Here is a 57,671-nt window from a genome sequence, read left to right as displayed (position 1 = left end):
GTTGAGCGCGTCCTGGCGCGAGCTCTGCGACCACGTGGTGCACATCCCGATGCGCGGCAGCGCCAGCTCGCTCAACGCGGCCAACGCGGCCACCACGGTGCTCTACGAAGCGTTCCGCCAACGCAACCGATCCGGCCGCGGGTGAAATGCCCTGCGCTCAGCAGATTGTCGCGCGCTGAGTGTCACAAGATCTGCGTTCCCGTGCGACGGGCACCACCGATCATGTGAGTCGGCTCCCTTCCGGGGAGCGTGGTGAATGCCTGCTCGCGCTTAAACTTGAACCAATCCAGATTAGTGGTACCGTGAGGTCATGCCGTCGACGCACCAGGACGACCTCGAACAGCGGTCGCGCGCCGAACTGCAGGCGGCAGGTCTGCGCGTGACCGCACCGCGCGTGGCCACGCTCGACGCCGTGGCCGCGGCCCCGCACGCCGAAGCGGACGACGTCACCGCCGCGGTGCGCGAACGTCTCGGCACCGTGTCCAAGCAAGCCGTCTACGACGTGCTCAACGCCTTGACCGGAGCGGGCCTCCTGCGACGTGTCGACGTCGACGCGCGTAGCGCGGCGCGCTACGAGATCCATCGGCACGACAACCACCACCACATGGTGTGCCGGATCTGCGGGCGGCTCGAGGACGTTCCCTGCGCGATCGGTGCGGCGCCCTGCCTCGACCCCGCCGACGATCTCGGATTCGACGTGGAAGAAGCAGAGCTGATGTTCCGCGGCGTGTGTTCCACGTGCCGCAGCCCCGCGGAGCGAAAGGGGGTCGATGCCGAAGACGCTGAAACCCGTTGATACCGCCGATCATCGTCCGAAATGCAGCGGGAGGCCGAACCGCCACCGTCACGAGGACGGCGATGCCGCCCCAGTTCCCGAGCGGTCGGTTCACGGTCACCTCGTCGGACAGTTCACCTAGGAGAACTTTCATGACTACTGATCCCACCACGGACCACACCTCCTCGAAGCCGTCGACCACCGAATCCGGTGCACCCCGGGAGAGCGACGCCCATTCGCTGAGCGTGGGCCCGAACGGCCCGCTGCTGCTGCACGACGTCGCGCTCGTGGAGAAGCTCGCTCGGTTCGACCGCGAGCGCATCCCGGAGCGGAGCCCGCACGCGAAGGGTTCCGGCGCGTTCGGTGAGCTGGAGATCACCGAGGACGTTTCGCGCTACACCAAGGCGAAGCTGTTCCAGAAGGGGACGAAGACGCCGATGCTGGCCCGGTTCTCCACCGTGGCCGGTGAGCTCGGTTCGCCCGATACCTGGCGCGACGTCCGCGGTTTCGCGTTGAAGTTCTACACGCAGGACGGCAACTTCGACATCGTCGGCAACAACACGCCGACGTTCTTCGTCCGCGATCCCATGAAGTTCCCGGACTTCATCCACTCGCAGAAGCGCACCCCCGACTCGGGCCTGCGCGACAACAACATGCAGTGGGACTTCTGGTCGCTGTCCCCGGAAAGCGCCCACCAGGTCAGCTACCTCATGGGCGACCGCGGTCTGCCGCGCACCTGGCGCCACATGAACGGCTACTCCTCGCACACCTACATGTGGGTCAACGAGGACGGCGAGAAGTTCTGGGTCAAGTACCACTTCCTCACCGAGCAGGGCGTGCAGACCCTCACCAACGAGGAAGCCGACGAACTGGCCGGCAAGGACGCCGATACCCACCGCCGCGACCTGTTCGACTCGATCAGGAACGGTGACTACCCGTCGTGGCGACTCGAAGTGCAGATCATGCCCTACGAGGACGCGAAGGAGTACCGCTTCAACCCGTTCGACCTCACCAAGGTCTGGCCGAAGGAGGACTACCCGCGCATCCCGGTGGGCCGGTTCACCCTGAACCAGAACCCGGCCAACCACTTCGCGGAAGTCGAGCAGGCGGCGTTCAGCCCGTCCAACACGGTTCCGGGCACCGGCATCTCACCGGACAAGATGCTGCTGGGTCGAGTGTTCTCCTACCCCGACGCGCACCGGAACCGGCTGGGCACCAACTTTAACCAGCTTCCGGTGAACCGTCCGGTCGTGCCCACCAACTCCTACGACAAGGAGGGCGCGATGCAGTTCTACCACTCCGGTGACGCACCGGTGTACGCGCCAAATTCCTACGGGCGCGCGTACCAGGACGAGCAGGGCCCGGTGGACAACGGCTGGGAGTCCGACGGCGAACTCGTGCGGTCGGCCTACTCGCTGCACTCGGCGGACGACGACTTCGGGCAGGCGCACACCCTCGTGCGCGAGGTCTTCTCCGAGGAGGAGCGGCAGCGCCTCGTGCAGACCGTGACCGGCGCGCTGCTCGGCGGCGTCGTCGAGCCGGTCCTCTCGCGGGTCTTCCAGTACTGGAAGAACATCGACCAGGAAGTCGGCGAGAACATCGAGAAGGCGTACTACGCGCAGGTCAACGACTGACCTGACCACGTGGGCGCACCCGGCGCTGGCCTGTCCTCCGCGGAGGACAGGCCAGCGCCGGTTCGTCGGGGAGTCGCACCCCGGCTCTCGGAGCCCGTTTCAGGCGATGCCGGCCGCGAGCCGGTCGGCGGCGCTGCGCGGCTCGCGGCCGAGGAGTTCGGCGAGCAGGGGATCGGCTGCTGCGAAGTAGCCTGCGCGGCTGGCCTCGTACCAGGAGAGCATCAGCCGAGCCGCCTGCTCGGGGACCCCGGCCGTGATCTGGTCGGCGACCCACTGCTCGTCGTCCAGGACGGTGCGCTCGATGGTGCGGCCGGTCAGGTCGGAGGCGATCGCGGCGAGATCGTCGAAGGTGACGGCGGTCGGCGCGCTGAGGGTGATCGGGCCCTCGAAGGAGCGGTCACCGGCGAGGATGATCGCAGTGGCTTCGGCGACGTCCGCGCGGTCGGTGTAGGGGACGGGACCGTCCTGCGGTCGGGCGATCTCCCCGGTCTGCTGCCACGGGCCGAGTACCTGGTCCAGTGGACCGTAGGCGCCGTTGCGCAGCGCGGTCCAGGCCACTCCGGACTCGGCGAGCACGGTCTCGGTGGCGATGTGGAATTCCGACGGCCGGTACGGGTTGCCGGGGACGGCGCCCTGCTGGCTCGTGTAGACGATCCGCTGGGCGCCTGCGGCGACGGCGGCCTCGATGGCGTTGCGATGCAGGCCGACCAGGTCGGCCGCCGGGTCGTTGCCCGACACCAGGAGCACCTGGTCGGCACCGGCGAACGCGTCCCGCAGCGCAGCCGGATCCTCGTAGGAGCCCTGCCGCACGCGGACGCCGCGATCGGCGAAGTGCTGCGCCCCGGCGACCTCGCGGACGCTGACGCCGATCCGGTCGGCGGGTACGCGCGTGAGGAGGTTCTCGACGGTGGCGCTGCCCAACCCGCCGGTGGCGCCGGTGACGACGATCATGCTGGTGGCCTCTTCCTACTGGGTACAGCGCGGACACTGTCAGTTCGCGGACGGATTCGCCTGATGCCACCGTCCGGAGTGGTCGGACCGGGGTGGACGGGCCCCTGCGGCCGTCCACCCCGGTCGCGTGATCACAACTGCCGGTAGTAGACGGTCACCGGCAGCGGCGTGCAGCCGAGCTCCTCGTAGAGCGCGCGGGCCGGGGCGTGGAACGGATCGCCGCCGGTGCCGATCTCCACGACGTCCGCGCCGAGCTCGCGCATCTCGGCGAAGGCGTGTTCGCACAGCTCGCGGCCCGCTCCGAGCCTGCGGTGCTGCTCGTCGACGGCGAGCATCTCGACGTTGCCGTTGCGGTTCTCGGGATCGACGGAGAACGCGACGTATCCCGCGATCGCACCGTCGACGTCGGCGATCGCGAGGTGCTTGTGCTGGTCGGGATCGTGCAGCGCGGCCACCTGGCGGTGGTAATCGGTGCGCCAGTTCCCGTGTTGGTTGGCGAAGATCAGCTCACCGACCAGGGGCCGGAAATGCTCCTCGTAGAACGGTCCGAAGGTGTCGATGGTGAGCTGAGTGATGGCGGTGAGGTCGTTCGGGACGAACGAACGGATGAGCATGCGAGCGCTCCTTCCGGCTCGATGAGCCGAGCGTGCGGGTTCAGCGGACCTGCTCGACCGCGGCGCTGCCATGCGGCAGCGGCCAGCGGGATCTCACCGGCGGATGCGCCAGGCCGCGAAGCACTCCATCACCGGACACGGTAGCCGTTCGCCCGACACCCGTGTCAACGAGATCGCCGACCCGCTGCCCGGTGGTGCCGGTTCACAGCCGGTGCAGGGCGACCTCGTGCAGCCGACCACCGGTGATCTCGGCGGTCAGGTACGTGTGGTGCGGTTGCTTGCGGCGGTCGGTCGGCGAACCCGGGTTGAGCAGGCGCAGACCGCGCGGCGTCGTACTGTCCCACGGGATGTGGCTGTGGCCGAACACGAGCAGATCGGTGTCCGGGAACCACCGGTCGCAGCGCGCCTCGCGGCCCTGGGACGCACCCGTTTCGTGGATCACCGCCACCCGCAGGCCGCCGAGCTCGACGTGGGCGGCCTCGGGGAGTCGTTCCCGCAGGTCAGGGCCGTCGTTGTTGCCGAACACGCCGATGAGCCTGCGGGTGCGCTCGTGCAGCTCGTCGTGCAGCGCGGCGGTCATCCAGTCGCCGGCGTGCACCACCACGTCGGCGGATTCGGCCGCGGCCCACACCTCGTCGGGCAGGGTCGTGGCGCGCTTGGGCACGTGCGTGTCGGCGATCAGCAGCAGGTGCACGACGCCGAGTGTGCCTGGCCGCGGATTCGGCCGTGCACGCGGGCGCGGGCTCAGCGCGTCACAGGGCCTGCAGGTCGTTGTCCTTGCTCTCCCGGGTCGCCAGCACCGCCGCGGCGCTGAGCGCGCAGACCGTGACCATGAACCACACCAGCGGGGTAGGCGTGCGGTGCGCGGCGTGCAGCGAGGCCAGCACCACCGGGGTCAGCCCCGCGCCGAGCAGCGTCGCTCCCTGGTAGCCCAGCGAGGCGCCGGTGTAGCGGGAGGTGGTGCCGACCTGCTCGGAGATGTAGGCCGCCATCGGGCCGTAGGTCATCGCGTGGCAGGTCAGGCCCACCAGGAACGCGAGGAAGACCAGCGTGCCGTTGCCTGAGCCCAGCCAGCCGAACAGGGGGTGCAGCAGCAGCGCGAACAGGGCCAGGCCGCCGAGCATCACCGGTCGGCGACCGACCACATCGGACAGCTTGCCGAAGGCGAGCACGGTGCCGATCTGCAGGAACGAGGCGATCGCGAAGCTCAGCAGCACCAGCTGCTCGTCGGCGCCGGCCGCCGAGGCGTAGGTGATCGCGAACGTGGCGAACAGGATCTGGATGGCGAAGCTGCCGCTGCACCCGAGCATGTTCAGCAGCAGGGTTCGCGGCCTGCGCAGCACGTCGAGCACGGGTGCGCGCCGCCGCGGCGGGCTGCTGCGCATCGCCTCCTGGAAGATCGGGCTCTCCGCGACGCGGGAGCGCACGAACAGGCCCAGCACGAGCAGTGCGGCCGAGAGCAGGAACGGGATCCGCCAGCCCCAGGCCAGGAACTGCTCGCGGGGCAGGGTCGCGAACGCGCTCATCAGCAGCGTGCCGAGCACCGCGCCGGACGGTGCTCCGGCGTTGGTGAACGAGGCGGCGAACCCGCGCTGCTTGCGGTCGGCGTGTTCCAGCGACATCAGGGCCGCCCCGCCCCATTCGCCGCCGACCGCGATGCCCTGGCAGATGCGCAGTCCCACCAGGATGATCGCGCCCCACGAGCCGATGGCCGAGGCGGGTGGGACGAGGCCGATGAGGAACGAGGCCACGCCCATGATGGTCATGGACAGCACGAGCATCCGCTTGCGGCCGATTCGGTCGCCGAAGTGGCCGAGCACGAGCCCGCCGAGCGGGCGCGCGAGGTAGCCGGCGGCGAACGTGCCGTACGAGGCGATCGTGGCGGCCAGCGGGTCGAGTCCGGTGAAGAACACCGGGCCGAACACCAGCGAGGCGGCGGTGGCGTAGAGCAGGAAGTCGTAGAACTCGATCGTGCTGCCGAGGTAGCTGGACAGCACGACCCGGCGAATCTCCTTGCCGCGCCGCGGGTTCGTGGGCGCGGTGCTTGCGGTGTGTGCGGGCACGCGGACTCCCCGGGGTCTGGTGCGGCTCGGGCGGGTGCCGTGCGAGCGCGGGTGCCGGTCTCCGGCTCGAAGCAGATTCACATGCAAGCAACAACGATTGATGATGTCAATAGATGGCCCGCGGCGTCCGGACGGCACCCGTTCCGATACCGGGTGCGTGTTTGCCGAGCGCGGAAAACACATTCCGGATCCGGTGGGCGTCCTGGAAGCTCAGCGGTGACCGCGCCGTTGCGGTGCGGATCCGGGCCCGGCGCCCGAACCCGATTGCGAGAGGAGATTCGAGATGAGCACTGTCGTACGACGATGCAGCCTCGCTCTGGCCGCCGCCGCGATGCTGACCGGAATGGCGGCCACCGGTGCCGCCGCGGCCCCGGTCGCCGCGGGCTCTTCCCCGCCCGCGGCCACCGCCCCGGATACCGCGGCGTCGAACTACGTCCAGTGGAAGCGGCTCTGCGGCACCACGTACGCCGGCTACGTCGAGTCCGGCAAGGCGCTGACCGGTAAAGCCGACGACGGGTCCTGCGATGGGCACGCCTGGGTCCGGGTCAAGTACAAGACGGGCAACTGGAGCGCCTGGAAGTCCGGAGCGACGTCGGTGAAGATCGACAGCCCCGGCAACAACATCGTCGCCGCGCAGCACAAGGGCTGCGGGAGCTGCGACCCGATCACCACCGAGCCCTAGGACGTTCTCCGCAGCGAGCGCGCGCGAATCCCGCGACCGATGCCGCGATCGCGGGGTTCGCGCCGTGCGCGGCCCCGATCCCGCCGGTCCGGGGGTGCGAGCCGAGAACGCCGAGGTGCGTGCCATTCCGGTGCGGGCCGCGTGCCGGGACCCTCGTCCTCCGCGGATCCCCGCACCTGGGACGTTCACCACCTCGTTCAACACCGGAGTGCGGGTGGACCTCGTCGACATCGCGCTCGGCGATCGAAACGGCGTTGAGCACAACGAGTTCCCTGGTCACCTGTCCCCCTTGCGCCCGCCGGTCGCTGATTCGGCGGTCGGGTCAGCCGGAAACGGACCATTGCGCCCGGAACACCTCGTGCGGGATGCCGTCCTGCCAGGTGCCGGATGCGGTGAAGTCCGCTGCCAGGCGACCGATTTCGTCGGCGGACATCACGCCGCGCTCGCCTTCGATCACGATCGTCGTGCGATCGTCGACCCGGTCGATGTAGGGCAGCCCGGTCGCGGTCTCGCACACCGTGCACGGGCGAGTGCGTGCCGGACCGAGCTCGTGCCCGGGCAGCAGTTCCCCGAGCAACGCTCGCGCCTCACCGATGTCGTCCTGGCGCCCGCCGGTGCGCACCCAGGCGGCGATCTCGTCCGCCGTGCGAAGGGGGTTGTCCAGCACGCTGGTGCCGGAGACCTTGATGTACCACCGGCCGTCGGGGTAGCGCAGCGGGGACATCACGATTCCACCGAAGTCGAGCCCGTCCTCGGTCGACTTCAGGTACATCATCGCCGGCATGTCGATCGCGTTCGGGTCGGGAACCTCGACGAGCACGACGGTGGCCCCGAAGGTGTTCATCTCCAGGGGATGGGTGAGCAGCCCCGTGGCGTTGGAGGCTGCTCCGGTAGCCATGACGGCCTGCTCCGCCCGCCACGTCGCCCCGGACGTCGTGGTGAGCAGGACCGCGTCGGCGCGCTCGCTGACGTCGGTGACCTCGTCGCGGACCAGCACCGCTCCGGCCGAGGTGGCGGCGGTGAGCTCGGCGCGCACGAGGTCGCGCGGATTGACGATCAGCGCGTCGCGCTGGACCAGGCCGAGGTGCCCGGGGGCGAACCGCAGCTGCGGATAGGTCGAGCGGAGCTCGTCCTCGCCGAGCTGCTCGACCGCAACACCGAGGTCCTCGGCGTTGCGCACCAGACGGCTGCTGTCGAACCACTCCGCGGCCTGCGGATGTCCGGACACGTCGGGCAGCACGCACAGCGAGTGGGTCGGTGCGGTGAACTCCACGCCGGAGCGCTCGCGCAGGTCGGGGAACCGGCGGATCGAGCGGGTGGCCAGCAGTGAGGTCACCAGCGGTACTTCGAGCACGTGCGCGAGCCGCCCCTGGTCGTAGTAGCCGGCCCACACTCCGCGATGGTCGTCGAAGCGGTCCGGCTCGGCGGGCCCGACGATCAGGACCGACGCTCCCCGGTCGGTGAGGTGCCGGGCGGTCGCGGCGCCGAGCGGGCCTGCGCCGACGACCGCGACGTCGAAGCGGGATGAGTCGTGCACGGGCGTCTCCTCGTGGGCAGTCCGGAGGGCGACCTGCGAGCGTCCGCTGTCGGGGCCCGCACGAGGTGGTCGGCGTCGTCTCCCCGCGAGAGTGGTCCGCGAGCCGCCGCCGAGTCAACGTGGTGCGCGGTCAACGGCGCGCGGGGGAGCGGGGGCCGTGCGGGAAGCACGAGGGGAGGGCACTACCCGCACCGCCCGGTCGAGCCGGTGCGGATCCGGTGCGCACCGGCGGTACCGGGAATTCGACGTCCTGGTCGTCGACCAGGACCGACCCGTGCGCGAGATGTGGCAGCAGATGGTCGAGCGGGGCGAGGTCACCACCCGACACGCTCCCGAGGACCGGTCCCGGACGTTGAACCGCCCGCGACCGAGATGCGGTCGCGGGCGGTCGCGCGGGGGAGCGGGGTCGGTCAGCCCTGCTTGGTGGCGCCGCTGCCGGCCAGCGGCAGCAGCGGGTAGGCCACGTGCAGGCCCTCGTCGTCGAGGCGCTGCTTGAGGTGGCCGCGGGCCGCGCGGCCGATGGCCCACTGCGAGCCCGGCTTGGTCTTGATGATCACCCGCATGGTCACCGCGCCGTTGCCGATGCCCACGACGCCGTTGACGTCGGGCTTCTCCAGGATCTGGCCGGAGAACTCGGGATCGTCGGCGAATTCCGCCAGCCCGTTCTCCAGGACGCGCTTGGCCTCGGGCAGGTTCACCGAGTAGTCCAGCGGGATCTCGATGACGGCATTGGCCCAGTCCTGGTTCATGTTGCACACGCGCATGATCTCGCCGTTGCGCACGTGCCAGAGGTTGCCGTCCAGATCGCGGATCTTGGTGATGCGCATCGTCATCGCCTCGACGGTGCCCACCGCGTCACCGACGTCGACGACGTCACCGACGCCGAACTGGTCCTCGGTCATCATGAACAGGCCGGACAGGAAGTCCTGCACCAGGTTCTGCGCGCCGAAACCGATCGCCAGCCCGAGCACCCCGGCGCTGGCCAGCACCGGTGCGAGGTTGATCCCGAACTCGCCGAGGATCATCATGAACGCCACGCCGAAGATCACGAACGAGGCGATGCTGCGCAGCACCGACCCGATCGTCTGCGCGCGCTGCTCCTGGCGCTCCTTGCGGTTGGCTCCGCCGTTCTCGGCGGACCTGGTCACCACCCGGCTGGCCTTGCTCTTGGCCTGGTCGAGCTTCTGCTGCGAGCTCACGATCCGCTTGACCAGCCGCACGATCAGCCTGCCGACCACGGCGCGGGCGACGAACGCCACCACCGCGATGATGCCGACGTTGATCAGCCCGGAGACCATGGCTCCGGCGTGGGCGGTGAACCAGTCCACGAACGGCCCGGCCTGGGCGACCATACCGTCGTCGGCCTGGGCCAACGTGTCCATGTGCACAGATCTACCCTTTCGCGAATACCGTCCTGTCGGCGCCGAGTCGTCCTGCCGGGGTGGCCGGTCGGTGCGGCGCTCGCCGGTGGGGCCGGCGCGCGCGGCGCGTGCGCGCGGAATGCTCTCAACGTTGCGTGATCGGGTGCAACACGGGGTGGCGCGACTGTGAGCCAGGACCCATGGCGCTGCGCCTCCCGCACACGAAGCGTGCTCGGTCGAGCGCGGAACGTGCGGATTCGCGGCGCCGCCGCCCCGGCGTCGGTGTCCGCTATGGACGGTTCTTCCGGCGGGGCGGTGGTGATCGATACCCGCCCCGGGGGCGCAGTTCCGCGGTCTCCGACCCCTCCGGATGTCAGGTGCGATGACGATGTGCGGCATCGCGGTGCGCGCAACGTCGCCGGTGTGTTCCCTTCGGGTCGCCCCCGAGTTGATCAGCCACTACCCGCTTTTCAACGGTCGGGTCTGGTCTGCGGGCGCGAGCACAAGAAGTGCGGAAAGCGCTCCGACAGAGCGATCATTCGCCGATCGCCGATCGAATGATCCCGTACCGCACCGATTCCACGAACCGAACGGATTCGATCGTGCCGGCCGGGTCGGCGACTGCAACACCGCGGCGACGCCGCCGGACGCCCGCCGCAGCACCGCCCGACGGTGACCGCTCAGCGCATGCCCCACGGCCCGGACAGTGCGCTGCGGGCGAACCGCTCGCCGATGATCCGGTGCGTGTCGGCATCCGGGTGCAGCTCGTCGGGCAGCGGATGCTGCTCGGCGTCGCCCGGGCCGTAGAGCTCGCGGCCGTCCAGGTGGTGCAGGTGCGGGTCCGCCCCGCGGCGCTGCTCGACGATCCGCGCCAGCTCCTCGCGGATCACCGCCACGGTCAGCTTGCCCGCGGCCGTCTCGGCCGGATCCCCGGTCGCGCGGAACCGCAGCACGCCCTCGGCCAGCGCCTCGTGGTCGAAATCCGCGGGGCCGGGCGTGTTCTCGTGGATCGGGCAGTGCAGTGGCGAGACCACCAGCAGCGGGGTGTCCGGATGGCCGTCGCGGACGGTGTCCAAAAACCCGTGCACCGCCGGGCCGAACGCGCGCAGCCGCATCAGGTCGGCGTTGACCACGTTGATGCCGAGTTTGACGCTGATCAGCTGCGCCGGCGCATCGCGCAGGGCGCGGGCGGTGAACGGGTCCAGCAGGGCACTGCCGCCCAACCCCAGGTTGACCAGCTCCACCCCGGCCCGCCGCGCGGCCAGCGCTGGCCAGGTGCCGGTGGGGGAGGCGGCGTGGGACCCGTGGCTGATCGAACTGCCGTGGTGCAGCCACACCGGCCGACCGGGATCGGGTGCGGGTACCACCGGTGCGTCGGTGCGCAGCGCAACCAGCTCGGTGGTCTCGTTGTGCGGCAACCAGATCTCCACGTCCTTCTCGCCGGCCGGCAGCTCGGCGAAGCGCACCGTGGCCACCGGCCCCGGCTCGTGCCGGGTCGTCCCGGTGGCCAGATCGACGAGCACCGCATCCCCGCCGTCGGCACCGGCCTGCGCGGTGAGTTCGCCGTCCACGAGCAGGTCGTAGACACCGTCCGGACGCGGCGGCGCACCGAGGTAGCGGCGCCTGGTGGGCACCACGTCCAGCTCCACCACCTGCGCCCGGGTGCGCAGCACCAGCCGCACCCCGGACGGCTGGGACTCGGCCATGGCCAGCTGCGGATCCGCGCACTGGGCGCGGGCCCGGGCCGGCAGCCGATGCGGCAGCACACCGCGGTCGGTGCGTTCCAGATCCGCGGCGCCGCGCAGCAGTTCGGCGGTGATGGGCGTGTCGATCATCGCTCCTGCAGCTCATCGGCGGACGGTGCGCCGAGCCTACCGCCGTCGGCTTCCCGAGAACCGGCGCGCCTGCCCACCGGCGGCGGCCGGACGTAGTAGTCCTGGACCTGTCCCGCCGCACGTCTGAGGAGCCCGCGATGTCGATCCGCCGCGTCATGCCCGTCCTGCACGCCGAAGCCGCCGATCCCGCGGACGGCGAGTTCTACGCGGCGCTGGGTTTCGAGCAGGTCATGACGCACGGCTGGATCACCACCTACGCGTCGCCGACCACGCCGGCTGCCCAGCTCAGCATCATGACCGCGGACCGCACCGCACCGGTCAACCCCGAGGTGAGCATCGAGGTCGAGGACGTCGACGCCGTCCACGACGCCATGCGCGCCCGCGGTGCCGAGATCGTGCACCCGCTGCAGGACGAGGACTGGGGCGTGCGGCGCTTCTTCGTCCGCGACCCGCACGGTCGCGTGCTCAACGTGCTCAGCCACCGCTGATCGCGCCGACGCCGCTGCCGGGGCCGCGAATCGTGCACGGAGGGTCGGGAACCCGCTGCGGAACGGTATGATCTTGGGCACAGGAGCGAGCTGAGGAGGAAGCCATGGCGATCACGGTGACCGTCCGCGTGTCGGAGCACATGGACAAGGCGGATCTCGCCGCGCTGGGCACCTGGCTGGAAACCACCTACCCCGGCCACTGGGAGCGCACACCAGCACCGGAGGTCCCCGACACGCTCGGCGGTACCGGCGAGGTGCTGATCGGGCTGCTGGAGGGGTTCGTCAACAGCGCCGGCACGGCCGTCGGGGGAGTGGCCGCCGAAGCGGTGCGCAAGCAGATCAGCGACAAGCTCAAGCAGCTCCGGGAGCAGTACCCCCGCCGCGACCGGCCGGACGCGCAGGTGGAGGTGGACGAGGAAGACGAGGACCGGACCGATCCCCGGGAGGGATCGTGAGCCGATACGCGTTCTTCATCAGCGTCGCCGCCTACGACGACACGTACTTCACCCCGCACGAATCCGTGCGCAACTCCGCTCGCGAGCTGTGCGGGCTGTTCGAGAGCAGCCCGTTGTGGAACCGCTGCGAGCTGATCGAAGACCCGGCCACACCCGGCGATGTCACCGAACCGATCGAGCGCGTGCTGCGCGATTCCCAACCCGACGACGCGGTGCTCCTCTACTTCGCCGGGCACGCCGAGATGCCCCGCCGCGGCGACCAATACACGGACCTGGAACTGGTCATGCGCCGCAGCAAACGGGACGGCAGGTCCCATTTCCTCGAACTGCACAAGCTCTACGACCTGCTCCGCGACCACCCGTCGCACTTGAAAGCGGTGGTCCTCGACTGCTGCAACAGCGGGAGGGTCCCGGCACTCGGCGACGATGACGCCGAGGTCACCCAGGCCGCCGCCCGGGTGCCGGACTGGGCCGGATACGTGCTCACCGCGCTGCACCGAAACGATCCCAGCCAAAGCGCGCACGCCACGAGCAACGCCTTCGGCCCGGACTACACCGCCTTCAGCGGCGCGCTCGTCAACCTGTTCGAAGACGGCGTCCCGGACGGTCCGGACGTGTTCGACTTCCAGTACGTGCGGGAGGTGCTCCGGGAACGCCTCTGGCTGCAGGACCACCCGTTGCCGGGCTTGGTCGAAACCACGGGCTCGGGGCGGTTCCCGATCCTGGAGAACGCGGCGACCGTGCGCATCGACGAACAGGCCAGGGCCCGGCTGGCCGCCCTGCCGCTGACCGAACTCGCCGAGCAGTGGGCCGCCCCGGAAGACACCGAACGGCACGCCCTCAACCGGGTCATCAACGACCTCTTCCGGGACAACAGCGCGCACACCCGCGACTTCGTGCACGCCCTGCACTGCACGTGCCCGCACGATTCCCACGTGCAGGGCCGGGTCTTGGACAAGATCCGCTCCGCGCCCGTCGGCACCCGCGCGCAGACCACCGCACTGCTGCTGGCCGAGGAGTGCGGGGACTGCGCGGTCGCGGGCGGCGAGCTGCTGGAAAACGCCGCCCGCACATCGGGAACCGAACTCGCCGATGTCCGTCGCGCCTGGGGCGAGTCGGCAGAGCTCACCATCGACGACGTGCTCGTGCGCTGCGCCCCACCGCAGGACCTGGCCGAGTTGACCCGGCGGTTCCTCGCCGACCCGCGCAGCGATTCCGACACCGCCGCAGCGTTCACGCTGCTGGAAGCGTTCGGCACCCAGCGCAGCGCCGAAGACGTCCGCACCCTCCTGGCACTGCTGCACGACGCGGAGCGCACCCCCGAAGCCGACGCCGTCCTGGACGGTGCCGCGCTCGGGCGCGACCCGGCGGATGCCGCACGGCTCGCCGCGCACATCGCCGGCAGTGCACCCGACACCGCCCGAACCGTGGACCACCGCGTCGCCCGCCGTCGCCGCCCGCGGGAACTCGCCGCCTACGCGGCAGCCCGCGGTGACGTCGACCGCGCGGAGGAAGTGCTCACCGCGGTGTCGGCCGACCGGTCGTTGGGCACGCTGGTCCGGCTGGCGGCGGCCCTGCACAGCCAGGGGATGCACGCAGCAGGCCGAGCGGCCGCGCAGGCCGCGATGGCGCGGGACGACACCGCGGCCGCCCCCGCGACGGTGCTGGACACCCTCGGGGGTGGGGACGCCGAGTGGCGCCGGGACGTGGTCGGCGACGTCCGCGACCACGTGAGCGAACACCTGCCCGCCGCGGAACTCGCCGCGTTCTTCCGCTGGCGCGGTCACCGGCTGGACCTGCTCGACGCCGCGGTGACCGCCCGCTCGGCCGCGGCCGTGGCCCGCTTCTACCGCGACGCGCTCGATGCCGGTGCGGACGATCTGGCGGAACTGATCGCCTCGCGCGCCGCGGCGTTGAGCAGCGATTCCGGGGAACTGATGACCTTCGTCCGCGACGGGGAGGTGGACGGCCGCGGCCCGGCCGAGGTGGTGTTCGGCCAGCTGCACCACCGCCGGGACGGGGACACGCTCGGCAACATGCTGGTGCTGTGGACCCAGAAGGCCAACCGCCCGGCCCGGCTGCGCAAGGACGAGGACGCGCTGCTCGGTCGCGTCGCCGACGACGCATCGGCGAACACGCTGGCGCGCACGGCATCCCTGCTGGCGGGCAAGATGCAGCCGGATCTCGCGCAACGCCTGCTGCGGCGGGCGCTGGAGCACCCGCAGCGGTTCTCCCCGCAGGAGATCGCCGCGCTGCTGGTCCCGCTGTCGGTCGCGCGCCAGCGGAGAGTGTTCAGCCATGCCGCCAAGCCCGGTATTGAGCTGCTCCGGCGCCTGTACGCGCTCTACCAGCGCCAGGACGAGAAGATCACCATCGGCTACTTCGCCGAGCTGGTGGTGGTGGTCCGCGCCAACCCGGACATCGCCGCCGATCTGCGCGAGGAGATCATCGGCGAAACCGACACGTTCATCGCCGATGAGCGCATCGAGGTGAACCAGCAGGAGTACGTGGGATGGCTGCGCGAATTCGGTGCCGCCGAACACGCCGACCGGTTCTTGAACCGGGTGGCGCTGTGACCGCACGTCGACGGCGGGTTCAGCTGGTCACAGCACGCGTCGGCTGATCGGAGGGCTCAGGGGCCGGCACCGAACTACCCGCGACTCCTGCCCGCCGCGGTTGCCGCTTCGTTCTTGCGGTTGACCGCCTCGAGGTGCTGCTTGGCGCTGCGCACTCCGGCGTAGTAGGCCCAGAGACCGAGCAGGAACGCCGCTGCGGCCAGGCCGTGCACCAGGAGGTGATCGCCGACCGCCTCCGCCGTCGGCATGGGCCGCGTGCCGAGGAGCAGTTCGTGCCAGTGCTCGATCGCCGTGGCCCACCCGTGGCCGGCGCTCATGGCGATCTGGCCGGCTGCGCGGATCACGGCCAGCAGCAGCAACATCCCGAAGTAGCCGAACAGCCAGCGAGCCCGCCGCAGGTCTTCGGTCCAGGGATACACGGCGTTGCGCCGCGTCCAGAACATCAGCGCGCTGACCGCGGCGATGAACACGTACGACAGCGGTAGCGCGGGCACGCCCGCGTAGTAGGCCAGCGCCGTGGCCACGGCGAAACTTGCCGGTCCGGCGACCCGAAGGCTGCGGTGGAACCGTTCTCGCCCGTCGGGATCGGTGTCGCGGTAGGCGGCGTAGGCGATCGCGGCGAACGAGTACACGAACAGGAAGATCACGCTCTTGGTCGTGATGATCTGCGTCCAGCCGCGCAGCGCGATGAGCATGAACAGACCGAACAGGTAGGCCGCGAGCAGCGCCTTGACCCCGATGCGCTCGTCGTCGCCGCGGTGCTTGCTGAACCTGATGATGTCCTTGTCCGCGGCGGTTCTCAGCACTTCCCGGGACAGCGACACGAACAGCATGGCGTTGGCCACCGGCGACAGCACGATCGCCACCAGCAGCACTGCTGCCGTCCAGTGCTCGACCCCGGCTGGCCACGCGTGCCACTCCTGGCTCTGCACCAGCGCCTGCAGCCCCAGGTAGAGCCCGGTCACCGTGAACAGTGCGCCGAACATCGCAAAACCCACGTGCGGGGAGCCGTTCTTGCTGCCGTGGTCGACCGGGCCCTGAAAGCCGGTCAGCGAGAAGATGAGGCCACCGGTCACGACCGCCTGGAGGGCCGCAGTCAGCTGGGTCGTCGCAGTGCCGTCCTCCGGGGGCGCCGAGGTGCAGCCGAGGTGGAATCCGGCGCCGGTGAACCCCGCATGCGAGCCGACGAGCAGGACGCCGGCGACGAACACCAGCGGGAGGGCCACCTTGAACGCGGTGAGGACCGTGTTGAGCCGGACCACGGCCGCGAACCCGATGAGGTTGATGAGGAACATCGCGGTGAGCAGGACGGCGGCGACCCCCACCCCCGGGTAGGAGAGCGGAGGCAGGCCGCCGGCGCCCGGGGTGCATTGCTGGGTCATTCCGGGCAGTACGCCGAACTTGTCCAGTGCGATGACCGCTGCCGCCACCCCGGCAGGCGGGTTCCCGGCATACACCACGGCCAACCCGGCGGTCAGGACGGTGCCGACCGCGCGTCCGCTGGTGTTCGTCGGCCATGAAACGAGTCCGGCCGCGGCCGGTCTGGCTCGGGCCAGCTGGACCACGATCACCGTGATCAGCCCGATCGCGGCAAGCGCCAGCAACCAGGACAGCATCGCGAACCACCCGGCGCCCGTTGCCGCGAGGATGCTGATGATCCAGCCGGAACCGAGGACACCGCCCAACGCGAGGCCGAGTTGGTGCCACCGGCCGAACCGGCCGGTCCTCGGATCGCGCTCGTCGTCGTTGCCCCGGGTCACGAGTCCCCCAGTGAATCGTCCCGCGTCTGTTGTCGTCTTCGCCGATGAGATCGGCGAAGGGGGTGATATTACTGGCCGTTTTCGGCGGCCCGACAGGGGATCTCGTTCGTGAACGGTGGTTCGGCGCCCGATGGCGACGAGCGGATCATTGTTGAACAATCCTGCACAGCGTGCGCCGGTCAACCGTGGTGCCGCGGCGTGCTCGCGCAGCAGAACGTCCGCTCGGTGCCCGGCATCGAGGAACACCCGCGGCCGGCGATGCTGCGAACCGGGCTGCTGGTCACGCTCAACTCCGATGACCCCACCATGTTCGGCACGGACCGCACCGACGCATACCGCGCAGCGGATGGGTCTTCGGGACACCGATCTCGTCCGGCTCGCCCACAACGGCGTGCACGCCGGTTTCCTGGAACCGCACCGCAAAGCCGGACTGCTCGCCGAGATCGACCACGTCGCCGCCCAGCACGGCCTCGGTAGCGCCCGCTGCTGAGGTCTTGCCGACCCGGTGGCGTCGGTGCTTCACTCGCGCGCATGCCGTACCGACGCACCCCGGTGGTGGCCGATGCCGCCCACGCATGACGTCACCAACCAGGCCGCGCCCCTGGACGACTACGACGTCGCCACCGATCCGGCGCTGCTGGAGGGTCTGCGCCGGGAAGGCGCGGCATGGGCCGAGGACGAGGTCCGCGAGCTCGGCGCGCTCGCCGGTAGCACCCGTGCCCAGGAGTGGGGCAGGCTGGTGGACGAGAACCCGCCGGTGCTGCGCACGCACGACCGCTACGGCCACCGGATCGACGAGGTCGACTTCCACCCGCACTGGCACGACCTGCTGGCCACCGCGGTCTCGCACGGCCTGCACGCCGCACCGTGGCGCGACGAGCGCAGCGGCGCGCACGTGGCGCGAGCGGCGAAGATGTTCGTGTGGGGCCAGGTCGACCAGGGCCACCTGTGCCCGGTGTCGATGACCTACGCCGCGGTGCCCGCCCTGCGCGCCCAACCCGACTTGGCCGCGGTGTACGAACCGCTGCTGGCCTCCCCGGCCTACGACTTCGGACTGCGCGAGCCGGGCGGCAAGCGCGGGCTGATCGCGGGCATGTCGATGACCGAGAAGCAGGGCGGCTCCGACGTTCGGGCCAACACCACCTCCGCGGTCCCGACCGACGACGGCAGCTACCGGCTCACCGGGCACAAGTGGTTCACCTCGGCCCCGATGTCGGACGTGTTCCTCACCCTCGCCCAAGCACCGCAAGGGCTGTCGTGCTTCCTGGTCCCGCGCGTGCTGCCGGACGGCAGCCGCAACGCGATGCACCTGCAGCGGCTCAAGGACAAGCTCGGCAACCGCTCCAACGCCTCCGCCGAGATCGAGTACGACGGCGCCACCGCCTGGCCGGTCGGGGAACAGGGGCGCGGCGTGGCCACCATCATCCAGATGGTCAACATGACGCGCCTGGACTGCACCATCAGCGCCGCCTCCGGCATGCGGCTGGGCACGGTGCAGGCGCTGCACCACGCGACGCATCGCAGCGCGTTCGGACAGCGGCTGCTCGACCAGCCACTCATGCGCAACGTGCTCACCGATCTCGCCGTCGAAGCCGAAGCCGCCACCGCAGCGGCCATGCGCCTGGCCGGGGCGGTCGACCGCGCGGCGGCCGGCGACGCCCAGGAGGAGTTGTTCCGCCGGATCGGGTTGGCCGTGACCAAGTACTGGGTCTGCAAGCGGGCCCCGGCGCACGCCGCCGAAGCCCTGGAATGCCTGGGCGGCAACGGCTATGTGGAAGAGTCCGGCATGCCCAGGCTGTTCCGCGAATCGCCGCTGCCGTCGATCTGGGAAGGCTCCGGCAACGTGGCCGCCCTGGACGCGTTGCGCGCCATGGCGAAACAGCCGGAGACCGTGGAGGCGTACTTCGCCGAGGTCGAGCGGGCCGCGGGAGCCGACGCGCGGTTGGACCGCGCGATCTCCCGGCTGCGCAAGGAACTCGGCGATCTCGACGACATCGAGTACCGCACCCGGCGCCTGGTGGAGCAGATGGCCGTGGTCCTGCAGGCGTCGTTGCTGCACCGCACCGGCAACACCGCCGTGGCCGAGGCGTTCTGCGCCGGGCGGTTGGACGACGGAGGCGCCGCCTTCGGCACCCTTCCGTCCGGTGTGGACAGTCGAGCCGTCCTCGACCGCGCCGTGCCGGGCGAGCGCTGACGGCCGTTCACCCCGCAGTGCCGGCGCGCTGACGGCTGAGCCGGTGGGCGGCTTCGGAGACGGCGAGGGCCAGCACGGCGAACACGGCCGCGAGCGGCCCGAGACCACCTGCGCCCACAACACCGAGCCCTGCCGCACCGACCGCACCGGACGACGAGATCGCCAGGTAGAGCGCGGCCGCGTTCAACGCGACGAGTACGGCGGCCGAGTCCGGGTCGGTGGTGATCAGCCGGTGCGTCTGCGGTGTGCTGATCGCGAAGCCCACCAGTCCGTAGCCCGCGATGACCGCGATCGCGGTCGGCAGGGTCGTGGAGGCGGCGGGCATCAGCAGCAGCGCCCCGGTCACGCCGATCAGCGCGGTGCCGACGATCGCGCGGCCGCCGAAGCGGTCGGCGAGCGCGCCTGCGCCGAGGTTGCCGACCACGCCGACGACGCCGAGCACGGCCATGAGCACCGCCAGCAGCACACCGCTGCCGCTGGTGGCTTCGGCGAACACGACGGAGATGTAGGTGTAGGGGATGTAGACGGCGGTGAAGGCCAGCAGCGTCGTGCCCAGCAACAGCAGCACCGGTGTGCGCGCCAGTGGTCGCAGCCGGGCCCGCAGGCCCTCCGGCGTGGACACCGGCAGCGCGCCCGGGACGACGACGGCCAGCGCGATCGCGGCAGCACCGGCCAGCGCGGCCACGAACCACATCGTGGCGCGCCAGCCCGCGATCCCGCCGATGGCCGTGCCCAGCGGAGCGCCGAGCGCGGTGGCGGCGGTCATCCCGGTGGTCACCACCGCGATCGCGCGGCCACGGCGGTGCGGTGCGACGACGGCCGAGGCGGTCACCGTGGCGGTCGGCAGGAACAGGCCGGCTCCGGCGGCGGCCACCATCTGCGCGGCCAGCACCGCGGTGAACGACGGGGCCAGGGCGGTGGCCAGGACGCCGAGCAGGTAGAGCCCGATCGCACCGAGCAGGACCTGCCGCCGCGGCCACCGTGCGCTGGCGGTGGCCAACACCGGTGCCAGCACGGCGCAGGTCAGGCCGAAGGCGGTGACCACCTGGCCACCGACGCCGACAGGCACGCCGAACGTGGCGCTGAGGTCGGCGAGTACGCCGGCCAGCACGAGTTCGCAGGTGCCCACGGCGAAGGCGCCGAATCCCAAGGCGGGAACCGCCCACCGTGAGCCGGCAGCCGCACCGATCGCTACGACGAAGCCTCCTGCCTTCTGCGTCTCAGCCGGCCCGCCGATCACCGTAAACCGACCACGATCGACCTCCGCGCAACGTCGACGGTCGGCCACCCGGTATGAATAGCTCTATTATTTCAGCGATAAATGAAACCAATCATAGGCCTCAAACTGGCTCGCACGCATCGGCAGCTCCAACCCGGCGAGGAAAGCCAGCCCGGCACAGTCATGAGCTGCGAAAATGCCACCCTGAGGGGGGCGGCGATCACCACCACCGCGGTGCGCTAGACTGGGCGAGCACCGCGCGGAAGAAGTGGTGTGGCCGGGACGTGGCGCAGCTTGGTAGCGCACCTGACTGGGGGTCAGGGGGTCGTGGGTTCGAATCCCGCCGTCCCGACAGCGTGAAACGAATCCCGCTCACCGTGGCAAATGCCTGGTGAGCGGGTTTTTTCGTGTTGTGAGGGCGGCCTCCTCAGTGCTGCACACACTTCGGAGATGGGACCACTTGGGGGCCGTTGGAGGTGCTGCGACAGCACCTCGCCCGTATCGGCGACGGACTGGGGGCCAGGCAGTCGTGGGCCGAATCCCGGCTCCGGGATGACCTGCCGGCGGCGGTTGCGGGACCGGCATAAGGCCGGGGGCCTCGACCAGCTTCCCGAGGTCTTGCTCGCCCAGCTCAATGCGGCCGGACCGATCGATTGGTCACGCGCGTGTGTGGATGCCTCCCATCTCCGCGCGAAAAGGGGGCCGCGACCGGGCCGAGCCCCGTCGCCCGGGCAAAGACCGGGTCGAAGCAGCTCCCAACAGCGGGGCGATCACCATGAACGCCGTCGTGGAGTCGACTCTGCCGAAGAGGATCAGTGAGGCGGCAAATATCCCGAGAATGGCAGCGATCGGCTTCTTCCGAGCACCACCGAAGAATCGGTCGGCCACGAAACCGACGATCGGCTTCACGACGACAGCGGTGATGGCGAAGATCGCCACCAGCCAGGGTTCGCTCGACGACCAGCGCACGGATTGGTTGCCGTCCCGGGTGGAACGGTGTCCACGAGCGGGATGAGTCACAACCGAGGAGCACGCAGGCGTGCCGCGGATCCGGCTGCGGTCGTTCCCGGTGAGTGAGAAGGGAGACGAGATCCGTGTTGTCCTCTGACACGTACCCGGCGCAGCCGGACGAACTCGCCGACGTCGTTTCCCACGGGTCTGCGAGGGCGGTTGGCTTCAAATTTCTGGACGGAGGTGTCCGTAACGCGTCGAGGGATCTTGCTAGGGGTTTCGGAGTCACACGAGGGATCGGAGGTCCGGTCTCGCGAATGCCCTAGACAAACAAGAACATGACTGTATAGATTCTGTGGCAGGTTCCGCGGCAATGAGACATAGTTCTCACTCGTACGGCACACGAAGCTCGTCGATCTCGATCACCCACCCTGCTGCGCGCCTCGGAAGGTGACGACATGCCCAGCAATGAAGCCGTTGTCGTGACCGGGTCGGCCGGCGGCCTCGGTGCCGCGACCGTCGCACGGTTCGTCGCAGCTGGTTACACCGTCTACGGCCTGGACCGCTCCACGGCGGCCCTTGAGTCGCAGGGAAATGTCCACCAGATCGACGTCGACGTCTGTTCGGACACCGCAGTCGGCGAGGTCTTCGCGGAGATCGCGGCGCATGCGTCGGTCGCCGGTCTCGTGCACTGCGCCGGGATCGCGGACTTCGGCCCGTCCAATCCAGGGCACCTCATCTCCCCGGAGACGGGGGAGCCGCTCGACAACCTGGAGACCATCGAGCGCACCCTGCGCATCAACCTGCTCGGCAGCTTCATCATGGTGCGCCACGCGGCGGGGGCGATCGCCCGGCGCACCCAGGTCGAGGACGGCAGCCGTGGCTTCATCGTGCTCACGTCCTCCGGGGCCGCGTTCGACGGCAAGGCCGGCCAGTCGGCCTACTCGGCGTCGAAGTCGGGCGTCGCCGGCATGACGCTGCCGCTGGCCAGGGAACTCTCCCGGTTCGGCATACGGGTGGTCACCATCGCGCCGGGCCTGTTCGACACCCCGATCCTCGACAAGACGCCGCCGCTGCCGCGGCACGTTCCGTTCCCGCCACGGATGGGCGATCCCGGCGAGTTCGCCGCCCTCGCGCACCACGTCGCCGAGAACAGCTACCTCAACGCCGAGGTCATCCGGATCGACGGCGGCATCCGTGGTGGCTTCGAGTCCACGACCCCGTTCGTGCGATGACCGCCCGCGGTCACCAGCAATTCTCGGCCACATTCTCGCCCCCAACGACGAAGGCGTGATCCCTTGCTGAAGTTCGTTCGGATCCCGGAGCGGATCTCCACGAGCATCGCTGCGTTGGCGTTGCTGGCCATGATTGTCGTCTCGGTGACGAACGCGCTCGGCCGCACGTGGTGGGGTGTACCGATATACGCCGCCAACGAGATCTCCTCGCAGTGGTTCCTCCCGCTGATCGTGCTGCTGGCCATCCCGGGCGCCCAGGTGTGGAAGGAGCACTACACCGTCTCCATCCTCACCGAGCGGCTGAAGCCGCGTTCGTTGGCACTGCTGAAGTGCCTCGGTTACGCCGCCAGCGCCGCGGTATGCGCGAGCATCGCCTGGTTCGGGCTGCAGGAGGCGCTGGAGAAGACCGAGGTGCTGGCGACGGCCGGGATCACCTCGCTGCCGATCTTCCCCTTCTACTACCTCGTGCCGGTGAGCTTCGTGTTCGTCACCGTCGCCTTCATCTGCGATGCCGTGCTGGCCTTCAAGCACCCGGACGGCGACCTCAACACCGGCACCGGCACCCCCCTGCACGACGACGCCGAGTCCGTCGCTTCCTGAGGAGGAACTCCGATGTCCCACATCGCTCACGTCGGTACCGGCGTGCCCGAGGACGGTACCGGCACGTCGGGAAACAGCCCCGAGTCCGCCGACCGGCCGCCGCACCGCAGCGGTGTCCCGGTCGGGTTCCTGATCTCACTCGGTGTCAGCGTGGGGTGCACGATTGGCCTGTTCACCAGCGTGAGTGACATCGCTTCCGGGCTGTGGACCATCGGGCTGATGCTCGCGCTGATGTTCATGGGCGCCCCCATCGCCGTGTCGCTCATGCTCGCCAGTGCCCTCGGGATCTATTACGTGAGCGGAAGCATGGCGCTGACCAACGTGCTCTCGACGACGGCGTTCTCCGCATCGTCCTCGTGGTCGATGACGGTGCTTCCCCTGTTCATCTTCATGGGCCTGCTGCTGACCCAGGCGGGGATCACCCAGAAGCTATACCGCGCCACCGAGCTCTGGTTCGGCTGGCTCCCCGGTGGGTTCGGCATCGGTACCACCGCCGCCGGCGCCGGGCTGGCTTCGGTCAGCGGATCGACGATCGGGATGACCTACGCGCTCGGTCGCGCCGGTATCCCCGAGATGCTCCGCGCAGGCTACGACCGCCGGGTCGCGGTCGGGACGGTGATCACCGCTGGTCTCCCCGGGCAGCTGATCCCGCCGAGCATCCTCCTGGTGGTCTACGCCGGGATCGCCTCGGTGCCGGTCGGCCCACAGCTGATCGCCGGGGTCCTCCCCGGGGTAGCCATCGCAGTCATGTATGCCGCGGCGTTCTTCCTGATCGGGGTCTTCCTGCCGAAGATGGTGGGCCGGAACAAGGCCCGCCCGGGCGTGGCGTCGTGGTCGGAGCGGTTCCGCGCGCTGGCCGGCATCTGGGGCTTCCCGCTGATCATGATCGTCCTATTCGGCGGCATGTTCAGCGGGATCTTCACCCCGAGCGAGGCGGGTGCGGCGGCGGCCGGGATGGCGCTGGTCCTCGCCATCGTCTACACGTGGCGGGACCGTCCGCTGGCTCAGGTGACCTCCGCGGCGATGAACGCGGTGCGAGCCACGGCAGCGGTCTTCTTCATCCTCATCGGCGCCCACATGCTGACTCGGTTGTTGGCCGTGACGGGTCTGGCCGAGAGCGTCGCCGGGTTCATCACCGACCTCGGTCTCGGCCGGGTCGCCTTCCTGTGCCTCCTGATCGTCTTGTACGTCTTCATGGGGATGTTCTTCGACACCCTCGCGATGGTGCTGCTGACAGTCCCGGTGCTGATGCCCACGTTCGCCGCAGTCGGTGTGGACCCGCTCTGGTTCGGTGTCTTCGTGGTGCTGCTCGGTGAGATCGGGATGGCCACGCCGCCGGTGGGTGTCCTGTCCTATGTCGTTTACAACTTGTGCAAGCGGCGGGAGGTCAACATCGGCACCCGGATCAGTCTCAACGACGTCTTCGTGTCGCTGATCTGGTTCCTGCCGTTGGCGATCGTCTTCCTGCTGCTGCTCATCCTCTGGCCGGACCTGGCGCTCTGGCTGCCGAGCATCTCGAACGCCTGACCTGCCACCACTCGATCCAGGAGAAGTACGTGCCATCAGGACAGATCGCGGGCCCAGCCGCCCGTCTCGCGGACAAGGTTGTCCTCGTCACCGGCGCGGCGTCCGGCATCGGACTGGCCACCGCCCGCGCCCTCGTCGACCACAGCGCGCGAGTGATCCTCGCCGACCTCGACGGCGAGGAGGCACGTAAGCAGGCAGGCCGGTGGGGTCCGGACCGCGCGCGTGCCGTCCGCTTGGACGTGAGCGACCCCGCGGCCTGGGCGGATGCGATCCGCGCGACCCTGGACGCGTTCGGTCGGCTCGACGTGCTGGTCAACAACGCGGGGATCGCCGGCCGCGGCGGTGTCGCCGGAGCGGAGCCGGAGACTTGGCGGCAGGTGATGGCGGTCAATCTCGACGGCGTCTTCTACGGGATGCAGGCCGCGTTGCCCGCACTGCGCGCCAACGAGACCTCCGCGATCGTCAACATCTCCTCGATCGCTGGCTTGGTCGGCTTCAAGGGGTCGGCCGCCTACAGCGCCTCGAAGTGGGGCGTGCACGGCCTAACCAAGACTGCGGCGCTCGAGCTCGGCGGCGACGGCGTGCGCGTCAACTCCATCCACCCCGGGAGCATCGCCACGCCGCTCACCGCGGACCTGGATCGGGGGATCGGTCAAATCCCGGCCGGTCGGGTCGGACAGCCGGAGGAGGTCGCCGCGCTCGTTGTCCACCTCGCCTCGGACGACGCCCAGTTCATCAACGGGGCGTCCTTAGCGGTGGACGGCGGAGAGACCGCCGGGAACAACCTGCGCGGCTGCCTCTGACCATCACCGCTGGTCGGCGCCCATCTGAGAGGCGCCCATCAGTGTGCTGTGGACGCCGATGTTGCTGGCGATCGTGATGACGTCGATGACCTGATCGGGCGTCGCGCCGTACTCGATCGCCTTCCGGACGTGCACCCGGATGCCGGAGACGAACAGGTGCGTGGTGACCACGTCGATGGCCACGTAGATGAGCTCCTTGAACGATTCCTCGAGGACGCCGTGCACCCACGGGATGCGGGAGAGCCCGAGGTAGGCATCGAAGTACTCCGGCGTGTAAGCGAGCACGGTGTCCCACGGCGGTGACCAGTACTTCCGCTCCCGAATGAAGTCTTCCTTCAGCCCGTGCGCGTGCTTGTCGAGCTGCGGGGAAGCGGCCACGCCCAGCTCCTCGAAGACCTCGTGCGCGATCGGAACGCCGACCAGCATCGAGTGGACACCGAGTGACGCCGCCAGCTGCAGTGTCTCGACGACCTCGGCTTCGCTCGCGCCCAGTCTGCGGGCCTCCCCGACGTGGTGTCGGGTGTAGACCGGGTTGAGGTAGGTCACCTGGGCGTTGACGGCCACACCGATGAGCTCGCGCTGGACCGGAGACAGATGCCCGCGTTCACTGGTGACCCGGAGCAACCGATCGTAGGCGGCGACGTAGCGCGGGTCCACCCGCAGTAGATCGTCGAGCGCCGCGTGCCAGTACCCATGGGCGGCCTTGAACGCGGCCCTAGCCTCCTCCCGCAACTGCTGTTCGTCTTCCATCGACGTCCTCCTCCGGGCCTCGGAGACGGGGCTGCCCACCGTCGGCGGTGCAGAGGAGGCGGTGGGCAGCCCCGTCTCGTGCTGGGACCCCTGGTGTTCAACCCTTCTTGTAGACCAGCTGCTTGTTGACGAACTCGTCCATGGCCAGCGGGCCCAGCTCGCGCCCGACCCGGACCGCTTGACGCCACCGAAGGGCAGGAACTCGCGGGACGCCTCGGGCGTGTTCAGAACAACCTTCCGGCCTCGATCCGCGTGCCGACACGTTCGGCGCGCTCCAGATCACCGGTGGCAGGGTTGACGACCCGGTACTCCGAACATCGAGCACTCCTTGACTGTGAATCGCTGAACCGTGCCGAATCGAGCTCGGGTGCCGGCAGGGTTGCCCAGGGGTCGAGGTCAATCATCGGGCTGGACCGGCGCATCCTCGTCGAGCCCGATGCCGTGCACCCAAAAACGGGTCAGGAGCTCGACCATCTCTTCACTCGGTTGTCGCTGACGCCACCCGAGTTCGGTGTGCGCATAGTTGGTCAACATCGAGACGAGTGCGAGCCCGGCCTCGGCCGGGTCGACTGCGGGGTCCGCGATGCCACGGGCCTGTTGCCGGCGGATCCCCTTCGCGATCCGCTTGGCGAAGCTGTCCCGGATGATCAGCCGGATCTCGCGGAAGGACGGGTCGTGGTTAGCCACCTGCTCGATCACCTGGGACAGGCCGCGGGTGCGCCAATAGGAATCGAGGAACCGTCGGACGGATTCCTCGACCCGGCCACGCACGAGGGGCTCCTCGGAATCGGAGACGTCGGTGCTCTTCATCCGGGATTCGAGGGAGCAGGTGATGACGGCTGCGAAGATCGCCTTCTTGCTTTTGAAGTGGGAGTAGAAGGTCCCGCGCGAGACATCCGCCTCCTGCAGGATGTCCTCGACCGCACAGTTCACATAGCCGAGCCGGACAAAGGTGGCCGCGGCGGAGTCCAGCAGGTGCTGACGCGTACGAACGCCGCGCTTGTTCTTGGGCTCCGACTCGGAAACCACGCCGCTCCACACGCCCAAGGCCCGTGTGATGTCCTCGATGTCGGCGTCCACCGCCGCGGGGAACCTCACAGGCGACTGGCTCCTAACCGGACTCGGAGGGGCGACGGATGTGGTCACGTTCCGTCCTTTCACTATATGGGCCAGAGAGCTCGGGTTCGGTAGGCACGCTGGTCATCATGGTTTCCTGAGGCGCTCGGCGGCCTCGGCGGACATCCCGAGGATCCTGCCGAGCACCTCGGCCTGATCCTGACCGATCGTGGGCGCGTGGGTCAGGGGCGCCGTGCCGACCTCGGGGGAGACCCGCAGCGGATTTCCGACGGTCGGCACCCGCCCGTTATTGGGATGGTCGATGTAGCGGATCATGCCTCGCGCAATCAGGTGCGGATCGTTGTCGACTTCCCGGAGTCCCTTCACCGGCGCGCATGGGACCCGGTGCGCCTCGAGCCGCTCGACGATCGCATCGCGGGTGAGCGTGGCCGTCACTGCGCTGATCGCGGCGTCCAGATCCTCCATGTGGTCGGCCCGAAGGTGCTTGGTGGCGAACCGCGGGTCCTCCAGCAGCGGCTCCAGGTCGAGCGCCCGGCAGAGGCCGGTCCAGTGCTCGTCGGCGGTGGTGATGATCGCCAACCAGCCATCGGCCGCCTCGTAGACGTTATAGGGCGCCATCGCCAGCCCGGAGTGCCGGTTGCCGGTGCGCTCGGGGAGGTCCCGGTCGGGGTAGTTGTACAGGCCGCTCAACGCGGAGGTGAGCATCGGGTAGATGGTGTCGTGCATCGAGACCTCGACCAGCCGGCCATGCCCGGTGCGCTCGCGCTCGTACAGCGCCGCCATCGCGGCGCCGAAGAGGTGGATGCCGCCGGAGAGGTCGGTGAAGGCCGGCCCGGCCTTCACCGGCGGGCCGTCCGATAAGCCGGACGTCGCGATCGTGCCGGACATCGCCTGCACGGTCAGATCCATGGCCGGCATCGCGGCGTAAGGTCCCGAGGAGCCATACCCCTTCCCCGACGCGACGATCAGCCGCGGGTTCCGCTCCAGCAGGACCTCGGGCGCCAGCCCCATCCGCTCCAGCGCGCCGGGTGAGTAGTTCTCGATCAGCACGTCGGCGGCGTCCACCAAACCCAGCAGCGCCTCGTGGCCCTCCTTGCTCTTGAGGTCGAGGGCGACGCTCTTCTTGTTGGAGTTCAGCATGATGAACTCCTGCGGGTCGGCATCGCCGCGGGCGCGCCCGCGCAGCCGCTCGCCCGAGAGCGGCTCCACCTTTACCACATCGGCGCCCAGGTGCGCGAACATGAGTCCGCAGTAGGGGCCGTTGTAGATGTGGGCGAGCTCGATGACGAGCAGGTCCTGGAAGGAGGACAGCGCCGCGGGGATCATCTCGTTCATCGGCTCCTCCCGGCGCGCTGGAGGTCGGCGGTGCAGGACTCGGCCGCGCGGATCAGCTTGTCACCGATGGCGAGGACGTCGGGCCCCGGGATCGTGCCGCGGGCGCCCCAGACGGTCAGCGAGAACGCGCACGCGCCGTCGGCGTCGAAGACGGGAGCGGTCATCGAATGGAACTCGTACTGCTCCTCCGGCCGCAGCTCGTGGGTGTTGAACCCCTCCGACGCGTCGCTGATGACCCGGGCCAGGCGGCGGCGCTCGTGCGGGGAACCGTCTTCGTTCGCCGAGACCGAGGCCCCCTCGATCGCCTTGCCGGAGTCGTGCCCGATCCCGACCGCGAATCCGGCCTCGCGGACCCGGTTCAGCGCCTGCTCGTAACTCTGTCGCGCCGACCCGTCGAAGTCGTGGTGGACGTTGTCCAGCCACTCCGTCTCCGCCTCCGGGCCACCGAAGGCCGCGAAGACGCCACCGATCGGTGGCATGAACGGCACCTGGCGTCCGACCCGCTGCAGCCTGACCGAGCGCTTCGAGGTGCCGGCCGCAGCGACCGTGACCAGATTCTCGTCGATCCGGCACATCGCGGTGACCTCGAGGGAGAGGTGGCGCGAGAGCCGTTCCAAGTGGGGCCGCACGACGTCGAGCTCCGCCAGCCGGGCGCCGGGGATGCCGGACTCCACGGCCATCGAGCCCGGGCGGAACGAGCCGTACCCACCCCGGAAGAACAGCAGCGGCAAGGTGGTCTTCATGCTCTCGAGCGCGAGCACCCGACCGATCACGATCTCGTGGTCGCCGCCGTCGTAGACGCTCTCGGTCTCGCAGTCGATGAAGGCGATGCTCTCGGCCAGCTTCGGCGTGCCGTACTCGGTGCGGGACCACTCGAAGTCGACCAGCTTGTCCGTCTTCCGCTTGGCGACCGCGCGGCAGACGTCCTCCTGGGTGTTGCTCAGCACGTTGACCCCGAATCGCTTGCCGCTCGCACGGATCGCGGCCCACGACGACGAGGTCTTGCTGGGCAGGAAGCCAACCAGCGGTGGATCCAGGGACACCGACATGAACGACCCGACCGTCATCGCCAGGGCCTCGCCGTCGCTGCCGGTCGCGGTGATGACCACGACGCCGGTCGGGAACGAGCCGAGCACTCGCCGGAAGGTGTTCGAATCGAAGACGTGCATGATCATGCATCCTCTCGCCGGCTCGCAGACCCCAAGATGCGGGCCGGATTGTGCTGCATCATCTGATCGATATCGTCCTCGCCGACGCCACCCGCGCGCAGGTCGGCGACGACGCGGGGCATAACGGACCGGGCGTCCCACAACGGCAGGTGATCACGGCGATGGGCGTCGGGGAAGTTCATGCTGAACACCGAGGAGTCGGTGGAGATGACCATCCGGTCGGCGTAGCCGAGGGCGCACATCCGCACCACCGCCTCCACTCGCGCCTCGTAGGGCAGCCGGGACTCGAGCCCGAACCGGTCCATGCCGAGCACCGAGCCGCGGTCCGCGATCCTCCGTAGGACATCGAGGTCGTCGGTGTCCCCGCAGTGGCCCACGACCACCCCAGTGAGGTCGACGCCGCGGGACTCGAAGTAGTCCTGTTGCGCGAGGCCGGTCCCGTTGCCGGGGTCGGAGTGGGTGAAGATCGGGGCTTCGGTCTCCAGGTGTGCGTCGGCCACGGCTTGCATGACGTTCATGACGCCGTCGGTCATGCCGTACTTGTCCGCCGAGCACTTGAGCACGGCCGCGCGCACTCCAGTCTGGCCGATGCCGTGCCGGATGTCCTGGATGAACATCTCGGCCAGGGGGTCCGGGCCGTCGAAGAGGCGTCCCGGGCCGTTGAGCTGCGCGAAGACCGGTGCCTCGTGGTAGGTGTACCAGCCCGTGGCCAGCAAGATCTTGAGGTCGACCTGCTCGGCGATCCGGTGAAGGACAGGCACGTTGCGCCCGGTGCCCATCACTGAGAGGTCGACGTAGGTGTCGATGCCGGTGGCCTGGACCTCTTTGAGCACCGTGACGGCACGCTCCACCATGGCGTCCTCGGGGAACATCGCCGGGTAGTTGATCATCAGCTCGGCGTTGAGGACGAACACGTGCTCATGCATCAGCACGCGCCCCAGCGCGTCCTCGGCCACGGTGCCGGTGAGGGTCGGAATCATCTGACTGCTCCTTGCCGGAACCCGCCGGTCAGCGGGGTCGCTCGGGGAGGAAGGCCTCTTCGTGGAGACGGTTGGTGATCGGCTCCAGGTAGGAGCGGTCCTCGAACTTCGCCGAGCCCTGATACCAGTCGTCGAAGTTCGCGACGTCTCCATCCTCGGTGTAGCCAAGCTGATCGGTGATCGCGGTCCACTTGTGAATGGACTCGGCGACGTCCGCGTTGAGTGCTTCGCCGGCAAGCACCGGCGAGTTTTCGACGTCGGCGAGCAGATCCTCGTTCGCCCTACTCAGCGCGGCCTCCGACTCGGCGTCGAGGTACTGCGCCGACCCGCCGTTCTCGGCCGTCTCGACGACGGTGTCGTCGATCGACTGCAAGGCGCCGTACAGCTCCGCCGACATGTACTCCTTCATCCGGTCCGACATCAACTGCTGAGCGACGAGCGGAAGCTGATCCCAGGAGGCACCCGCCACCAGACTGCCGGGCCCGGGGGCGAACCCCTGGCTCCGCGGGAAGTACACGTGCGGCGCTGCATCGAGCCAGCCCGCCGACTCCGCCGTGGCCGGTGCCTGCAGCGAGCAGTCCAGCACTCCGCGCTGGAACGCCTCGTACCCTTCGGCCAGCTCGACGGAGGAGATCGTGCCTCCCAGCGCATCGATCTCGGTCTCGTGAGCGTGTGCGTTGCCACGGATCTGGGCGTTCTCGAGGTCCGCCAGCGAACCGCGTTCGGAGTTGCAGATCATCTCGGTCACGCCGAAGGAGCTCGCCGGGGCCAGCACGTGCATGCCCCGGTCCTCGAACTCCTCGATGATCTCGGGGGTGCGGAACACCATCTCCTGGAAGGCGGCGTGGAGCACGAGTTCGCCGACCAGTGGCGTACTGGGGACCTGGACCATCGAGTCGCTCAGGTCGACGAACGCGGGCATCTCGTTGGGTTCGTAGGTGGTGTAGTAGTGCGCGAGATCCAGCCGGCCGTCCACGAGCGCATCGGGCGTCTCGGTGGGCTCCGTGATCGCACCGGCGTAGTGGATCTGCACGTCGATCTTGCCGTTGGACCATTCCTCCAGCGACTGGGCGAACTCCACGTCACGCATCGATGAATAGGCCTCCGGGTTCGACGAGGCCACCTGGAAGGAGAGCTCGATCGGCTCGACGTCCTCGAACGCCGCCTGGTACTGGGCCTTCGTCGCCCCGGGTGGCAGTCCCTTTCCGCCGGAGTTGTCCACGCCCGCGCTGTCGGCCTTGCTGCATCCCGAGACGGCCACCGTGGCGAGCACCGCAGCGACACTGACGGCGACCTTCCTCCACTCCGCACCCATGCGCGTGCTCCTTTGCATTCTGCCCGTGCCGGACCTCAGTCCTGGGTGAAGTGTTTGATCGCGCCCTTGAACCCGAGGTCGCGCATCTGGTCCTTGACCTCGTCGATCGACTCGGCCGTGTGCGAGATGGAGTCCCACTCCGCCCCTGCTCGAAGCGCCTCGGTGAAGCCCTGGCGGTCGAAAACACGGTTCAGCGCGTTCTTCTTCAGGTAGAGCAGGTCGAGTGGCGTCTTGCCGACCCGGCGAGCCATCTGCGCCGCCCCGGTCGCAGCTTCACCGTTCGGGGCGCTCGTGTTGGCCCACCCGAGATCGACCGCCTCGGTGCCGGTCATGGAGTTACCGGCGATGTAGGAGAGCTCCTTGGCCTTCCGCATGCCGATGTGCCAGAGCGAGACCGGGCTCAGCAGGCCGCCGCCGAGCGGGATCGACGGCCAGCCGATGTTGGCGTCCTCGGCGACGACGACGAGGTCGCAGCAGGCGACTAGCATGGTCGCGCCGCCCAGGCAGTGACCTTCCACCGCCGCGATCAGCGGTTTCGGGTACCGCCAGATCTGCTCCCAGCGGTCGATCTTGCCCTGTAGCTTCCGCCAGTCCTGGTACGCGGTGGGCGCGGTGTACCCCGAGACCACATCGTAGCCGGCACTGAAGTTGCCCCCGTTGCCGCAGATCACCACTGACGAGATGGCGTCGTCCTCCGCGAGCGAGTCCAGGGCGGCGAAGAGATCGTCGAGCAACTCGCTGTTGAGGGCGTTGAGCTTGTCGGGACGATCCATCGTCACGACCGCGTACCGGTCGTCGTCGAAGCGGCCCACATCTACGAGGCTCACGGTCACTCTCCTTGGAATCGGGCGGGGGTCTTGGACTTGAACGCGGCCACGGCGTTCTTGTGGTCGTGGGTCGAGGAGGTCACGGCCGCGGCGAAGGCCTCGAAGTCCCATGTCTGGGCGAACGTGGAATCGGCGGCGGCGTGGACGGCCTTGCGCGTGGCGAACAGTGCGGCGGTGGGCCCCTCGGCCAGCCGCCGGGCCACCTCGTGCGTACGGTCGTCGAACTCCTCGCTGGAGAACTGTGTCGCCGCGATACCGAGGTCGACCGCGGTGGCGGCGTCGATGACCTCGCCGGTCATCGTGTAATACAGCGCCCTTCGCACGCCGAGTTGTTGGGCGAGGAGGTAGGAGACTGCGCTGTCCGGCGCCAGACCGCGCTTGATGAAGCCGCACTGGAACCGGGCGCCCGACTCGGCGACGATCACATCGGTGCCCATCGCGAGTCCGAAGCCGGCGCCGACGGCGTGCCCGCGGGCCGCTGCGAGGGTCGGCACCCGGATATTGCGCAGCAGCTCGACCAGCTCGCGACCAAGGCCGAGCCGGGCCGCGCTTTTGGCCGGGGTGTTCTGGCCCATCCGTGTGACGTCGCCGCCGGCGGAGAAGTTCCCGCCGGCGCCGGACAGCACCAGGCAGCGGACGTCGTCATCCTGATGGGCGTCCAGCAGGGCGACACGCAGATCCTCACGCAGCTCTGGGCTGAGTGCGTTCAGCGCTTCTGGACGATTGAGTGTCACGTAGAGCACGCCGTCGCGGAGCTTGCGGTCGACGAGCATCAAGGAGCCCTGGCTACTCACAGGTCCAGGTCACCTCGCAGCAGGCGCTTGGCGATGGTGCGCCGCTGGATCTCCGAGGTGCCGTCCGGAATCCGCAGCATCCGCGCGTACCGGTAGCCGGCCTCGAGACCGAGCTCGTTGGTGAGCCCGAGGCCGCCGTGGACCTGGATGGCCTCGTCCAGCACCTTGCCAACCATCTCGGTGCAGCGCGCCTTGACGATGGATGTCTCCTTGATCGAGGCCCGGCCGGCGTCGACCATCTCCGCCGTCCGGAGCACCGCGGAGTGGCACAGATAGATCTCCATCGCCATGTCGGCGAGCTTCGCCTGGATCATCTGGTGCTCCCCGATGGCCCTGCCGAAGGTCCGTCGGGCGTTCGCGTACTCCACAGCCATGTCCAGCGCCCATCGCGCCAGCCCGACGCAGGTCGCGGACATGGTGAGGCGGCCACGGCTGATGCCGCCCAGCGCGAGCCGCAGCGCGGCGCCCTCCTCGCCGACGATCTGCTGAGGGGAGACCCGGACGTCGGTCAGGGAGATGATGGTGGCGTTCGAGCCGCGCGAGCCCATCATCGGGATCCCGGTGTCGACGGAGAACCCCTCGGTGTCGGTGTCGACGAAGAAGCAGGTGATCCCGCCGCGCCGCTCCCGGACGGCGTCGGGATCGGTGACTGCGAAGACGAACGCGTGCGAGGCGTGCGCGGCGTTGGAGATCCACTGCTTCTGGCCGTTGATCATCCAGCCGCCCTCGACCGGGTTCGCCTTGGTCCGGAGGTTGAACACGTCCGAGCCGGCATCCGGCTCCGAGAGCGCGAAGCACAGCGTCGCAACGCCGTCCCGGATGGCGTCGATGCGTTCCGCCAGGAGCTGCGGGTTGAGTTCGAGCAGCAGCGGGCTGAGGCCGTTGGTAAACGGTGAGGGGATCACGGATTCGTGCACGAGGATGCGATCCGGCCGGTACTTGTGGTGCATCGCCTCCTGCACCGCGACGATCCCGGTGGCCGAGAGGTTGGCGCCGCCGAGTTCCTCGGCGCCGTACAAGGTATAGAAGCCCGCTTCGGCCGAGAGCTCACGTACCTGACGGCTGACGTCCTGGTACTCGGGTGACGTCAGCCCGCGCTCGTCGAAGATCCTGGCCGGATCCTCCAGCAGGTCTCGATGCTTGTCCTCCAGCGGCGCCACCGCCTTGTCGACGAAGCCGAACAGGGCCTCGACGATCTCCTTGGGCTCGATGGCCTCGGCTCCTGAGCTGCCCACCATGCGTCCCCCTCTCTGTGCGGTCGGCGATCAGACGGACGTGCCGGTGAGCTGCGGACGGACTTCCTCGGCGAACTTCGTCATCGAGCGCAGTACCTGCTCCTGCGGTTGGCTGCCCGCGTCGAACCAGCCCACGAGCCCGCCGATGCCGGTCACCTTCTTGTAGTCCTCGAGCTGCTGGGCGACGTCGTCGGAGGAGCCCAACAGGATGGCGCCCTTGTCCAGGTACTGCTGGAAGGTGAGCTCATTGAGCCCGAGGCCGACCTTGGCGCGGTTGCTGAGGACGCTCAGGTACCACATCAGCCCCTTCTCGTACTCCTTCGCCGCGGTTTCGCGATCGTCGGAGACGTGGATCGCTTTGAGCTGGGAGGAGCGGGCGACGTTGGCGTCGATCTCGTCGTAGCTGTAGCCCGCGTCGCGGGCCTCTTCCCGGTAGATGTCGACCAGCCGGGCCATGTCCTCCCAGGTCGGCATCTGCCCGAGCACGAACGCGAAGCCCTGGCGCGCTGCCGCCCGCAGCGAGGCCTCGGTCTGGGAAACCATGACGAACACCGGCGGGTGCGGCTGCTGCAGCGGCCGCGGCATCAGCGTGATCTCCTCGGCCTGCTCACCGCGGCCGGGCACCGAGAAGTGCTTGCCGTGGTACTTGATCTCGCCGGTCCGCCAGCCCTGCATGATGATGTCGAAGGTTTCCTGGTACCGCTCGTCCCGCTCGTCGGGGTCGATGTCGTAGGACTGGAACTCCAGCAGGTCGTAGGCCTTGCCGATGCCGAAGTTCAGCCGACCGTTGCTGATCACGTCGAGGAGCGAGAAGTCCTCGGCGAGCTTGAGTGGGTGGTTCATCGGCAGCCGGGTAACACCGCTGCCCAACCGGATCCTCGAGGTGGTGCCGGCGCACGCCGCCAGGACCAACTGGGAGGAGGAGATGATGCCGTAGCGACGGGCGTTGTGCTCGGCCACCCAGGCCTCTTCGAAGCCGAGCTTGTCCGCGAGGTTGATCTGTTCGATCCCCTTGTGGACGGCTTCCCTTTCCGTGCTCCATTCCGGGACGTTGGTCAGGCAAAAGATCCCGAAGTGCAGGCTTTCCTGGCTCACCGAACTCCTCCTCATGTCCCCGTCGCCCGCCTTCGGTTCACCGCGGGTCGATGTTTCTAGACATGGCCGTCTAGATCATGCGGTTATTGGAGCATGAAGTCATCTTGCTGTCCATAGGAGCGCCCGTATCAGCTGCGCGGAGTGATTCAGGGCCGATGGTGCGATTGGCGGATCGAACATGGACATGGATGTCGATAAGATGGTGTCTTGATAGTCCGGTCGTGGGTGCTGACATGATGATCACCCGATGGATGATCTGTCGCGGCCCAGTTCGCGTCCTGGGTTTTTACCCGACGTGCCAGGGATTCCGGGCTCGTGCCTTCGATGGGCAGCGTCGGCGACTGCTTCGATAACGCGACGATGGAGTCGTTCTGGTCCCGCATGCAGGTCGAGCTGCTCGACAGGAAACGCTGGCGCACCCGCTTGGAACTGGCCAACGCGATCTTCGAGTACGTCGAGATCTGGCACAACCCCCAACGACGGCACAGCCGACTCGACATGCTCACACCGATCGAGTACTCCGGCGGTGATTTCGAACGGGGAGCAGGGCCTGCATGTGTGCCGCAGGTGCTGGTGCGGTACCGCGGCCCGGCGAGATGTGCTCGGCGGGTTGGATCGCTATTCGGCGGGTTCGTCCCGGTAGATCTGGAGGCGGAGGTCGCGGGCCTTGGTCATGTGGTCCCGGGCGAGGTCGTGCGCTCGGGTCGCGTCGCGCTGGTCGATCGAGTCGATCAGTTCGTGGTGTTCTGCGAGCGCCTCGTGCCAGCGGCCCGGGGCTTTGAGGGTGGTGGCCGGATAGCGGGTGAGGTGGTTGTTCAGCCGGGTGAGCAGGTCGACGATCGTGCCGTTGTGGCTGGCCGCCCAGATCGTCTCGTGCACGGCGCGGTTGTTCGCCGCCATCGCGGGCGGGTCGTCCGTCGGCGTGTTGTCCATCGCTGCTTGGGCTCGGCGGATGCGGATCATGTCGAAGTCGCTGTGCCGTTGCGCGGCGGTCGCGGCGGCGGTGGCTTCCAGGGGGATCCGCACCTCGTAGATCTCCAAGATCTCCTCCGGGCTGCGGGTGCGCACCCGCGTGCCGCGATCGCCGCGCTCCACGAGTCCGTCTTGTTCCAGGCGGCGCAGTGCTTCCCGTACCGGTGTGCGGCTGGTGCCGTACTTCTCGGCCAGCACCAGTTCGACCAGTTGGGCCCCGGTCTCGAAGGTGCCGTCGACGATGTCGCCGCGCAGCCGGTCATACACTTCGGACAGCGCCGTTCACTCCTTTTGCCGCAGATTCGGCACCGTGGTCGTGCTCGCGGACCCCGTCCGGTCCGGTGACGGGCCAGGCCCCTTTGTTCCGGCGAGTATACCTCGGTATGCATGGCTTGTTCAGGCGATGCGGACTGCCAGACCGTCCAGGCCGGGTACTGCCGGGAATCGGTGCAGCACCTGCGGGTCGTGGCCCGGCACGATCAGCTCCGGGCGGGACGAGAGCCTGTGCAGGGCATCGAACGCGTCGTACATCGCAGGTAGGTACGTGACGACCCCGTAGGGCTTCTCCTGCTCGACGTTCTCGTAGAAGTGCGACGCGTCCGCGGCCAGCACGACGTCGCCCGCCGCGGTGCGCACCTGCACCACCTGCAGACCTGGCGTGTGTCCGCCGACGTGGTGCGCGGTCACCCCCGGCACGACGTTGTGCGTTCCGTTGACCAGGCGGACGCGGCCGGCGAAGTTCTGCTCCACCAGGCGCGCGACGTCGGCCGGCTCCACGAAGTGCGCCAGCTGATCGCGTCCGGCGTGCCGGGACGTCCAGAACGACAGCTCGGATTCCTGCAGCACGATCTCGGCCCGCGGGAAGTCGGCCAGGTGTCCGGAATGGTCGTAGTGCAGGTGGCTGAGCACGAGATGCGAGATGTCGTCGCGGTCCACGCCCAGTGCCCGGATCGTATCCGTAGGGGACTGGAGGTAGTTGCGGTTTCCGCGTCGCGCGGCCGTTTTCGGGGTGAAACCGGCGTCGACGAGCACCGCGCGGGAGTCCGACACCGCGAGCCACACGTAATAGGAGATCGGCCAGGGATCCGTGGCGCACGGATCGTGGCCGTAGAAGTGCTCGCTGCGCACCGAGGCGTCGCGGTGCGCGAACCTGATCGCGTAGACGTGGAAGACGTCAGCCATCACGGGCCGACCTTCCCGCGTCCGCCCCGGCCAGCCGGCCGAACACCGCACCCGATGTCAGCCCGCTGCCGCCCGGGTAATTGCCGGAGAACAGGCCGCCGACCATCTCACCCGCGGCGTAGAGTCCGTCGATCGGCTGACCGTCGGTGCCGAGCACGCGGGCGGATCCGTCGACGTGGACGCCGCCGAAGGTGAAGGTGATCCCGCAGCCCACGGCGTACCCGTAGTACGGGGCGGTGTCCAGGGTCTGCGCCCAGTTCGACTTCGGCGGCTCGACCCGCGCGGCGCGGCCGTCCTTGACCGCCGGGTCGAACGGCTCGTCCACGATGGAGCTGTTGAACTCGGCGACGGTTCGTTGCAGACCGTCGTCGTCGATGCCGAGTTTCGTGGCGAGTTCGGCCAGCGTGTCGGCCTGCGCGCCTGCGATCGGCCGCGAGTCGTATTCCTCCTTGCGCAGCAGCGGGCGGGTCTTGGCGTCGAAGAGCTGGAACGCGCGGCCCTGCGGCTGGCGCAGGATCTCGCTGCCGTACTTGGCGTAGGTGTAGTTGCGGAAGTCCGCACCCTCGTCGACGAATCGCTCGCCGCGGGTGTTGACCACGATGCCGATGGGGTAGCTCTGCCGGGTCAGCTGGTTGGTCAGCTCCCGGTTGCCACCGGTCGGGCTGGCGTCGGCGTCCCACGCGACGCTGTGGCAGGAACCCCAGTCGCCGTGCGGGGCGGCACCGGCGTCCAGCGCCAGGTCCAGCACGTCGCCGGTGTTGGTGAGTGTCCCGCGCACCAGCGCCCGGTCCCATCCCGCGCCGAGGTGCTGGGCGCGACGCTCCGGGTCGGATTCGAATCCGCCGGCGCAGAGCACCACCGCACGGGCGTTGATCCGATGCTCGACGCGGGAGGCGTCGCGGTAGGTCACGCCTCGTTCGGCACCGTCGGACAGGTGCAGCGCGGTGACTTCCGCGCTGTAGCGGATCTGCACACCTGCGTCCACGGCAGCCTTGGTGTGTTGGGCGATGAGTCCCTTGCCGCCGTCGACGGTGCCGAAGAACAGGCCGCCGGAGAACACCCACTTGCCGTTCGAGAGGTAGGACTGCCGCTCGTACATCAGCCGCCACGTGATGCCTTTGCCCGCCAACCAGCGCACGGTGTCGGCGGAACGGGAGACCAGCACCTCGGTCAGCTCCGGATCGCATGTGCCGCCGGTGATCCGCTGCATGTCGGCGGTGAAAGCGCTCTCCGGGTAGGCGGGCACCACGGCGTCGGCGTAGCGCTCGTCGGGTTCGAGCAGGTCGTCGACCTCGGTGAGGCTGTCGAAGGCGAATCGGAACGCGCCTGCGGTGTAGAACGAGTTGCCCCCGGCGGCGTTTTCGGGCGCCTTTTCCAGCAGCAGTACCCTGGCGCCCTGCTCGACAGCCGAGTGGGCGGCCGAGAAGCCGGCGTTGCCGCCGCCGATCACCACCACGTCGAACTGATCGGTCACTGGTCGTCTCCCTCGTCGTTGGAGGTATCTGTCATGGGCCGCGAGGTCCAGCGCTCCCAGAGCGTGGCGATCGAGGCGTAGTCGAGTCTGCCGAGCCCGTCGGCCACGCCGAGTTCGTAGACGGTGTGCGCGCCGTGGATGCCGAACAGTGGCACCCCCGTGTCCTGGGCCATGGCCAGTGCGAGAGTGGAGTCCTTGCGGGCGGCTTCGGTGGGCATGCCGCCGTCGTAGTCGCCGCGCAGAACGCGTTCCACGAAGCGGTGCGTGAGCGGGCGGGTCAGGCCGGCCTCCGGGCCGGACAGGAGTGCCGCCAGCGCCGAACCGGAGACCCCGGTGGCGGCGGCGAGGGCGCCGGCTTCGGCGAGCACCACCATGACCGCGTGCGCGACCGCGTTGTTGATGACTTTTGCGGCCATCCCGCTGCCCACCGGGCCGAACCTGGTGATGGTCGCGCTGATGGCGTCCAGCACCCCGGACACCCTATCCACATCGGACTGATCACCACCTACCAGGAGCGTCGCGGAACCACCGGCCATCTGGGACACGCCGGAGAGGATCGCGGCGTCCACGATGCCGATGCCGTGGGCCGCGCAGATCTTCTGTTCCTCGACCACGTCAGCGGGGTTGACCGTGCTGGTCTCCACGATCACGCCCCCTGCACGCATCTGCGGCGCGAGATCGGCGATCACCTGCAGGGACGCCTTCGGCGTGGGCAGGGACAGCACCACGATGTCGGACGCCGCCAGATCGGGCACCGCGGCAGCGGCCGTGATGCGGGGGGCCTGGGCGACCTGCGTGACGCGCTCGGCGTCCAGGTCGAACACCAGCAGGGGGCCGTGGGCGGCGAGGCGTCCGGCGACAGCGCCGCCCATGTTGCCCAGGCCGCACAACGAGACGGTGTCACTCACCGGCGTTCTCCTTTCCGGTTGCGCCCGAGGCGGGTTCGAAGCGCTTCGGGTGGGTCGGCAGGTGCGCTCTGCGTCGCGTTGAACGAGGGGCGATGGGACGCATGTCAGAGGTGGATCGAGAAGGGGTCCGGGGTATGTCCGGTGAGGTCGACCATCACGTTCTTCGTGGTGAGGTACTCGTGCAGCGCTTCGGCACCGCGTTCCCTGCCGTAGCCGGATTTGCGCGTGCCGCCGAACGGGGCCTGCGCGGCGCTGGCCCGGTAGGTGTTGACCCAGACCGTCCCGGCTCGCAGCCGCTTGGCGACCCGGTGGGCACGGGTCAGATCGTTGGTCCAGATCCCGGAAGCCAGGCCGAACTCGCTGTCGTTGGCGATCGCGACGGCGTGCTCGTCGTCGGTGAACGGGATCGCGCTGAGTACCGGACCGAAGATCTCCTCGCGGGCCAGCGGCGAGGTGTTGTCGACGTCGGTGAACACCGCCGGTCGCACGAAGAATCCCGCGCTGAGAGCCGGGTCGTCGATGCGTTCGGCACCGACGACGGCGCGAGCGCCGGATCGCACCCCGGCGTCGATGGCGCCCTGGATTCGGTCGCGCTGCGGTTGGTTCGCGACCGGGCCCATGTGGGTCTGCGGGTCCATCGGGTCGCCGAGGCGGATCTCGGCGGCGCGTGCCGCGACCGCGGCGACCACCTCCTCGTAGACCGACTCGTGCACGAGCAGCCGACTGCCCGCGATGCAGGTCTGCCCACCCGCAGCGAAGATCCCGGCAACCGCGCCGGTGACCGCGCGTGGCAGATCGGCGTCAGCGAAGACGATGTTCGGCGATTTGCCGCCCAGTTCCAGCGTGACCGGGATCAGGTTCTTCGCCGCGGCGGCGGCGATCGCGGTGCCGGTGGGCACGCTGCCGGTGAAGCTGATCCGGTCCAGCCCGCGGTGCTCGGTGAGCGCGATTCCGGCTTGCGGCCCGCCGGTGACGATGTTGATAACGCCGGGTGGGAACCCGGCCCGCTCGATCAGGTCGGCCATCCGCAACGTGGTCGCCGAGGCGTGTTCGGAGGGTTTGATCACCACGCAGCACCCGGCGGCCAACGCGGGAGCGAGCTTGTTGGCCAGCAGTTGCATCGGTGAGTTCCAGGCGGTGATCAGCGCGGCGACACCGACCGGCTCGGCAACCGTGTAGTCCAGGACATCCGGATTGTCCAGCGGAATGGTGCGCCCGCAGAGCTTGTCGGCGTAGCCGGCGAAGAACCGGTAGTTGCGGGCGGCGAAACGCGCCTGGCCCGTTGTCTCGCGAACGAGTTTGCCGTTGTCGGTGGATTCCAAGCGGCCCAGTTCCTGGGCGTGCTCGTCCAGCAGATCGGCGAGCCGGTTCATCAGCTCGGCGCGGCGGATGCCGGGGGTGTTCGACCAGGTTCCTTCGAAGGCGGCGCGGGCCGCCGCGACGGCGGCGTCGACGTCCGGCGCGGCCGCATCCGGGATGGTGGCGAACTCGGACGCGGTGAAGGGGTTGATCGCGGGCAGCTCCTGCCCGGTGGACGCTCCGACTCGCTGCCCACCGATGAGCATCCGGTAGCTGGGGTTGGTCATGCGACGCACTCCATAGGCGTGATGGTCGGCGACGTCGCCGCCTGGTCTTGAGCCTCTCGGTGTCCAGGGCAGCACACGGTTGTATACAGAAGAGTACGCATCCATTGGCGTTGCCTGTCAAGATATTTCAGCTGAGCACAGCAGTATCGCCAGAACCAGCTGGAAAGTCTATTGACGCCGGACGCGGCGAACGTATGCTGCTGCATACATCCGCGCACCGCTGCATTCGTCGGCCTTCCGCGCCTGCCCGCAGAGAGGAACAACGATGTCCGCTGCGATCGCGACCAGCGTCGGTTGCTTGGTCTTGATGTTCGGCCTGGCGATCGCCTTCAACGTCAACATCGGCGTGCTCGGCTTCGTCGCGGCGCTCGTGGTCGCCACCGTCGGTGGCTTGTCCGCGGACCAGGTGCTGGAGTCCTTCCCCGCTGACATCTTCGTGCTCATCGCCGGCGTCACCTACCTGTTCGCGATCGCCCGGGAGAACGGCACGGTCGAACTGATCGTGCGCACCGGAGTACGGCTGGTCGCAGGCAAAGTGGCGTTGATTCCCGTGGTCTTCGGAGCCATCGCCGCGCTCCTGGTCGCCTTCGGTGTATTCCCCTCCGCTGCGCTGGCTCTGCTGGCCCCGCTGGCGATGACCTTCGCCGCGCAATACCGCGTCAGCCCGCTGCTGATGGGGCTGGGCTGGAACTCACCCTGCAAGGCCTGCACGGACTCGGGCTCAGCGGGCGGGAGAAGTTCGCGATCATCGTGGCCGTCGAGCACGTCGTCACCGGAGCGGCACGCATCCACGTGCTCAGCGACAGGCCACCGCGCCCGGCTCCTTACACGGGGCCGGGCGAGGACTCGTGGTAGTGGACCAGGACCCACCGGTCGTCGCGTCGCCGCGCAAGGGCCGTGATCCAGATGCCCACGTCGAAACGCTCGTCGCTCGCTTCTTCTCGTCCCGCGAAGCGGAACCGGAAGAAGGCGCGCCCGCGATCTCCTGCGGCCTCGACCGATAGATCGGTGACTTCAGCGGTGTCCACGCTCCGGACGGGGCCGAGCGCCTCCCGGTAATACCGCGCGATCTCGCTGCGGGTCCGCAGCGGGCGGGTTCGCTCCCCGGCGACGTAGACGAGGTCGTCCGCATCGTCTGCCCACAACCCGGTGAGCAGCTCGGCGTCCGCGGCGGCGAACCCCTGCCGGAACCGTTCCACCAGTCCGATCAGCTCGTCGTGGCCGGCCGCGGTATCGGCATGGTCCACCCTGATCAGCGGTCGCCCCACCAGACCGCCGCGCTCGAAAGCGGCATGGGCCTCGGCCGCACTCTCGAGAGGGAAGACCGGGCCGATGACCGGCCGCACCCGGCCAGCGGCGGCTTCACTGAGAACTCGTTCGGTGAGCCTGCGCGTCGCTCCGCTACTCCCGAGGTGGACGACCTCGGTGCCGAACAGGGCCACGCCACGCCGGCGGGCCTCGTCGGGATCCGGGCCGGGCTGGCCGCTGTAGCCGAGGTAGCGACCACCGCTGGCGACGACCTCGAACGCGGCGTGACCGGTGGCCCCGCCGACCCCGTCGAGAACCACGTCCACGGGTGCACCGAGCGGGACCGTCCAGTCGCTGCTCGCCGTGTCGAGGATCCCGGCGGCCCCGGCCGCGGTCGCCGCCGCCCGCTGCTCAGTGCCCCGTGCTGCTGCGACGACGGTGCCACCGGCGAGGCGAGCCAGCTGCACCAGCATCAGTCCCAGGCCACTACCGGAGGGCACGACCAGCACCCGCTCTCCGGGCCGGACCGCGGCTGCCTCGATGAGGGCGAGCGCCGTGCGCCCGTCATGGACCAGCGCGGCGGCCGCGGTGAGCCCGAGTCCGCCGGGCACCGGGACGAGGTCCTCGGCGGGGACGCCGACTCGTTCGGCAGAAGCGCCGTGCGTACCCGTGGTCGTGACGACGCGGCGCCCGACCCACTGCCGGTCGACACCGTCCCCGACGGCCACCACCGTTCCGGCGACCCCGTCCCCGGGCACGTACGGGGCTACCGTGCCGAAGAGCTCGGGGCCGTCCCCGCGGCGGATGGTGATGTCGAGGCCGAGCACGTCGACAGCGTGGACCGCGACCACAGCGGCCCCGACCTCTGGTTCCGGCGAAGTCAGCTCGACCGGCTTCAGGACCTCCGGCCCACCGAACTCTTGCGCCTGGACCGCCCGCATTCGTCGCACCTCCGTGGGGTCGTCGCCACGACGGACCCACGGTGATACTTCGACCTTGCTTGAAGTCAAGGCGTGGCAGGAGATGGTCTCGGACGAGCCTCGCGTCAGGCCTGGTCGCCCGAGGGGCTTTCGCTCCGCGCTCGAAGCGCTTGCTGTGCCGGCTCGGGTCGACGCCCACCGCGGGCGGTGCCCACGAGCCCGGGTATCTGTCCGGCGCGGGCCACGGCCGCTTTCGCGCGCGCCGGTTTCCCAGCGCCGAACCGGAGCGCATAGAGCTCGGTGCGAGCGCTGCACACGGCGCTGGGGGAGTGGGCGGCGCAGCACATGGCCCCGTGCAAGGTTCGCTGCTGGAGATCGTCACCGATCTCCCGCCACGGCCACCGGCAAAATCAAGGTGGATCTGCTCGACCGGGCCCAGGCCATCGCCGACCGGTTCGCGGACGCCTGAGGAGACATCGTTCGAACGCCGACGGCCGGAGGCCCACGGGCGACCTCAGTTCAGCAGCGAGCGTTCAGCCGACCAGTGCGGCGATGCCGTCCAGGTGGCGCGCCAAGCCGAATTCGAACAGCTCGTCCAGGTCGCCCATGCCCTCGATCCGACCGGTCAGTCCCGCGAAACTGGGAAACCGTCCCGAATGGACGGTTTCGGCGGCCAATGCATCGTTCGACCAGGCCCGGTGGTGCACCGGCACACCCGTCTGCTGCTCGGTCTCCACTTCCAGCGACCGGCTCAACGCCATGCCACCGATGTATCCGTTCAGCGTGACGACGGTGCGCAGCATCGTCGGCTCGTCCAACCCCAGCCCGCCGAGCCCGCGCAGGCACCAGTCCAGATGCCGGATCCCGCTGGGCACGACCGGTGGGTCGGTCAACGAGTTGAGTAGCTCCGGAGCCAACCACGGGTGTCGCCGGTAGGCGCGCCACTGCACCCGGGCGCTGAGCCGCAGCCGTTCCCGCCAGTCGGACGGTCCCGGCTCGGGCAGCTCCTCCGCACCGAACGCGGTGTCGGCCATCAGGCGGAGCAGCTCGTCCTTGTCCGGCACCTGCCGGTACAACGACATGGGCCCGACTCCGAGCTCGGCGGCCAGCCGGCGCATGGACAACGCCGCGCGGCCCTCCGCATCGGCGAGCACGATCGCAGCGCGCACCACCAGCTCGCGACTGAGCCCGGATTCCGCCCCAGATCCCGCGCGGCGCGGCGAGGAGCGCCCGCTGACGACGGTGCCGCTGCCGGAGACCGCGCGTACCAACCCTTCTTCGCGCAGGACGGTCAGCGCCTTGGTCGCGGTGGCCATCGCCACGCCCCATTCGCGCATCACGGCACGGGTGGAGGGCACCCGCTCCCCGGCCCGAAGCTCCCCGGCGACGATCCGTCGCCGCAGCTCACCAGCGATGCGCTGGTACACCGGTTGTTCTCCGGACATCGCCACCTCCCATGACCGCACTAGTGCGCCAGCTGCGCCGAACTAGTGCGCTATCAGGGTATACCCCCATATTCGACCTGCGGTGTTGTCTGCATGAGAAGCCGCTCCATACGCTGTACCTCGATCGCGTACACCGTATTCGCAGCACCACGGGGGGCAGCATGCCGCAGCCGACACGACCGGGACCGGCACTGTGGCGGCGCCCCTGGGTGGTACCGCTCGGCTTCGTCGCCGTGGCGTTCCTGGTCTTTTCACTACCGCCGTACCTCGGCCTCGACCCGGTGCAGTCCCGGGTGCCGCCGCCACCCGGCAACGGGTGGTACTACCCGGTCCTGGTGGCGCACGTCGGTTTCGCCTCGATCGCCATGCTGTGCTGCGTGTTGCAGGTCTGGCCGTGGTTCCGGCAGCGGTACCCGGCGGCGCACCGGCACATCGGGCGGTGCTACGTCCTCGCCGGGGTGCTCCCGGCGGGACTGAGCGGGCTGGCCATCGCGGTGGTCAGCCCGTTCGGACCGGTCGCGGCGGTGAGCAACGTGCTGCTCGCCGTGCTGTGGCTGACCTGCACCGGCAACGGCTTCCGCGCCGCCAGGGCGCGTCGCTACCGCGAGCACCGGCGGTGGATGATCCGCAGCTTCGCGCTGACCATGTCCATCATCACGAACCGAATATGGGGCGTGGTCTGGGGAATCGCGTTGGCGCCGCAGCTGGCGACCACCTTCGGCGGCAACGAGGTGCTGTTCGGCTACACCGTCGCCGGGTTGACCACCTGGACCGGGTGGGTCCTGCCGCTGCTGCTGGCCGAATGGTGGCTGGAGCGTGAGCAGCGCGGCCGGCCCGTCCGGCCGGAGCGGCCCGTGGAAGTGGGCAGCCGCACCGGGAACGCGGGCTGAACCGGGCGCCCCGGACCTCGCCGGTCAACGTCGGCCTCGCGCAGGAAAGTGGTCGCTCAACGGTGCGCACGCACCTGGAGGCGGTGACTCCCGGAGATGTCGCTGCTGTCGAGCGTCACCTCCCGGGGAGCCTCATCCGCGCTCCGGGCGCTGGGCGTCGAGGGCGGCCGCCTCCTCGGGGGTCGGCGCGGTGCCGCCGAGGTGGGCCGGCAGCCACCAGCGGTCGTCCTCGCCGGCGGGCTCGTCGGGGTAGTCGGCTTGCAGCCCGTCCAGGATCTCCGACATGCGCGTGCGGAGATCCTTGTTGAGCACTTCCGGATCGTCGTCCGCGCCGGGATGGAACGGCTCGCCGGCGTGGATGTCGATCGGCACGTGCCGCTTGGTGAGCGTGCGCGGTCGGCCCTTCGTCCACAGCCGCTGGGTCCCCCACAACGCCATCGGCACTACGGGCACACCGGCCTCTGCGGCCATCCGGACCGCACCGGATTTCGTCGGCTTGACGGTGAACGACCGGCTGATGGTCGCCTCCGGGAACACCCCGACGATCTCGCCCCCGCGCAGCCGCTGGACCGCCTCGTCGTAGGAGTCCTTGCCCGCGGCCCGGTCCACCTCGATGTGGTGCATGCCACGCATCAGGGGGCCGGCGATCCGGTTGTCGAAGATCGCCTTCTTGGCCATGAACCGCACCAGCCGGTCGGCCGGCTGCGCGCCGAGCCCGCAGAAGATGAAGTCCAGGTAGCTGACGTGGTTGCATGCGATCACCGCGCCGCCGGAGCGCGGGATGTGTTCGGTGCCGGTCACGCGCAGCCGGTTGTCCAGCACCCGGAACATGGTCTTGGCCGCCAGGACGACGGGCGGGTACACGATCTCTGCCACGGCGCCAGGCTACGCAACCGTAGGTTCCCCGCGCGGCCACCTGCGACGTCGACCACACCTATCCGCCACGTACCGAGCGGGAGCCGAGCCCACCCGGATCCACTGCGGCCGTCCGTGCGGTGATCGGCAGCATCGGCGAGCGACCAGCACGGCCGGCTCACCTTCCGGTCCGGTGGAGTGCGGCTGGGGTGCGGAGGAAGCGATCACGGTCGACACTCCGGCGGGGCCCGCACCACCGGCGGTGCGCGCTGCGCGGTGATGCAACGCCGTGACCGGGCGCGAGCGCGAACGGGCTTACGCGGACAGCTGCGCGATGATAGGCATGTGGAGGAGGCGATCAACCAGCATCCGGCGGTGTTGGAGTGCGCTGTGGCCGGTGTCCCCGACGAGCAGTGGGGAATGACCCCGGCGCGCGTGGCGGGGATCGAGCTGGTGAGCGGCCCCGACACGGCATCCGGACTGGAATGTGCCGATGATGTCGGCAGCACACAGGACTTCTGCAGTCCAAGCCACCCTGGGCATGTGGTGATCGGAGTAGCCGGGTGCGGTAGCCGCAGGCTGTTGTGCGGCGTTGTCGAGTGCAGAAGACCTCGAAGTGCTCAGCGCCGCGAAGCGAGCGTGCCAACACGGATCGGAACCGTTTTCGGTGGTAGCACGTGCTTTTCAGGATCGCGAAGAACGCCGCCGCGACCACGTGTCCCAGCCGGCGCCAAACCTGTCCGAAACTGCTCCGCGCCCGGATTCCCCTGCGGTAGCCGGAGCGTTCGCTTGACGTGTACGGATTGAAACCACGTCAAGATCTTCTTTCCTGGCCAATCGGGGGCTCGACCGTGACTCTCTCCTCCCGGTTACCGAGGTTCGTCATCCTGCCTCGATCTCGACGCCGAGTCGTGTTGAGCGCGGTCTTGCTTGCGCCGATACATGTCTCGATCGGCCGAGTCAAGCAATGCGTCGGCGGATGTGGACGAATCTTGTGCGATGGCGAGCCCGACGCTGGCCCGCCGACTGAGGCGGTGGCCGGCGAGGGCGACCTCGGTGTTCAGGGTGGACGATATTTTCCGACGAAACGACTCGGCGTCGGCGAAGTCGGTTACCCAGCCGAAGACGACGAATTCGTCACCGCCGAGGCGGGCGACTGTATCTCCGGCGCATACGGCATCCAGCATGTCGTCGGCCGCGCGGGTCAAAAGCTCGTCGCCGATAGCGTGCCCGTAGCGGTCATTGGTCGGTTTCAGGTTGTCCACATCGATCAGCAGGACTGCGAGCACGTGGTCTTTGCGGGGGAGATCCCGAATATCGTGTTCGAGTCGCTCCGTCAGGAGTACCCGGTTGGCGAGGCCCGTCAGCGGGTCGTGCAGGGCGAGGTGCGCGAGGCGCCGGTCCCCGAGGGACTCCTCGCCGATCGTTTCGAATTGACTCACGAGATAGGAGGGTCGATCATTCCCGTCCGGCACGACGCTGGTGCGAGTGAATACCCACACGGGGTGTCCGTTCTTGTGCCTGTATCGCTTCTCCAATCCTACTGCTTCTTCTCGGCCTTCGAGTACGTCGTTGAAGGCCGACATGGTTGCCGGCATGTCGGCGGTGTAGGTGATGTCAGCGAAGGTCATACTCAGGAGTTCGTCCCGATCGTATCCGGTGAGCTGGGACAACTTGCTGTTGACCTCGGTGAAGTTCCCGTCGAGATCGAGCAATGCCATGCCGATAGGTGCGTAGTTCATCGTCTGCTGCCAGCGCTTCTCGATCTCGCGGCGGGCAGTGATGTCGTGAACCTGCGAAACGAAGAATGCGGGATCTCCGTTGTCATTCCGGATCAGCGAGTTGATCACCAATGCCAGGATCACACTGCCATCCGAGCACACGTAGCGCTTTTCGATCTCGAAGCTGTTCTCGGGACCTTCGATCGCCCGGTCGATCATGCTCTGGGCCACAGCAGGGTCGTCCGGGTGGGTGAAGTCAGCCGGGACGCGCCCGATGAGCTCCTCGCGGTTCCGGCCGAGCAAACGACATCCGGCCGGATTGACGTGGACGTACCGGCCGTGCAGATCGAGCACCGCCAGCGGCCCTGCCGCCTGGTCCAGGATCGCAAGCCAGGGCAAGTCCGCCGCGGACAGCCTGGGCATCTCCATGCATAGATGCTACTTCGCCGTCGGAAGGGGCGATTGGTCATCTGAACGAGATGAGTGCTTTCCGGGACATGCGACTACGATTGGGCATGCTTGCGGTCTCGCGAACGTACTTCGGAAGACGCCGCACGCTCTCGATCGCGCAACCCGGTAGCACAGGCCACCATTACCTCAATCACCCCGGCCACACCACGAACGACAGCATGCCGCTGGTTGTCGTGCAGCTGGGGAAGACGCGACGAGCAGCCGGCGGCTGTTCTCGACGGTGACCGCTCATCTTTCTCGTGGATCGGGCGCTCCGAATACCTCGATGTAGCGCAGAGCGAGTTCGACGAGGCCGGACCGTTCGGTTAGTGGATGCCCGATCAACTCTTCGGCGCGGTTCAGGCGATAGCGCACGGTGTTCTTGTGGACGAACAGCTTCCGGGCTACCAGATTGGTGTCGCGATTCGCCAGGAAGGTGCGGACGGTCTCCCTGATTGGCGTGAGGTTCTTGTCGGGTGCGCACAACGGGCCGACCTCTCGCAACACCATCCGCTCGGCGAACTCCCTGTTGTTGGCCACGAGGAAGGGTAGTTCCACATCGCGATACGATACGAGCGTGTGGCATCTGACCGCGGACGTCGAGATTCGATGAGCCGCGACCGCTTCCGCATGGCTGTCGCGGAACCCGATCACGCCGCGGGAAGGACCTCCCACGGCCATGCGCATACCGCGCTGCCGCAGAGGGGCTTCCAGCTGGGTGAGGGCGTCGAGGTCGGGCGTGTCCGGGGTGGCTATCCAGCATCGTGCGTCGTGGGTTCCGACCACATGGGCTAGTGCCGGAGCCGCTGCGAGCGCGTCCGCGGCGAGTGCGCAGACATCGAGCAAGTCGCTATCGGTGGTGTGCCCGGAATCGTCGGCCCAGATCACGAGCGCGGTCTGCCAGTCCCGCAGGGCATGGCCGAGCTCTCGGGTGGCTTCGTCCACGTCCAGGGAGCTGCCGTGGAGCAATGCCTCGATCATGGCCGTGCGCCGTGCTCGTGTCCCCTGGTGAACTCGCCGCCGTTCTTCGTAGAAGGTCTCGATCAGCAGTTCAATCGAATCGTCGATCCACTGGCCTGCGCGGCTCCAGATGAAGATCAGGACCTCATCGCGGGACGGGCTGTCCCCGGTGTACTGCCGGACCACTTCACTGAAGTACTGGAACACGAGTTGGTTCGCTGCCCGGTAGATCTTGAGCAGGATACCGAGATCCATACCGCGTCGGGCGAGCGAGCGTGCCAGAGAGCCCGCCTGGGCGGGCAGATCGTGATGGTAATCGGCATCGGTGACGACCCCGAGGAATGCCCGCCATTGCGCGCGCGTGCCGGTGTCGAGATCTTGGAGTAGGAGGGGGTCATCGGCGATCTCCGGGGTCTGCGCGAGGATGCCGTCGTTGACATGCCGGACGAACTTCTCGACGACGTCGTCGCACAGGGAGGCCGCGACGAACTCGTGCAGCCACGGAGTCAGCGTGGTGGCTTGCGAGCCGGACATGCGCCCTCCCGTTGCCTCGTGTTCGGCCTGCATTTGTTCCTGTGCACAAACAGGCATGCGAAGTCTGGGTGTCAAGCCAAGCCCGGTCAAGGTCCGGGGTGCAACCGTTGGTCTGTCACACAGCGAGTTGAAGAGGCAGGCGAGCCGAGATGGCGACGGATACGGCGACGTTCGATTACATCGTGGTGGGCGCGGGTTCTGCGGGTGCGGTTGCGGCGAGTCGCCTCTCAGAAGACCCCAGCGCGTCGGTGTTGTTGATCGAGGCGGGTGGAACCCATCGCCACATGAACGTCCGGATCCCTGCGGCGTTTTCCTCGCAGTTCAAAACCAAGATTGATTGGGACCTGCACACCGAGCCCGAACCCAACCTGGACGGGAGGCGGATCTACCATCCGCGCGGAAAGATGCTCGGTGGTTCAAGTTCCATGAATGCCATGATCTACGTGCGCGGAAACCGCGCCGATTACGATGGATGGGCGAAAGCGGGGGCGACCGGCTGGTCATACGATGAACTCCTGCCGCTATTCAAGCGATCTGAAGTCAACTCGCGTGGCGCGGGCAAGTACCACGGCGGCGACGGGCCGCTGCACGTCGAAGACCTGCGCAGCCCGAACCCGCTCAGCCGAATGTTCGTCGATGCGATGGTGGCTACCGGAGCCGCGCGCAACGACGACTTCAACGGTGCAGAGCAGGAAGGCGCCGGTCTCTACCAGGTGACACATCACCGCGGGCACCGGTGGACAACGGCGGACGGTTACCTGATTCCGGCAAGCAAACGCCGCAACCTCACCGTGCTCAAGCACGCGCACGCCTTGCGCCTCCGAATGAGCCGGCAGTGCGTGAGCGGTATCGACGTCGAGGTGAACGGTCAACGGCAGGAGTACCGGTGTCGCCGCGAGGTGGTGGTGTCCGCAGGGGCTTTCAACACGCCGCAGCTGCTGATGCTCTCGGGTATCGGTCCCGCTGATCACCTGGCGGCCCATGATATCGACGTCGTGGTGGACAACCCCAACGTGGGTGCTCACTTGATGGACCATCCGATGTACTGCGTGAACTTCGCGACCACGGCGAAAGGAACCCTGGCCGGCGCCCAATCACCGGCGCAACTGCTGAACTTCGTTCTACGGCGACGGGGACTTCTGACCTCCAATGTCGGTGAAGGTGGTGCCTTCGTCCATACTCGGCAGGGCGACGAAGCGCCAGCGATGCAGTACCTCTTCGCGCCTGGCTACTTCTGGAAACACGGGTTCACCAACTACAACGAGCCATCCTTCGCTATCGGGTGTTCGCTGGTGGGGCCAAAAAGCCGCGGGACGGTGCGATTGCGCAGCTCCGACCCGAAGGAACGGGTAGCAGCGACGTTCAACTACTTCGATGCGCCCGAGGACATGGACTCCATGGTGGACGGGATCGAGCGGGCGCGCGTGGTCGCCACGACCGGAGAACTCGGGAAGGTGGTGGGAAAAGAGCTCCACCCCGGATCTGCATTGCAGACCCGCACCGAACTCGAACGCGCGATCCGCCACGATGTCGAGCACACCTACCACCCCGCGTGCACAGCTCGCATTGGCACGGAACGCGACGGGGTCGTCGATCACGAATTGCGGGTGCACGGGGTGTCGGGACTGCGCGTCGCCGACGCATCGGTGTTTCCGACGATCCCCCATGGCAACACGCACGCTCCCAGTGTTCTCGCAGGGGAGAAGGTCGCGGATCTGATCAGGGGGACGACGGGGCGTGTCTGAGCAGTGAACACGTCATCGAGGTCGCGGTCGGGAAAACCCCGCCAAAGGGCCGTTCGATCATCGCGAGTCGCTCAACTGCTGTCGCACTGAACCGAAACCACCGCGGCCTCCGACCGAGGAAACCGGTCTCGGAAGCATCGTCGGGCCACGGTCGCAGGGCAGTCGCGACGATGCCGATCCGGCCGTAGTCGCCAGGATCCTCGCGGTCGAGCATCGGACCGAACGGGAATAGTCATCCACGGACGAGTGATTCGTCGTCGTGCTAGGAAAAGAAGGTCGATCATGACCGGTGCTCCCCGAGAAGCCTCCGAACACATCCGCCGACAGAACCGAAACCTCACCACTGCATTGCCGTTCGACGACAGCATCGACGAGTCGGAACGCGGTTTGATCGCCGAGTGGGACGGGCGGATCATCCGCACCGAGGACGGCCGAGCTGTCTGGGACGTCGCTGCCGACGACTTCCTCAAAGAGGAAGCTCCGGACACCGTCAACCCCAGCCTGTGGCGGCACAGCCTGCAGGTCTCACGCCATGGCCTGTACAAGGTGACCGAGCACATCTACCAGGTTCGTGGTCTCGACATTTCCAACATCACGTTCCTGGAAGGGAATGCCGGAGTCGTCGTTGTTGACCCGCTGCTCTCGGTCGAGACGGCTTCGGCAGCGCTTCAGCTCTACCGCGAGCACCGGGGAAACCGTGCGGTCACCGCCGTGATCTACACCCACTCCCACATCGACCACTTCGGCGGAGTCAAAGGTGTCACGTCGCAGGAAGACGTCGACGCCGGTCGGGTCCCCGTGATAGCACCGAGCGGGTTCCTCGAGCACGCGGTGGGCGAGAACGTCCTCGCCGGCACCGCGATGGCTCGGCGAGCTGCCTACATGTTCGGATCGGCACTTGAGCGCGGACCGCGCGGCCATGTCGGCGCCGGGATCGGGCAGACCACCTCGTCGGGAACCGTCTCGTTGATCAAACCGACTGTGGAAATCGTCAAAACCGGGCAAGAGCGGATCGTTGACGGCATTCGGATCATCTTCCAGATGACGCCGGACTCGGAGGCGCCGTCCGAGTTCCACTTTTACTTGCCGAACAGCAAAGCGCTGTGCGTCGCCGAGAACTCCTCGCACACGATGCACAACGTGCTCACCCTCCGCGGGGCGCTGGTGCGGGATCCGCACGCCTGGGCGGACTACCTCACCGAGACCCTCGACATGTGGGGAGACGAAACCGAGGTCATCTTCGGTGGTCACCACTGGCCAACGTTCGGCAACGATGCGGTGGTGGCGCACCTGTCGTTGCAACGCGACATGTATGCCTACATTCACGACCAGACACTCCGCCTGCTCAACCAGGGACACACCGGCCCTGAGATCGCCGAGATCCTTCCGTTGCCGCCGGTTCTCGAGCAAACCTGGCACACGCGCGGCTACTACGGAACCGTGAACCACAACGTCAAGGCGGTATACCAACGCTATCTGGGCTGGTATGACGGCAACCCGGCGCATCTGTGGCCGCATCCGCCCGTCGCGAGGGGAATCCGGTACGTGCGGGACATGGGTGGTGCGGACAACGTCCTGGCAAAGGCCCGAACCGCCTACGAGGTGGGCGATTTTCGGTGGGCGGCGGAAATTCTCAACCACGTGGTGTTCGCCGAACCGAGCTGCCATGAGGCGAAGACCTTGCTCGCCGACACCTATGAACAACTCGGATACGGTGCTGAGAGCGGACCATGGCGGTCTGCGTACCTCTCCGGTGCACACGAGCTGCGTCATGGAATCTTCGGTACCCCGGTCCGGTCCACGAGTGCGGACGTGGTTCGCGAGCTGACCCCCGAACAGATCTTCGTCGCGATCGCGATTCGCGTTGACGGGCCGAACTGCTGGGACGAGGTCCTGACCGTGGATGTCGTGTTCGAGGATCCTGCCTGTGTTCACCGGTTGAGGTTGGCCAATGGAGTGCTGACCCGTTCCAATCCGCACCCCAGGATGGCTGCCGAGGCGACCGTGACCGTGCCGAGCCCGTCTGTTCTGGCCCAGGTGGTGTTCTCCGGACCGCCGACCGAGCAGTCCTTGACCGAGTCCGGGGTCCGCGTCGACGGGGACGTGAGTGTGCTGTTGCGGCTGCTCAGCGTGCTGGACACGACCGATCCGGATTTTGCGATCGTGACGTCGGAGTGATCAAAGTCGGCTCTGTGTCTTCTTCGAGGCGGAAAACGACCCCGGTCGGGTTTCGGGCGTGGGTGGTCACCATCCTGCTCGTGGGTTTCATGATGATCAACTTTGCGGACAAGGCGGTGCTCGGTCTCGCTGCCGGGCCCATGATGCGGGAGTTGGGGATGACGGCGTCGCAATACGGCGCGGCATCCAGCGCCTTCTACGCGATGTTCGGAGTCTCGGCGGTCGTGGTCGGTTTCATCGCGAACAGCTATTCCAACAGGCGCATCATCCTGATCATGGTGCTCGTCTGGGGGCTTGCTCAGGTCCCGATCATCTTCTTCGCTTCGGTCGTGAGCGTGTTCATGAGCCGAGTGGTGCTGGGAGCTGCCGAGGGGCCCGCCAACCCGATCGCGGTCAATTCCGCTCAGAAGTGGTTTCCCGACGATCAGCGGAACCTGCCAACGTCGTTGGTCAATCTCGGCGCTGCGCTCGGTGTCGTGACCTTGGCACCGATATTGTCACTGCTGATCGAGGCGCACGGTTGGCGTTCGGCGTTCGTGGCAGTGGCGCTGCTGGGTTTGGTTTGGGCGGTGTTGTGGTCCGCCTTCGGACGCGACGCACCCGGCGTGCGGCCGGGTCAAGTGCCCGGTTCTGAAGGGTCGGTGGCATTGGACTCGCACATCACTCGTGCGGCTCCGCCGACCGGGGACAGGTGGATCAGCGGGATTGATCGCGTCCCCTACCGGAACATCTTTTTCAGCGGTACCGGGCTGAGCGTGCTCATCGCCGGCTTCGCCGTGTACTGGTCGATCGCCCTGCTCGTGTCATGGATCCCGCTATACCTCAGCGGGCCGATGGCACTCGACCCCGCGGCGGCCGGCGCGCTCGTGGTGTTGCCGTGGGTGTGCGGGGCCGTCGCGATCCCCGCCCAGGGTGCCGTGTCCGACCGGTTGCTGCAGCGCGGTGTGTCCTCCCGGGGTGCCCGGGCTGGAGTGTCGTCCGGCTGCATCCTGACTGCGGCCGTGGCTATCGCGGGGCTGACCTTGGTATCGGCAACCGGTGTCAAACTGGCGTTGCTTGCCATAGGGTTCTCCGTCGCCACGGTCCAAATCAGCGTGGGCATGACATTGATCGCCGAGATCACCCCGTTGCGACAGCGGCCTGCGGTGTTGGCCACCACGACCGCGGTGACCGGGGTTTCCGGTGTCGTTGCCCCGGCGCTGGCCGGTCGGTTCGTGGACGCATACGGGGCCGGGAACGCCACCGGCTACCACGTGGTGTTCCTCCTGACAGCGGTGTTGTTCCTCGCTGGCGCGGTATGTCTGGCGGTGTTCGCCCGCCCGGTACGCGACGCCGCCCGCTTGGCCCGGTTGGGCCGAGCGGAGCACGCCGCGGAACCGGTCGACTGACCAGGCATGCCCAGCAGGGTTGACATGGCCTGCGGGTCAGGGTGTGACGATGTGGAAGTCCGGGTCGGGTTCGGTGAGGTAGCTGAAGAGCTCGGTGAGCTGTCCGGAATCACCGGTGATCTCGACGCGACTGCGCTCGGCCAGCTCCTCTGGAGTGGTTGTGCCGAACAGGACGCTGCGCAGGTCTGCTTCGTCGAGGGTGATGTCGATATCGGGTTTGGCCACGGCCGGCCCGGTGCCGACGATGTGTGTGAGCACCCCGTTGTGCAGCCGCTGTGTGTGCGCTTCGCCGTCGCGCAGGTTCCAGCGCACGGCAATGTCGGCCTCCCAGCTGTTCGGGCCGTCCACGCGGACCGCGAGCGCGTCGAAGAGCTGGTCCAAGGTCAAGGCATCCAGGACATCCTGGGACGTTGTGGAGGTCGGTGTGCCGACTGAGCCGTTGCGCAGTTCGTAGGAACCCATCAAGTAGAAGTTGCGCCAGGTCCCGTTCTCGCACCCGTAGCCGAGCTGTTCCAGGGTATCGGCTTGCAACGTACGTGCCTGCTCGTGATCAGGTTGCGCGAACAGCACGTGGTTGACGACCTGCACAACCCACCGGAAATCCCCTTGGGAAAAGGACTCACGGGCGCGCCGGACGACTTCGTCCGCCCCACCCATGAATGCTACGTACCGGTGAGCAGCTTCGACCGGCGGGTGTTCCCAGAGGTGGGCGGGATTGCCGTCGAACCAGCCCATGTACTTCTGATACACCGCCTTGGCGTTGTGACTGGCGGAACCGTAGTAGCCGTGCGTGTGCCATGCCTGTTGCAAGGCCGGCGGCATCTCGATCTGCTCAGCGATCTCCAGCGGTGTCATCCCCAGGTTGAGCATTCGCAACGTCTGATCGTGCAGGTAGGCGTACACGTCGCGCTGTTCGCTGAGGAAGGTCACCAGCCGTTCGCGCCCCCAGACCGGCCAGTGGTGGGACGCGAAGGCGACATCGGTGGTATCGCTGAAGAGATCGATCGCCTCGGTGAGGTAGCGCGCCCAGCCGTGCGGGTCGCGGACCTGCGCGCCCCGCAGGGTGAGCAGGTTGTGGAGGTTGTGCGTGGCGTTTTCGGCCATGCACAGCGCTGAGCGGCCTGGGAAGTGAATGTTGACCTCGGTGGGTGCTTCCGTACCGAGGGTCAACTGGAACACCATCCGGATTCCGTCGACGGTTTCGACCTGACCGGTGCGCGCGATATCGACGGTCGGTGGGATGAGGCCGACTCCTCCTGTCGACGTCGTTTGTCCCAGACCGGCCCCGATCTGGCCACGCGGTCCTTTCCCCAGCGCTGCTCCGTACATGTAGGCGGCGCGGCGGGCCATGGCCGTACCGGCGTAAATGTTCTCACTG

The 57,671-nt window shown here is 68.3% G+C and carries 50 protein-coding genes, 1 tRNA gene and 1 pseudogene (2 of these 52 running past the window's edge); 21 read left to right on the top strand and 31 right to left on the bottom strand.

The genetic code is table 11. From position 1 onward, the window contains the following. The 3 genes from IQ251_RS00520 to IQ251_RS00510 form a co-directional block, all read left to right on the top strand. Positions 1 to 145: the 3' end of a TrmH family RNA methyltransferase gene (locus IQ251_RS00520; RefSeq protein WP_370591117.1), read on the top strand. It extends 680 nt beyond the left edge of the window; only the last 145 of its 825 coding nucleotides appear in the window; its start codon lies off the left edge, out of view; the stop codon is at positions 143 to 145. Between the two features lie 165 nt (positions 146 to 310). Beyond that, positions 311 to 796 carry a Fur family transcriptional regulator gene (locus IQ251_RS00515; RefSeq protein WP_193926372.1) on the top strand — a complete coding sequence of 162 codons (486 nt, stop codon included), beginning with the start codon at positions 311 to 313 and terminating at the stop codon, positions 794 to 796. Positions 797 to 927: 131 nt separating this feature from the next. After that, entirely contained in the window at positions 928 to 2,409 is a 1,482-nt protein-coding gene (locus IQ251_RS00510; RefSeq protein ID WP_193926371.1) for a catalase, read from the top strand. A gap of 99 nt (positions 2,410 to 2,508) precedes the next feature. On the opposite strand, the gene IQ251_RS00505 is transcribed toward IQ251_RS00510, so the two are convergent. The 4 genes from IQ251_RS00505 to IQ251_RS00490 all read right to left on the bottom strand — a co-directional run bounded on the left by IQ251_RS00505 (position 2,509) and on the right by IQ251_RS00490 (position 6,037). After that, positions 2,509 to 3,360 carry an NmrA family NAD(P)-binding protein gene (locus IQ251_RS00505; RefSeq protein ID WP_193926370.1) on the bottom strand — a complete coding sequence of 284 codons (852 nt, stop codon included), beginning with the start codon at positions 3,358 to 3,360 and terminating at the stop codon, positions 2,509 to 2,511. 131 nt (positions 3,361 to 3,491) lie between these two features. Further along, positions 3,492 to 3,974 (bottom strand): GNAT family N-acetyltransferase, encoded by a 483-nt coding sequence (locus IQ251_RS00500; RefSeq protein WP_193926369.1) that lies wholly within the window; start codon positions 3,972 to 3,974, stop codon positions 3,492 to 3,494. Between the two features lie 202 nt (positions 3,975 to 4,176). After that, positions 4,177 to 4,668 (bottom strand): metallophosphoesterase family protein, encoded by a 492-nt coding sequence (locus tag IQ251_RS00495; RefSeq protein ID WP_193926368.1) that lies wholly within the window; start codon positions 4,666 to 4,668, stop codon positions 4,177 to 4,179. 58 nt (positions 4,669 to 4,726) lie between these two features. Then, positions 4,727 to 6,037: an MFS transporter gene (locus IQ251_RS00490; RefSeq protein ID WP_370591116.1), complete on the bottom strand. Its 1,311-nt coding sequence runs from the start codon at positions 6,035 to 6,037 to the stop codon at positions 4,727 to 4,729. 283 nt (positions 6,038 to 6,320) lie between these two features. On the opposite strand from IQ251_RS00490, the gene IQ251_RS00485 reads away from it, so the two are divergent. Next, the gene (locus IQ251_RS00485; RefSeq protein ID WP_193926366.1) at positions 6,321 to 6,719 is read left to right on the top strand and encodes a hypothetical protein; all 399 of its coding nucleotides are present in this window, start codon (positions 6,321 to 6,323) and stop codon (positions 6,717 to 6,719) included. Between the two features lie 322 nt (positions 6,720 to 7,041). On the opposite strand, the gene IQ251_RS00480 is transcribed toward IQ251_RS00485, so the two are convergent. The 3 genes from IQ251_RS00480 to IQ251_RS00470 form a co-directional block, all read right to left on the bottom strand. Beyond that, positions 7,042 to 8,256, bottom strand: a complete 1,215-nt coding sequence (locus IQ251_RS00480; RefSeq protein WP_193926365.1) for an NAD(P)/FAD-dependent oxidoreductase — start codon at positions 8,254 to 8,256, stop codon at positions 7,042 to 7,044. A 410-nt stretch (positions 8,257 to 8,666) separates the two neighbouring features. Further along, the gene (locus IQ251_RS00475) at positions 8,667 to 9,638 is read right to left on the bottom strand and encodes a mechanosensitive ion channel family protein (RefSeq protein ID WP_193926364.1); all 972 of its coding nucleotides are present in this window, start codon (positions 9,636 to 9,638) and stop codon (positions 8,667 to 8,669) included. 659 nt (positions 9,639 to 10,297) lie between these two features. Then, positions 10,298 to 11,452: an SGNH/GDSL hydrolase family protein gene (locus IQ251_RS00470; RefSeq protein ID WP_193926363.1), complete on the bottom strand. Its 1,155-nt coding sequence runs from the start codon at positions 11,450 to 11,452 to the stop codon at positions 10,298 to 10,300. A gap of 137 nt (positions 11,453 to 11,589) precedes the next feature. On the opposite strand from IQ251_RS00470, the gene IQ251_RS00465 reads away from it, so the two are divergent. The 3 genes from IQ251_RS00465 to IQ251_RS00455 all read left to right on the top strand — a co-directional run bounded on the left by IQ251_RS00465 (position 11,590) and on the right by IQ251_RS00455 (position 14,971). Further along, on the top strand, positions 11,590 to 11,940 hold the full coding sequence (locus IQ251_RS00465; protein WP_193926362.1) for a VOC family protein: 351 nt from the start codon (positions 11,590 to 11,592) through the stop codon (positions 11,938 to 11,940). Positions 11,941 to 12,044: 104 nt separating this feature from the next. Beyond that, the gene (locus tag IQ251_RS00460) at positions 12,045 to 12,395 is read left to right on the top strand and encodes a hypothetical protein (RefSeq protein WP_193926361.1); all 351 of its coding nucleotides are present in this window, start codon (positions 12,045 to 12,047) and stop codon (positions 12,393 to 12,395) included. Continuing rightward, entirely contained in the window at positions 12,392 to 14,971 is a 2,580-nt protein-coding gene (locus IQ251_RS00455) for a caspase family protein (protein WP_193926360.1), read from the top strand. Before IQ251_RS00460 ends, IQ251_RS00455 begins: the two co-directional genes overlap by 4 nt. Before the next feature lie 74 nt (positions 14,972 to 15,045). Here the strand turns inward: IQ251_RS00455 and IQ251_RS00450 are convergent, their stop codons facing one another. After that, positions 15,046 to 16,731, bottom strand: a complete 1,686-nt coding sequence (locus IQ251_RS00450; protein WP_193926359.1) for an APC family permease — start codon at positions 16,729 to 16,731, stop codon at positions 15,046 to 15,048. A 346-nt stretch (positions 16,732 to 17,077) separates the two neighbouring features. Between IQ251_RS00450 and IQ251_RS19550 the strand changes: the two genes are divergently transcribed. Then, entirely contained in the window at positions 17,078 to 17,221 is a 144-nt protein-coding gene (locus IQ251_RS19550) for a hypothetical protein (protein ID WP_228045893.1), read from the top strand. 72 nt (positions 17,222 to 17,293) lie between these two features. Beyond that, the gene (locus IQ251_RS00440) at positions 17,294 to 18,925 is read left to right on the top strand and encodes an acyl-CoA dehydrogenase family protein (RefSeq protein WP_193926358.1); all 1,632 of its coding nucleotides are present in this window, start codon (positions 17,294 to 17,296) and stop codon (positions 18,923 to 18,925) included. A gap of 7 nt (positions 18,926 to 18,932) precedes the next feature. Here IQ251_RS00440 and IQ251_RS00435 read toward each other — a convergent pair whose 3' ends face one another. Then, the gene (locus tag IQ251_RS00435) at positions 18,933 to 20,075 is read right to left on the bottom strand and encodes an MFS transporter (RefSeq protein ID WP_228045855.1); all 1,143 of its coding nucleotides are present in this window, start codon (positions 20,073 to 20,075) and stop codon (positions 18,933 to 18,935) included. Between the two features lie 347 nt (positions 20,076 to 20,422). Here IQ251_RS00435 and IQ251_RS00430 point away from each other — a divergent pair. Beyond that, a tRNA-Pro gene (locus tag IQ251_RS00430) sits at positions 20,423 to 20,496 on the top strand. A gap of 305 nt (positions 20,497 to 20,801) precedes the next feature. Here the strand turns inward: IQ251_RS00430 and IQ251_RS20145 are convergent. After that, positions 20,802 to 21,083 (bottom strand): hypothetical protein, encoded by a 282-nt coding sequence (locus IQ251_RS20145; protein WP_193926357.1) that lies wholly within the window; start codon positions 21,081 to 21,083, stop codon positions 20,802 to 20,804. A 470-nt stretch (positions 21,084 to 21,553) separates the two neighbouring features. Between IQ251_RS20145 and IQ251_RS00420 the strand changes: the two genes are divergently transcribed. From IQ251_RS00420 to IQ251_RS00405, 4 genes are all read left to right on the top strand, one after another. Further along, positions 21,554 to 22,330 (top strand): SDR family NAD(P)-dependent oxidoreductase, encoded by a 777-nt coding sequence (locus tag IQ251_RS00420; protein WP_193926356.1) that lies wholly within the window; start codon positions 21,554 to 21,556, stop codon positions 22,328 to 22,330. 63 nt (positions 22,331 to 22,393) lie between these two features. Beyond that, on the top strand, positions 22,394 to 22,930 hold the full coding sequence (locus tag IQ251_RS00415) for a TRAP transporter small permease (protein WP_193926355.1): 537 nt from the start codon (positions 22,394 to 22,396) through the stop codon (positions 22,928 to 22,930). Positions 22,931 to 22,942: 12 nt separating this feature from the next. Beyond that, positions 22,943 to 24,457 (top strand): TRAP transporter large permease, encoded by a 1,515-nt coding sequence (locus IQ251_RS00410; RefSeq protein ID WP_193926354.1) that lies wholly within the window; start codon positions 22,943 to 22,945, stop codon positions 24,455 to 24,457. 29 nt (positions 24,458 to 24,486) lie between these two features. After that, complete coding sequence (locus IQ251_RS00405) at positions 24,487 to 25,260, top strand: SDR family NAD(P)-dependent oxidoreductase (RefSeq protein ID WP_370591115.1); 774 nt, start codon at positions 24,487 to 24,489, stop codon at positions 25,258 to 25,260. 3 nt (positions 25,261 to 25,263) lie between these two features. On the opposite strand, the gene IQ251_RS00400 is transcribed toward IQ251_RS00405, so the two are convergent. The 10 genes from IQ251_RS00400 to IQ251_RS00355 all read right to left on the bottom strand — a co-directional run bounded on the left by IQ251_RS00400 (position 25,264) and on the right by IQ251_RS00355 (position 35,837). Then, positions 25,264 to 26,010, bottom strand: a complete 747-nt coding sequence (locus tag IQ251_RS00400; protein WP_193926353.1) for a carboxymuconolactone decarboxylase family protein — start codon at positions 26,008 to 26,010, stop codon at positions 25,264 to 25,266. Positions 26,011 to 26,406: 396 nt separating this feature from the next. Beyond that, a complete protein-coding gene (locus IQ251_RS00395; RefSeq protein WP_193926352.1) occupies positions 26,407 to 27,090 on the bottom strand; it encodes a TetR/AcrR family transcriptional regulator in 684 nt (227 codons plus the stop codon). Positions 27,091 to 27,213: 123 nt separating this feature from the next. Further along, on the bottom strand, positions 27,214 to 28,422 hold the full coding sequence (locus tag IQ251_RS00390; protein WP_228045854.1) for a CaiB/BaiF CoA transferase family protein: 1,209 nt from the start codon (positions 28,420 to 28,422) through the stop codon (positions 27,214 to 27,216). Further along, positions 28,419 to 29,591, bottom strand: a complete 1,173-nt coding sequence (locus IQ251_RS00385) for a flavin reductase (RefSeq protein WP_193926351.1) — start codon at positions 29,589 to 29,591, stop codon at positions 28,419 to 28,421. The genes IQ251_RS00390 and IQ251_RS00385 overlap by 4 nt, the downstream gene beginning before the upstream one ends. A gap of 2 nt (positions 29,592 to 29,593) precedes the next feature. Next, on the bottom strand, positions 29,594 to 30,571 hold the full coding sequence (locus IQ251_RS00380) for a phosphotriesterase family protein (RefSeq protein WP_193926350.1): 978 nt from the start codon (positions 30,569 to 30,571) through the stop codon (positions 29,594 to 29,596). Between the two features lie 28 nt (positions 30,572 to 30,599). Then, positions 30,600 to 31,844: a TRAP transporter substrate-binding protein DctP gene (dctP, locus tag IQ251_RS00375; protein WP_193926349.1), complete on the bottom strand. Its 1,245-nt coding sequence runs from the start codon at positions 31,842 to 31,844 to the stop codon at positions 30,600 to 30,602. Between the two features lie 77 nt (positions 31,845 to 31,921). Continuing rightward, positions 31,922 to 32,713, bottom strand: coding sequence for an enoyl-CoA hydratase/isomerase family protein (locus IQ251_RS00370; RefSeq protein WP_193926348.1), 792 nt, complete (start codon positions 32,711 to 32,713; stop codon positions 31,922 to 31,924). A gap of 2 nt (positions 32,714 to 32,715) precedes the next feature. After that, on the bottom strand, positions 32,716 to 33,486 hold the full coding sequence (locus tag IQ251_RS00365) for an enoyl-CoA hydratase/isomerase family protein (RefSeq protein WP_228045876.1): 771 nt from the start codon (positions 33,484 to 33,486) through the stop codon (positions 32,716 to 32,718). 17 nt (positions 33,487 to 33,503) lie between these two features. After that, positions 33,504 to 34,667 carry an acyl-CoA dehydrogenase family protein gene (locus IQ251_RS00360; protein ID WP_370591114.1) on the bottom strand — a complete coding sequence of 388 codons (1,164 nt, stop codon included), beginning with the start codon at positions 34,665 to 34,667 and terminating at the stop codon, positions 33,504 to 33,506. 105 nt (positions 34,668 to 34,772) lie between these two features. Continuing rightward, positions 34,773 to 35,837: an LLM class flavin-dependent oxidoreductase gene (locus IQ251_RS00355; protein ID WP_193926345.1), complete on the bottom strand. Its 1,065-nt coding sequence runs from the start codon at positions 35,835 to 35,837 to the stop codon at positions 34,773 to 34,775. 267 nt (positions 35,838 to 36,104) lie between these two features. Here IQ251_RS00355 and IQ251_RS00350 point away from each other — a divergent pair. After that, positions 36,105 to 36,356, top strand: a pseudogene (locus IQ251_RS00350) (transposase); the annotation flags it as partial. Between the two features lie 99 nt (positions 36,357 to 36,455). On the opposite strand, the gene IQ251_RS00345 reads toward IQ251_RS00350, so the two are convergent. From IQ251_RS00345 to IQ251_RS00325, 5 genes are all read right to left on the bottom strand, one after another. Then, positions 36,456 to 37,076 carry a GntR family transcriptional regulator gene (locus tag IQ251_RS00345; RefSeq protein WP_370591113.1) on the bottom strand — a complete coding sequence of 207 codons (621 nt, stop codon included), beginning with the start codon at positions 37,074 to 37,076 and terminating at the stop codon, positions 36,456 to 36,458. Between the two features lie 129 nt (positions 37,077 to 37,205). After that, positions 37,206 to 37,991 (bottom strand): N-acyl homoserine lactonase family protein, encoded by a 786-nt coding sequence (locus IQ251_RS00340; RefSeq protein WP_193926344.1) that lies wholly within the window; start codon positions 37,989 to 37,991, stop codon positions 37,206 to 37,208. Then, entirely contained in the window at positions 37,984 to 39,465 is a 1,482-nt protein-coding gene (tcuA, locus tag IQ251_RS00335; protein WP_193926343.1) for an FAD-dependent tricarballylate dehydrogenase TcuA, read from the bottom strand. The genes IQ251_RS00340 and tcuA overlap by 8 nt, the downstream gene beginning before the upstream one ends. After that, positions 39,462 to 40,373, bottom strand: a complete 912-nt coding sequence (locus IQ251_RS00330; protein ID WP_370591112.1) for an NAD(P)-dependent oxidoreductase — start codon at positions 40,371 to 40,373, stop codon at positions 39,462 to 39,464. Before IQ251_RS00330 ends, tcuA begins: the two co-directional genes overlap by 4 nt. A 104-nt stretch (positions 40,374 to 40,477) precedes the next feature. Beyond that, positions 40,478 to 41,959: an aldehyde dehydrogenase gene (locus tag IQ251_RS00325; protein ID WP_193926342.1), complete on the bottom strand. Its 1,482-nt coding sequence runs from the start codon at positions 41,957 to 41,959 to the stop codon at positions 40,478 to 40,480. A 265-nt stretch (positions 41,960 to 42,224) separates the two neighbouring features. On the opposite strand from IQ251_RS00325, the gene IQ251_RS00320 reads away from it, so the two are divergent. After that, entirely contained in the window at positions 42,225 to 42,860 is a 636-nt protein-coding gene (locus tag IQ251_RS00320) for a transporter permease (protein WP_193926341.1), read from the top strand. On the opposite strand, the gene IQ251_RS00315 is transcribed toward IQ251_RS00320, so the two are convergent. After that, positions 42,784 to 44,148 (bottom strand): zinc-binding dehydrogenase, encoded by a 1,365-nt coding sequence (locus tag IQ251_RS00315; protein WP_193926340.1) that lies wholly within the window; start codon positions 44,146 to 44,148, stop codon positions 42,784 to 42,786. The two genes, IQ251_RS00320 and IQ251_RS00315, sit on opposite strands and share 77 nt — an antisense overlap. Positions 44,149 to 44,660: 512 nt before the next feature. Continuing rightward, entirely contained in the window at positions 44,661 to 45,572 is a 912-nt protein-coding gene (locus IQ251_RS00310) for a TetR/AcrR family transcriptional regulator C-terminal domain-containing protein (RefSeq protein WP_193926339.1), read from the bottom strand. A gap of 161 nt (positions 45,573 to 45,733) precedes the next feature. Here IQ251_RS00310 and IQ251_RS00305 point away from each other — a divergent pair, with 161 nt between their 5' ends. After that, positions 45,734 to 46,462 carry a DUF2306 domain-containing protein gene (locus tag IQ251_RS00305; RefSeq protein ID WP_193926338.1) on the top strand — a complete coding sequence of 243 codons (729 nt, stop codon included), beginning with the start codon at positions 45,734 to 45,736 and terminating at the stop codon, positions 46,460 to 46,462. Positions 46,463 to 46,594: 132 nt separating this feature from the next. On the opposite strand, the gene IQ251_RS00300 is transcribed toward IQ251_RS00305, so the two are convergent. Beyond that, entirely contained in the window at positions 46,595 to 47,338 is a 744-nt protein-coding gene (locus IQ251_RS00300; RefSeq protein ID WP_193926337.1) for a lysophospholipid acyltransferase family protein, read from the bottom strand. 258 nt (positions 47,339 to 47,596) lie between these two features. On the opposite strand from IQ251_RS00300, the gene IQ251_RS20140 reads away from it, so the two are divergent. Next, positions 47,597 to 48,124, top strand: coding sequence for an AMP-binding enzyme (locus IQ251_RS20140; protein ID WP_228045851.1), 528 nt, complete (start codon positions 47,597 to 47,599; stop codon positions 48,122 to 48,124). A 62-nt stretch (positions 48,125 to 48,186) separates the two neighbouring features. On the opposite strand, the gene IQ251_RS00290 is transcribed toward IQ251_RS20140, so the two are convergent. Next, the gene (locus tag IQ251_RS00290; RefSeq protein WP_193926336.1) at positions 48,187 to 49,467 is read right to left on the bottom strand and encodes a PAS domain S-box protein; all 1,281 of its coding nucleotides are present in this window, start codon (positions 49,465 to 49,467) and stop codon (positions 48,187 to 48,189) included. 270 nt (positions 49,468 to 49,737) lie between these two features. Next, positions 49,738 to 50,982 carry a PucR family transcriptional regulator gene (locus tag IQ251_RS00285; RefSeq protein ID WP_193926335.1) on the bottom strand — a complete coding sequence of 415 codons (1,245 nt, stop codon included), beginning with the start codon at positions 50,980 to 50,982 and terminating at the stop codon, positions 49,738 to 49,740. Between the two features lie 149 nt (positions 50,983 to 51,131). On the opposite strand from IQ251_RS00285, the gene IQ251_RS00280 reads away from it, so the two are divergent. From IQ251_RS00280 to IQ251_RS00270, 3 genes are all read left to right on the top strand, one after another. Next, positions 51,132 to 52,727: a GMC family oxidoreductase gene (locus IQ251_RS00280; RefSeq protein WP_193926334.1), complete on the top strand. Its 1,596-nt coding sequence runs from the start codon at positions 51,132 to 51,134 to the stop codon at positions 52,725 to 52,727. A gap of 282 nt (positions 52,728 to 53,009) precedes the next feature. Continuing rightward, positions 53,010 to 54,905: an alkyl/aryl-sulfatase gene (locus tag IQ251_RS00275; RefSeq protein WP_193926333.1), complete on the top strand. Its 1,896-nt coding sequence runs from the start codon at positions 53,010 to 53,012 to the stop codon at positions 54,903 to 54,905. A 62-nt stretch (positions 54,906 to 54,967) separates the two neighbouring features. Beyond that, a complete protein-coding gene (locus IQ251_RS00270; RefSeq protein ID WP_193926332.1) occupies positions 54,968 to 56,293 on the top strand; it encodes an MFS transporter in 1,326 nt (441 codons plus the stop codon). A gap of 36 nt (positions 56,294 to 56,329) precedes the next feature. On the opposite strand, the gene IQ251_RS00265 is transcribed toward IQ251_RS00270, so the two are convergent. Next, a protein-coding gene (locus IQ251_RS00265; RefSeq protein WP_193926331.1) for an alkyl/aryl-sulfatase crosses the window boundary here: on the bottom strand, positions 56,330 to 57,671 show its 3' portion. 560 nt of this gene lie beyond the right edge of the window; only the last 1,342 of its 1,902 coding nucleotides appear in the window; its start codon lies off the right edge, out of view; it ends in the stop codon at positions 56,330 to 56,332.

The organism is Saccharopolyspora montiporae (assembly GCF_015209505.1).
GTDB lineage: Bacteria > Actinomycetota > Actinomycetes > Mycobacteriales > Pseudonocardiaceae > Saccharopolyspora > Saccharopolyspora montiporae.
This window is presented reverse-complemented; position numbering and strand designations above follow the sequence as displayed.

Coding starts and splice junctions, on each gene's coding strand:
- IQ251_RS00280 (WP_193926334.1), top strand. CDS start 51,132: ATGGCGACGGATACGGCGACGTTCGATTACATCGTGGTGGGCGCGGGT.
- IQ251_RS00285 (WP_193926335.1), bottom strand. CDS start 50,982: ATGTCCGGCTCGCAAGCCACCACGCTGACTCCGTGGCTGCACGAGTTC.
- IQ251_RS00460 (WP_193926361.1), top strand. CDS start 12,045: ATGGCGATCACGGTGACCGTCCGCGTGTCGGAGCACATGGACAAGGCG.
- IQ251_RS00485 (WP_193926366.1), top strand. CDS start 6,321: ATGAGCACTGTCGTACGACGATGCAGCCTCGCTCTGGCCGCCGCCGCG.
- IQ251_RS19550 (WP_228045893.1), top strand. CDS start 17,078: ATGGGTCTTCGGGACACCGATCTCGTCCGGCTCGCCCACAACGGCGTG.
- IQ251_RS00365 (WP_228045876.1), bottom strand. CDS start 33,486: ATGCTCGTCGACCGCAAGCTCCGCGACGGCGTGCTCTACGTGACACTC.
- IQ251_RS00290 (WP_193926336.1), bottom strand. CDS start 49,467: ATGGAGATGCCCAGGCTGTCCGCGGCGGACTTGCCCTGGCTTGCGATC.
- IQ251_RS00475 (WP_193926364.1), bottom strand. CDS start 9,638: ATGGACACGTTGGCCCAGGCCGACGACGGTATGGTCGCCCAGGCCGGG.
- IQ251_RS20140 (WP_228045851.1), top strand. CDS start 47,597: ATGCAACGCCGTGACCGGGCGCGAGCGCGAACGGGCTTACGCGGACAG.
- IQ251_RS00305 (WP_193926338.1), top strand. CDS start 45,734: ATGCCGCAGCCGACACGACCGGGACCGGCACTGTGGCGGCGCCCCTGG.
- IQ251_RS00420 (WP_193926356.1), top strand. CDS start 21,554: ATGCCCAGCAATGAAGCCGTTGTCGTGACCGGGTCGGCCGGCGGCCTC.
- IQ251_RS00340 (WP_193926344.1), bottom strand. CDS start 37,991: ATGGCTGACGTCTTCCACGTCTACGCGATCAGGTTCGCGCACCGCGAC.
- IQ251_RS00320 (WP_193926341.1), top strand. CDS start 42,225: ATGTCCGCTGCGATCGCGACCAGCGTCGGTTGCTTGGTCTTGATGTTC.
- IQ251_RS00385 (WP_193926351.1), bottom strand. CDS start 29,591: ATGCACGTCTTCGATTCGAACACCTTCCGGCGAGTGCTCGGCTCGTTC.
- IQ251_RS00510 (WP_193926371.1), top strand. CDS start 928: ATGACTACTGATCCCACCACGGACCACACCTCCTCGAAGCCGTCGACC.
- IQ251_RS00440 (WP_193926358.1), top strand. CDS start 17,294: ATGCCGCCCACGCATGACGTCACCAACCAGGCCGCGCCCCTGGACGAC.
- IQ251_RS00400 (WP_193926353.1), bottom strand. CDS start 26,010: ATGGAAGACGAACAGCAGTTGCGGGAGGAGGCTAGGGCCGCGTTCAAG.
- IQ251_RS00500 (WP_193926369.1), bottom strand. CDS start 3,974: ATGCTCATCCGTTCGTTCGTCCCGAACGACCTCACCGCCATCACTCAG.
- IQ251_RS00325 (WP_193926342.1), bottom strand. CDS start 41,959: ATGACCAACCCCAGCTACCGGATGCTCATCGGTGGGCAGCGAGTCGGA.
- IQ251_RS00390 (WP_228045854.1), bottom strand. CDS start 28,422: ATGAACGAGATGATCCCCGCGGCGCTGTCCTCCTTCCAGGACCTGCTC.
- IQ251_RS00315 (WP_193926340.1), bottom strand. CDS start 44,148: ATGCGGGCGGTCCAGGCGCAAGAGTTCGGTGGGCCGGAGGTCCTGAAG.
- IQ251_RS00410 (WP_193926354.1), top strand. CDS start 22,943: ATGTCCCACATCGCTCACGTCGGTACCGGCGTGCCCGAGGACGGTACC.
- IQ251_RS00310 (WP_193926339.1), bottom strand. CDS start 45,572: ATGTCCGGAGAACAACCGGTGTACCAGCGCATCGCTGGTGAGCTGCGG.
- IQ251_RS00380 (WP_193926350.1), bottom strand. CDS start 30,571: ATGATTCCGACCCTCACCGGCACCGTGGCCGAGGACGCGCTGGGGCGC.
- IQ251_RS00275 (WP_193926333.1), top strand. CDS start 53,010: ATGACCGGTGCTCCCCGAGAAGCCTCCGAACACATCCGCCGACAGAAC.
- IQ251_RS00470 (WP_193926363.1), bottom strand. CDS start 11,452: ATGATCGACACGCCCATCACCGCCGAACTGCTGCGCGGCGCCGCGGAT.
- IQ251_RS00465 (WP_193926362.1), top strand. CDS start 11,590: ATGTCGATCCGCCGCGTCATGCCCGTCCTGCACGCCGAAGCCGCCGAT.
- IQ251_RS00505 (WP_193926370.1), bottom strand. CDS start 3,360: ATGATCGTCGTCACCGGCGCCACCGGCGGGTTGGGCAGCGCCACCGTC.
- IQ251_RS00515 (WP_193926372.1), top strand. CDS start 311: ATGCCGTCGACGCACCAGGACGACCTCGAACAGCGGTCGCGCGCCGAA.